47 protein-coding genes, 2 tRNA genes and 3 pseudogenes are annotated in these 52646 nt (G+C 59.9%); 22 read left to right on the forward strand and 30 right to left on the reverse strand.

All coding sequences use genetic code 11. The features are described from left to right. Window positions 1-114 precede the first annotated feature (114 nt). Genes PMI28_RS26780 through PMI28_RS26770 form a run of 3 tightly spaced genes read left to right on the forward strand, consistent with a single transcriptional unit; the run spans window position 115 to window position 3680 of the window. Complete coding sequence (locus PMI28_RS26780) at window positions 115-774, forward strand: paraquat-inducible protein A (RefSeq protein WP_007981781.1); 660 nt, start codon at window positions 115-117, stop codon at window positions 772-774. Further along, complete coding sequence (locus tag PMI28_RS26775) at window positions 761-1384, forward strand: paraquat-inducible protein A (RefSeq protein ID WP_007981783.1); 624 nt, start codon at window positions 761-763, stop codon at window positions 1382-1384. The genes PMI28_RS26780 and PMI28_RS26775 overlap by 14 nt, the downstream gene beginning before the upstream one ends. Next, complete coding sequence (locus tag PMI28_RS26770) at window positions 1377-3680, forward strand: PqiB family protein (RefSeq protein WP_007981785.1); 2304 nt, start codon at window positions 1377-1379, stop codon at window positions 3678-3680. Before PMI28_RS26775 ends, PMI28_RS26770 begins: the two co-directional genes overlap by 8 nt. Window positions 3681-3881: 201 nt before the next feature. Here PMI28_RS26770 and mksF read toward each other — a convergent pair whose 3' ends face one another. The 3 genes from mksF to mksB are packed head-to-tail and all read right to left on the reverse strand — an operon-like array spanning window position 3882 to window position 8684. Then, complete coding sequence (gene mksF / locus PMI28_RS26765; protein ID WP_007981787.1) at window positions 3882-6722, reverse strand: Mks condensin complex protein MksF; 2841 nt, start codon at window positions 6720-6722, stop codon at window positions 3882-3884. Next, the gene (gene mksE, locus PMI28_RS26760; protein ID WP_007981789.1) at window positions 6719-7420 is read right to left on the reverse strand and encodes an Mks condensin complex protein MksE; all 702 of its coding nucleotides are present in this window, start codon (window positions 7418-7420) and stop codon (window positions 6719-6721) included. Before mksE ends, mksF begins: the two co-directional genes overlap by 4 nt. Further along, complete coding sequence (mksB, locus tag PMI28_RS26755) at window positions 7410-8684, reverse strand: Mks condensin complex protein MksB (protein ID WP_007981790.1); 1275 nt, start codon at window positions 8682-8684, stop codon at window positions 7410-7412. Before mksB ends, mksE begins: the two co-directional genes overlap by 11 nt. A 236-nt stretch (window positions 8685-8920) precedes the next feature. Here mksB and PMI28_RS26750 point away from each other — a divergent pair, with 236 nt between their 5' ends. Both PMI28_RS26750 and rimI read left to right on the forward strand, forming a co-directional pair. Then, window positions 8921-9667: a hypothetical protein gene (locus tag PMI28_RS26750; RefSeq protein ID WP_007981792.1), complete on the forward strand. Its 747-nt coding sequence runs from the start codon at window positions 8921-8923 to the stop codon at window positions 9665-9667. Continuing rightward, a complete protein-coding gene (rimI, locus tag PMI28_RS26745; RefSeq protein ID WP_007981794.1) occupies window positions 9660-10112 on the forward strand; it encodes a ribosomal protein S18-alanine N-acetyltransferase in 453 nt (150 codons plus the stop codon). Before PMI28_RS26750 ends, rimI begins: the two co-directional genes overlap by 8 nt. A gap of 100 nt (window positions 10113-10212) precedes the next feature. On the opposite strand, the gene PMI28_RS26740 is transcribed toward rimI, so the two are convergent. After that, a complete protein-coding gene (locus tag PMI28_RS26740) occupies window positions 10213-10617 on the reverse strand; it encodes a hypothetical protein (protein WP_007981796.1) in 405 nt (134 codons plus the stop codon). Between the two features lie 169 nt (window positions 10618-10786). Between PMI28_RS26740 and can the strand changes: the two genes are divergently transcribed. Continuing rightward, window positions 10787-11431, forward strand: coding sequence for a carbonate dehydratase (gene can, locus PMI28_RS26735; RefSeq protein ID WP_007981797.1), 645 nt, complete (start codon window positions 10787-10789; stop codon window positions 11429-11431). 6 nt (window positions 11432-11437) lie between these two features. On the opposite strand, the gene PMI28_RS26730 is transcribed toward can, so the two are convergent. From PMI28_RS26730 to PMI28_RS26720, 3 genes are all read right to left on the reverse strand, one after another. After that, window positions 11438-11962, reverse strand: coding sequence for a hypothetical protein (locus tag PMI28_RS26730; RefSeq protein ID WP_007981799.1), 525 nt, complete (start codon window positions 11960-11962; stop codon window positions 11438-11440). A gap of 144 nt (window positions 11963-12106) precedes the next feature. After that, window positions 12107-13279, reverse strand: coding sequence for a hypothetical protein (locus PMI28_RS26725; protein WP_007981801.1), 1173 nt, complete (start codon window positions 13277-13279; stop codon window positions 12107-12109). 191 nt (window positions 13280-13470) lie between these two features. After that, window positions 13471-14889, reverse strand: coding sequence for a short-chain fatty acid transporter (locus tag PMI28_RS26720; RefSeq protein WP_007981803.1), 1419 nt, complete (start codon window positions 14887-14889; stop codon window positions 13471-13473). A gap of 200 nt (window positions 14890-15089) precedes the next feature. Here PMI28_RS26720 and PMI28_RS26715 point away from each other — a divergent pair, with 200 nt between their 5' ends. The 4 genes and pseudogenes from PMI28_RS26715 to PMI28_RS26705 all read left to right on the forward strand — a co-directional run bounded on the left by PMI28_RS26715 (window position 15090) and on the right by PMI28_RS26705 (window position 18596). Then, the gene (locus tag PMI28_RS26715; protein WP_007981806.1) at window positions 15090-16403 is read left to right on the forward strand and encodes an MFS transporter; all 1314 of its coding nucleotides are present in this window, start codon (window positions 15090-15092) and stop codon (window positions 16401-16403) included. A 208-nt stretch (window positions 16404-16611) separates the two neighbouring features. After that, window positions 16612-17250, forward strand: a pseudogene (locus PMI28_RS31520) (PAS domain-containing protein); the annotation flags it as partial. 153 nt (window positions 17251-17403) lie between these two features. Continuing rightward, window positions 17404-17838, forward strand: a pseudogene (locus PMI28_RS31525) (methyl-accepting chemotaxis protein); the annotation flags it as partial. 158 nt (window positions 17839-17996) lie between these two features. Continuing rightward, window positions 17997-18596, forward strand: a complete 600-nt coding sequence (locus tag PMI28_RS26705) for a flavin reductase family protein (protein ID WP_007981809.1) — start codon at window positions 17997-17999, stop codon at window positions 18594-18596. 12 nt (window positions 18597-18608) lie between these two features. Here PMI28_RS26705 and PMI28_RS26700 read toward each other — a convergent pair whose 3' ends face one another. Together PMI28_RS26700 and PMI28_RS26695 are read right to left on the reverse strand one after the other, a co-directional pair. Further along, on the reverse strand, window positions 18609-18977 hold the full coding sequence (locus tag PMI28_RS26700) for a cupin domain-containing protein (protein WP_007981811.1): 369 nt from the start codon (window positions 18975-18977) through the stop codon (window positions 18609-18611). Window positions 18978-19053: 76 nt separating this feature from the next. Then, on the reverse strand, window positions 19054-19863 hold the full coding sequence (locus tag PMI28_RS26695; protein WP_007981812.1) for an AraC family transcriptional regulator: 810 nt from the start codon (window positions 19861-19863) through the stop codon (window positions 19054-19056). Between the two features lie 165 nt (window positions 19864-20028). Here PMI28_RS26695 and ddlA point away from each other — a divergent pair, with 165 nt between their 5' ends. After that, a complete protein-coding gene (ddlA, locus tag PMI28_RS26690; protein ID WP_007981813.1) occupies window positions 20029-21123 on the forward strand; it encodes a D-alanine--D-alanine ligase in 1095 nt (364 codons plus the stop codon). A 77-nt stretch (window positions 21124-21200) separates the two neighbouring features. Here ddlA and ggt read toward each other — a convergent pair whose 3' ends face one another. Next, on the reverse strand, window positions 21201-23033 hold the full coding sequence (ggt, locus tag PMI28_RS26685; RefSeq protein WP_007981814.1) for a gamma-glutamyltransferase: 1833 nt from the start codon (window positions 23031-23033) through the stop codon (window positions 21201-21203). A gap of 166 nt (window positions 23034-23199) precedes the next feature. Between ggt and PMI28_RS26680 the strand changes: the two genes are divergently transcribed. Next, on the forward strand, window positions 23200-24303 hold the full coding sequence (locus PMI28_RS26680; RefSeq protein WP_007981815.1) for a DUF2817 domain-containing protein: 1104 nt from the start codon (window positions 23200-23202) through the stop codon (window positions 24301-24303). A 140-nt stretch (window positions 24304-24443) separates the two neighbouring features. Here PMI28_RS26680 and PMI28_RS26675 read toward each other — a convergent pair. The 6 genes from PMI28_RS26675 to PMI28_RS26650 form a co-directional block, all read right to left on the reverse strand. Next, window positions 24444-24520 (reverse strand) — tRNA-Met (locus tag PMI28_RS26675). A gap of 69 nt (window positions 24521-24589) precedes the next feature. Further along, entirely contained in the window at window positions 24590-26062 is a 1473-nt protein-coding gene (locus PMI28_RS26670) for an amidase (protein WP_007981816.1), read from the reverse strand. A gap of 60 nt (window positions 26063-26122) precedes the next feature. Next, entirely contained in the window at window positions 26123-27169 is a 1047-nt protein-coding gene (locus PMI28_RS26665) for an ABC transporter substrate-binding protein (protein WP_007981817.1), read from the reverse strand. Between the two features lie 27 nt (window positions 27170-27196). Then, window positions 27197-28003: an ABC transporter permease gene (locus tag PMI28_RS26660; protein WP_007981818.1), complete on the reverse strand. Its 807-nt coding sequence runs from the start codon at window positions 28001-28003 to the stop codon at window positions 27197-27199. Continuing rightward, on the reverse strand, window positions 28003-28923 hold the full coding sequence (locus tag PMI28_RS26655; RefSeq protein ID WP_007981819.1) for an ABC transporter permease: 921 nt from the start codon (window positions 28921-28923) through the stop codon (window positions 28003-28005). The genes PMI28_RS26660 and PMI28_RS26655 overlap by 1 nt, the downstream gene beginning before the upstream one ends. A gap of 15 nt (window positions 28924-28938) precedes the next feature. Next, window positions 28939-30057 (reverse strand): ABC transporter ATP-binding protein, encoded by a 1119-nt coding sequence (locus PMI28_RS26650; protein ID WP_007981821.1) that lies wholly within the window; start codon window positions 30055-30057, stop codon window positions 28939-28941. 225 nt (window positions 30058-30282) lie between these two features. Between PMI28_RS26650 and PMI28_RS26645 the strand changes: the two genes are divergently transcribed. Further along, window positions 30283-31188: a LysR substrate-binding domain-containing protein gene (locus PMI28_RS26645; protein ID WP_007981823.1), complete on the forward strand. Its 906-nt coding sequence runs from the start codon at window positions 30283-30285 to the stop codon at window positions 31186-31188. A gap of 15 nt (window positions 31189-31203) precedes the next feature. Here PMI28_RS26645 and PMI28_RS26640 read toward each other — a convergent pair whose 3' ends face one another. Beyond that, the gene (locus PMI28_RS26640; RefSeq protein WP_007981825.1) at window positions 31204-33261 is read right to left on the reverse strand and encodes a methyl-accepting chemotaxis protein; all 2058 of its coding nucleotides are present in this window, start codon (window positions 33259-33261) and stop codon (window positions 31204-31206) included. 333 nt (window positions 33262-33594) lie between these two features. Between PMI28_RS26640 and PMI28_RS26635 the strand changes: the two genes are divergently transcribed. After that, a complete protein-coding gene (locus tag PMI28_RS26635) occupies window positions 33595-34812 on the forward strand; it encodes an MFS transporter (protein WP_007981827.1) in 1218 nt (405 codons plus the stop codon). Window positions 34813-35000: 188 nt separating this feature from the next. On the opposite strand, the gene PMI28_RS26630 is transcribed toward PMI28_RS26635, so the two are convergent. Further along, on the reverse strand, window positions 35001-35846 hold the full coding sequence (locus PMI28_RS26630) for a helix-turn-helix domain-containing protein (protein WP_007981830.1): 846 nt from the start codon (window positions 35844-35846) through the stop codon (window positions 35001-35003). A gap of 83 nt (window positions 35847-35929) precedes the next feature. Between PMI28_RS26630 and PMI28_RS26625 the strand changes: the two genes are divergently transcribed. Continuing rightward, window positions 35930-36553, forward strand: coding sequence for a glutathione S-transferase family protein (locus PMI28_RS26625; protein ID WP_007981832.1), 624 nt, complete (start codon window positions 35930-35932; stop codon window positions 36551-36553). Window positions 36554-36720: 167 nt separating this feature from the next. After that, entirely contained in the window at window positions 36721-37626 is a 906-nt protein-coding gene (locus tag PMI28_RS26620) for a DMT family transporter (RefSeq protein WP_007981834.1), read from the forward strand. 227 nt (window positions 37627-37853) lie between these two features. Here the strand turns inward: PMI28_RS26620 and ychF are convergent, their stop codons facing one another. The 8 genes from ychF to PMI28_RS26580 form a co-directional block, all read right to left on the reverse strand. After that, complete coding sequence (ychF, locus tag PMI28_RS26615) at window positions 37854-38954, reverse strand: redox-regulated ATPase YchF (protein ID WP_007981836.1); 1101 nt, start codon at window positions 38952-38954, stop codon at window positions 37854-37856. 22 nt (window positions 38955-38976) lie between these two features. Further along, complete coding sequence (pth, locus tag PMI28_RS26610) at window positions 38977-39561, reverse strand: aminoacyl-tRNA hydrolase (RefSeq protein WP_007973893.1); 585 nt, start codon at window positions 39559-39561, stop codon at window positions 38977-38979. Window positions 39562-39730: 169 nt separating this feature from the next. Beyond that, window positions 39731-40330: a 50S ribosomal protein L25/general stress protein Ctc gene (locus PMI28_RS26605; protein WP_007981839.1), complete on the reverse strand. Its 600-nt coding sequence runs from the start codon at window positions 40328-40330 to the stop codon at window positions 39731-39733. 142 nt (window positions 40331-40472) lie between these two features. Continuing rightward, the gene (locus tag PMI28_RS26600; protein ID WP_003171603.1) at window positions 40473-41414 is read right to left on the reverse strand and encodes a ribose-phosphate pyrophosphokinase; all 942 of its coding nucleotides are present in this window, start codon (window positions 41412-41414) and stop codon (window positions 40473-40475) included. 46 nt (window positions 41415-41460) lie between these two features. After that, window positions 41461-41535: transfer RNA gene (locus PMI28_RS26595), tRNA-Gln, on the reverse strand. Between the two features lie 36 nt (window positions 41536-41571). Beyond that, window positions 41572-42423 (reverse strand): 4-(cytidine 5'-diphospho)-2-C-methyl-D-erythritol kinase, encoded by an 852-nt coding sequence (ispE, locus tag PMI28_RS26590; RefSeq protein ID WP_007981844.1) that lies wholly within the window; start codon window positions 42421-42423, stop codon window positions 41572-41574. A gap of 1 nt (window position 42424) precedes the next feature. Further along, window positions 42425-43042 carry a lipoprotein insertase outer membrane protein LolB gene (lolB, locus tag PMI28_RS26585; protein WP_007981847.1) on the reverse strand — a complete coding sequence of 206 codons (618 nt, stop codon included), beginning with the start codon at window positions 43040-43042 and terminating at the stop codon, window positions 42425-42427. A 4-nt stretch (window positions 43043-43046) separates the two neighbouring features. After that, window positions 43047-44771 (reverse strand): tetratricopeptide repeat protein, encoded by a 1725-nt coding sequence (locus PMI28_RS26580; protein ID WP_007981849.1) that lies wholly within the window; start codon window positions 44769-44771, stop codon window positions 43047-43049. 234 nt (window positions 44772-45005) lie between these two features. On the opposite strand from PMI28_RS26580, the gene hemA reads away from it, so the two are divergent. The 6 genes from hemA to PMI28_RS26550 all read left to right on the forward strand — a co-directional run bounded on the left by hemA (window position 45006) and on the right by PMI28_RS26550 (window position 50381). Further along, window positions 45006-46295 carry a glutamyl-tRNA reductase gene (hemA, locus tag PMI28_RS26575; RefSeq protein WP_007981851.1) on the forward strand — a complete coding sequence of 430 codons (1290 nt, stop codon included), beginning with the start codon at window positions 45006-45008 and terminating at the stop codon, window positions 46293-46295. Then, on the forward strand, window positions 46292-47374 hold the full coding sequence (prfA, locus tag PMI28_RS26570; RefSeq protein ID WP_007981853.1) for a peptide chain release factor 1: 1083 nt from the start codon (window positions 46292-46294) through the stop codon (window positions 47372-47374). The genes hemA and prfA overlap by 4 nt, the downstream gene beginning before the upstream one ends. Continuing rightward, window positions 47375-48205 carry a peptide chain release factor N(5)-glutamine methyltransferase gene (gene prmC / locus PMI28_RS26565; RefSeq protein WP_007981855.1) on the forward strand — a complete coding sequence of 277 codons (831 nt, stop codon included), beginning with the start codon at window positions 47375-47377 and terminating at the stop codon, window positions 48203-48205. Next, window positions 48199-48954: a molybdopterin-synthase adenylyltransferase MoeB gene (locus PMI28_RS26560; RefSeq protein ID WP_007981857.1), complete on the forward strand. Its 756-nt coding sequence runs from the start codon at window positions 48199-48201 to the stop codon at window positions 48952-48954. Before prmC ends, PMI28_RS26560 begins: the two co-directional genes overlap by 7 nt. Then, window positions 48947-49738, forward strand: a complete 792-nt coding sequence (gene murI, locus PMI28_RS26555; RefSeq protein WP_007981859.1) for a glutamate racemase — start codon at window positions 48947-48949, stop codon at window positions 49736-49738. The genes PMI28_RS26560 and murI overlap by 8 nt, the downstream gene beginning before the upstream one ends. A gap of 124 nt (window positions 49739-49862) precedes the next feature. Continuing rightward, a complete protein-coding gene (locus PMI28_RS26550; RefSeq protein ID WP_007981862.1) occupies window positions 49863-50381 on the forward strand; it encodes an acyloxyacyl hydrolase in 519 nt (172 codons plus the stop codon). Window positions 50382-50512: 131 nt separating this feature from the next. On the opposite strand, the gene PMI28_RS26545 is transcribed toward PMI28_RS26550, so the two are convergent. The 4 genes and pseudogenes from PMI28_RS26545 to PMI28_RS26535 form a co-directional block, all read right to left on the reverse strand. Further along, window positions 50513-50818, reverse strand: a complete 306-nt coding sequence (locus PMI28_RS26545) for a YkgJ family cysteine cluster protein (RefSeq protein ID WP_007981864.1) — start codon at window positions 50816-50818, stop codon at window positions 50513-50515. Between the two features lie 99 nt (window positions 50819-50917). Then, window positions 50918-51700 (reverse strand): SDR family NAD(P)-dependent oxidoreductase, encoded by a 783-nt coding sequence (locus PMI28_RS26540; RefSeq protein ID WP_007981866.1) that lies wholly within the window; start codon window positions 51698-51700, stop codon window positions 50918-50920. Further along, a pseudogene (locus tag PMI28_RS29210) lies at window positions 51697-51795 on the reverse strand (transcriptional regulator); the annotation flags it as partial. The pseudogene PMI28_RS29210 and the gene PMI28_RS26540, both read right to left, overlap by 4 nt. Before the next feature lie 2 nt (window positions 51796-51797). Beyond that, window positions 51798-52646, reverse strand: an 849-nt coding sequence (locus tag PMI28_RS26535; RefSeq protein WP_033063034.1) for a cryptochrome/photolyase family protein, incomplete at its 5' end; no start/stop codon positions are given.

Consider the following 52646-nt stretch of genomic DNA (forward strand, 5'->3'; position numbering starts at 1 on the left):
TTGGGGTTTTGTTTTTGCGCGTAAAAAAACAGCGCTGACCGTTGCACATTTTGCACAGTTATTTTCAGCCCATGGCACTAGAATAGGCCCAACTTCTTCAGAGTCAGAGCCTTTATGCCGGATCCGGTTGACGCCCAAGGGCTGTCAGAATTACCGCTAGAAGACCTGGTTGCCTGTCATGAGTGCGACCTGCTGATGCGCAAACCAGAACTCGCCCATGGCGAAAAAGCCCTGTGCCCGCGCTGTGGCTACGAGCTTTATGCCCATCGCTACAACGTCGTACAGCGTAGTCTCGCTTTGGTTATCGCCGCCCTGTTGTTGTTTATTCCGGCGAACTTTTTACCCATCATGCAACTCAATTTGCTCGGACAATCTTCGCAGGACACTGTCTGGAGCGGTGTTGTCGCCCTTTTTGACACAGGGATGCAAAGCGTTTCAGTGGTCGTGTTCCTGTGCAGCATGGGGATCCCGCTGCTCAAGCTACTGTGCCAATTGGCCGTATTGTTGAGTATCCGTTTTGATGTCGGACGCAGCTACGGCTTGTTGCTCTATCGCATTTATCACCACATACGCGAATGGGGGATGCTCGAGGTTTACTTCATGGGCGTGCTGGTGGCGATCGTCAAACTGGCAGATATGGCAGCAATCACCGTAGGCCTCGGCCTGGCGTGCTTCATTGGTTTGTTGCTGATTCAAGTCTGGCTGGAGGTCGTGATGTCGCCTCACCAGATCTGGCAAGCGTTATCAGGAGAGGATGCCCATGCGGGCGATTGATGCAGGCATTCTGATTTGCAAGGAATGTCATGAATTGAACAGGCAGGAAGCTGATACCGATGAGCAAGTCTGTACGCGCTGCGGAGCGCTGGTGCATGCCCGCAGCCCGAATAGCCTGGTGCGCACCTGGGCATTGCTGATTACCGCTGCCATTCTTTACATACCGGCCAATTTGTTGCCGATCATGACCGTGAACTCCCTGGGCAAAGGCGCGCCCAGCACGATCATGGCCGGTGTGATCGAGTTGATGCACTACGGAATGTTCCCCATTGCGGCCGTGGTGTTTATCGCCAGTATCGTGGTGCCCACGTTCAAGCTGGTGGGTATCGCACTGCTGCTGTTTTCCGTGCAGCGCCGTCAGCCCCTTTCGGCTCGCCAGCGTATCTGGATGTACCGTTTCATTGAATTCATCGGCCGCTGGTCGATGCTGGATATCTTTGTGATCGCCATTCTCGTGGCGGTTGTGAGTTTTGGGCGGCTTGCCAGCATCGAAGCCAATCTTGGCGCCATCGCTTTCGCCACTGTGGTGATTCTGACGATGCTTGCCGCAGTAACTTTCGATCCCCGACTGATTTGGGATAACACGGAGTCGGACGACGACCATGACTGATTTGCCTGTAGCTAAAACCCGACCGGCCTCGAACTGGTCTGCCATCTGGGTATTGCCCCTGATCGCCTTGATCATCGGTGGCTGGCTTGGCTGGCGTGCCTATAACGAGACCGGTATCGAGATTCAGGTGCGTTTTGAGAGTGGCGAAGGCATTCAGGCCAACAAGACCGAAGTTGTCTATAAAGGCATGCCGGTCGGCAAAGTCAAAAGCCTCAAGCTCGATGACGAGGGCAGTTCCAAAGGTGTGATCGCCAGCATCGAAATGAACAAGGATGTGGAGCAATACCTGCGAACCAGCACGCGTTTCTGGCTGGTCAAGCCGAGCGTGACTCTGGCTGGTATTACTGGCCTCGAGACGCTGGTTTCGGGCAACTACGTTGCGATCAGTCCGGGTGAGGGTGAACCGGTTCGCAAGTTCAAGGCCCTGGTTCAGGAGCCACCGCTCTCCGATGCCCAGCCGGGTCTGCACCTGACCATCAAGGCCGATCGCCTGGGTTCGTTGAACCGCGGCAGCCCGGTGTTCTACAAACAGATCAAGGTGGGCCAGATCAAGAGCTACGTGCTGTCGGAGGACCAGAGCACCGTCGAGCTCAAGGTCTTCATTGAGCCGACTTACGCCAAACTCGTGCGTAAACACACACGTTTCTGGAATGCCAGTGGCATTAGCATCGACGCCAACCTGTCCGGCGTGAAAGTGCGCAGCGAGTCCCTGGCCAGCATCGTCGCCGGTGGTATTGCGTTCGCTACGCCTGAAAACCGCAAGGACAGCCCGCCGACCGACCCAAGCCTGCCGTTCAGACTCTATGAAGACTTCGATGCGGCGGCAGCCGGTATCCGGGTGAAGGTCAAGCTCAGCGACTTTGAAGGCTTGCAGGCCGGTCGTACGCCGGTGATGTATAAAGGCATTCAGGTCGGCAATCTCAAGGCGCTGAAGGTCGATCCTGACCTGTCCGGGGCCACTGCCGAGTTGACGATGGACCCGTTGGCCGAGGATTACCTGGTCGAGGGCACACAGTTCTGGGTGGTCAAACCGTCGATTTCCCTGGCGGGGATTACCGGCCTTGAGGCGTTGGTCAAAGGCAACTACATCGCTGTGCGACCAGGCGACAAGGGGTCGGCACCACAACGGGAGTTTGTGGCGCGAGCCAAGGCGCCGCCGCTGGATCTGCGTGCGCCCGGCCTGCATTTGGTGTTGTTCACGGAAAATCTCGGCTCGCTGGAAGTCGGCAGCCCGGTTCTCTACAAGCAAGTTAAAGTCGGCTCCGTGCAGAGCTATCAGTTCTCACGCACCAAAAAACAATTGATCATTGGTGTGCACATCGAGAAGGAGTACGAAGGCCTGGTCAACGCCTCGACGCGCTTCTGGAACGCCAGCGGCATCACCCTCACGGGCGGGCTGACCGGTGGGGTCCAGGTTAAAAGTGAATCGTTGCAGAGCTTGATGGCCGGCGGCATTGCCTTCGAGACCCCGCGAGACAAAGCCCCGTTGCAAAAGCGTGTGCCACGTTTCCGTTTGTTCGCCAACCATGAAGAGGCCACGCAGAAAGGCGAGGTCATCACGATCAAGCTGGATCGCGCAGATGGCTTGCGTACCGGCACTCCGATTCGTTTCAAAGGTCTGGATGTCGGCAAGGTGGAAGGCGTTGATCTCAGCGAGGATCTGCAATCGGTGCTGCTGACCGCGCGGATTACCGAAGTGCCGGAGCGCATCGCCCGGGTCGGTAGTCAGTTCTGGGTGGTCAAGCCTGAACTGGGCCTGATCAAGACGTCCAACCTCGAAACCCTGGTAACCGGGCAATACATCGAGGTGCAACCGGCGCCGAAGAATCTGGGACCGCAGAAGAACTTTGTCGCTTTGACCACTGTGCCGGAAACGGCCAAGCAGGAAGCGGGACTGAGTCTGGTGCTGAGCGCCGCTCGTCGAGGTTCGCTGAAGGCCGGCGTGCCGGTGACGTATCGCGAAATAGCAGTGGGCAAGGTGACTGGTTATGAACTGGGAGAGACCGCTGACCGTGTGTTGATCCATATTCTGATCGAGCCGAAATACGCGCCACTGGTACGCAGCGGTACGCGGTTCTGGAACACCAGCGGTTTCGACTTCGATGTCGGCCTGTTCAAAGGCGCAACGGTGCGAACTGAATCCCTGGAAACGATGATTCAGGGCGGTGTCGCCTTCGCCACGCCGGATGGCGAGCGCATGGGTAGCCCGGCGCGACCGGAGCAGACGTTCGCACTGTTCGACAAATTTGAAGAGGAATGGCTGGGCTGGGCGCCGAAGATTTCCCTCGGTAAGTAGTTTTCTGGCGTCTCTGATGGCGCCTTCGCGGGCAAGCCCGCTCCCACAGGGGCTGGGTTGTTCCTGAAGAAATACGATCAAATGTGGGAGCGGGCTTGCTCGCGAAGAGGCCCTTGAACTCACTGAAAATCTGATTCAGCGCCCATAAAAAAGGCCGCGATCCATTGGATCGCGGCCTTTTTACTGCCTTCGATTCAAGCCTCAGACCGCGTCCAGCTCCGGTTCATCCGCTTGTTCGTTGACCGTTGCCTTGACCTGGTCGTGACGACGGATGTACTTCCAGTCCGCCTCGTCGATGTAGATGCCGGCCGGGCCGCTGCCGCCTTCCAGGTCGATGGCGACACTGGCGCAGACCTGCGGCTTCACGCTCGCCAGAATCGGTACGAAGCCCAGTTGCAGGCTGGTTTCCAGCAAGGCGGCCTGGTTCTTCTCATCGATGTCCGCCGCCTCGTCGAGGTAGTACGGTAGGCGTACGCGACCGGCCTGGTCACGGTCCATCAAGTGCAGCAACAAATACATGTTGGTCAGTGCCTTGATGGTCATGGTGGTGCCGTTGGAGGCGGCGCCGTCGATGTCGGTGTGAATCACCGGCTGACCATTGACCTTGGTGATCTCGAACGCCAGTTCGAACAAGTCCTTGAGGCCGAGCTGGTTGTGGTTGGCCGCCACCAGTCGCGCCAGGTATTCCTTGGCTTCTTCGTTCTTGTTGTCCTGCTCGGCACTTTGGCTGAGGTCGAACACCGACAGGGTTTCGCCTTCCTCGTACTGACCGGCGCTGTGGATGATCTGGTCAATGTGCTTGAGCGCTTCCTTGTTCGGCGCGAGCACGATGCGGAAGCTTTGCAGGTTGGAGACCTGGCGTTTGTTGATCTCGCGGTTGAACAGCGCAAGTTGGTGTTCGAGGCTGTCGTAATCGCTGCGGATGTTGCGCAGGGTCCGGGCGATGTCCGTCACGGCGGCACGGCGAGCCTTGCCCAGGGTCAGGGCTTCGTCGGTGCGGTGTGCATAGGCGTTGATCAACAGTTGCAGGCGACGCTCCATATCGTCTTCGCTGTCGAACTTGGCCACGCCTTTGAGGCGCACCTGAGCGTACAGCGCTTCGATCTGGCCATCGGCCCGCAACAGGCCTTGCCAACTGTCCTGATAGTCATTGAGCAGCGGCAGCAGGTTGTCCATGGAGTCGTCGACCGGGTCCATGAATGGCGTGCCGAACGGCAGGTCTGCCGGCAACAATTGGCGGCGGCGCAGGGCGTCGTCGAGGGTGCGTTGCTTGGCTTCCATGTCGCCGATCTGCCGGCCAACCAGTTGCAGCTTGGCCGACAGTTGCTGGACGCGCTCGGTGAAGGCATCGCTGGAACGCTTCAATTCGTCCTGGGCCGCCTCCAGTTGTCCAAGCTGTTCCAGCTTGTCGCCTTCCTCGGCGCTCAGGGTTTGCGCGCGGCGGAAATCTTCCAGGGCTTTCTGCGCATCCAGCACTTGCTGGTACAGGGCTTCGGTCTGGGTCTTGCTCGCGGCGCGGTCGGCAGCCACGGCTTGCTGGGTTTTCAGTTGCTTGAGTTCTTTCTCCAGGCGTTCTTTCTGGTCGCGCAGGGCCGCGCGGTCAGCCAGGGCCTGCAAGGCCGGTGGTTCGATGTGCGAAATGTCGATCGACAGGCCCGGCACTTCGAAACGTTCGCCTTTGAATCCGTCGAGGATCAGCTCTACGGATTTGACCCACTCGCCATCGTCGTCAAGGGTGATGCCGTGTTCGCCCAGCGGCAGGCTGAACAGTGCGCTGTTGAACAGGCGCATCAGGCGTTCGACGTCTTGCTGCGAGAATTCTTCGCGCAGGCGGGCGTAGCTGTTGTTGTCTGCGTGGTCGAGTTGCTGCTTGACCGACTTCAGGCGTTTTTCCAGGTCGCGCAGACGCTCTTCCAGGTCCTCGGCGCTGAACTGGCGGGATTGCGCCAACGCACCGGCGAGTTCGTCGTGGGCATCCTTGGCCGCGAGCAGTTGCTGCTCCAGCACCTTGACGTCATCGATCAGGGCAAAGCGATGCTTGAGCACCGACAGTTCGCCGAGCCAGCGCTGGATGCCAGTGATTTCCCGCTCCAGGCGCATCAGTTCCTGAGTGCCGCCGCGCTGGTCGTTTTGCAGGGCATCCTGCTCATTGCGGTAGTGCTCGGCCTGAATGGTCAGCTCTTCCTTGCGCGCACTGGCGTAGTCCGACCAGGTGCCCAGCAGCGAATCGAGCAACGGCGAGATCCGGTGCAGTTTGCCGCGCAGGACGTCGCGTTGCTTCACGCCGTTGGCCAGGGCTTCGACCAGTGGCCCGGCGGCGACCAGCGAGTTGTAGTCCTGTTCCATGCGTCGCACATCGCGGAACGCTTCTTCGCACGCGGCGATGTAGTCGACGCTGCCGGAACGCAGGCTGTGTTCGAACGCATCAAGGAATAACTGCTTGAGCTTGGCCGCAGTGATTTCGCGCATGTGCAGCAGGTTGATGAACAGTGCGCGGAAGGTCTTCAGGCTTTGTTCGCTGGTGGAGCGCAGTGGGATCAGCGTCAAGTCCAGCGGAATCGAGGTGTGGCCACCGACCAGCAAACGGCGTAGTTCGTCCGGCTTGAGTTCGTAGGCTTTCAGGCCTTCGCGTTCAAGGTTGGTGAACAGTTCTTTCTGGCGCAGGCAGGTGTCGTTTTTCTGATAGTGGGCCAGGTCCAGTTTGCCGGCATAGGCAAAGAACTGGTGACCGAAACCGCCGCCCGGGCCGCGCCCGACCACACCGATCACGTGGGGACCGTGGGGCAGGTTGACTTCGACCAGGATGTAGCTGGTGTCTGAGGCGAAGTAGAAGCGCCGGGATTGTTCCAGGCTGTACTTGCCGAAGCTCATGTCCGACATGCGTGCCAGGATCGGGAACTGCAAGGCGTTGATCGAGGCGGATTTACCGAGGTTGTTCGCGCCGTACACCGACAGCGGCTCTTCCAGCGGGAACAGGCCGAGGCTGTAGCCGGCGGTGTTCAAAAGGGCAAAGCGGCGAATGCCGTAACGTTCCTTGCTCATGCGTCGAGCTCCTGTTCTTCGGCAATGGCGCGGGCCAGGGCGTCTTCTTCGCTCTCATCCGCAAACTCAGCGAGGTCGAGCGGATCGTCGGTCTGCAGCAGTTTTTCGTCGCTGTCTTCGTCGATCAGCACCGGTACCGGCAACGGCAGGACGCTGTGCAGGCTGGCGGCCAGATCGCGGTCCTGCTGCACCGACAGGCAGACGTCGAGGAAACGGTGCATCGGCGGCAGGAAGCGGTAGATGCCGTTTTCTTCGCTGGCGAAACCGAGCTGGGTCATACGGCGCATGATCTTTTCTTCCAGCTCGTCCTGGGTCTGCACTTCGGCCTGGATGAACAGGTCGCGGTATTTTTCCAGCAGCGACGGCAACTCATCGCGCCCCAGGCTGCCGCCGTCGAGCACGGCGATCGGGTCGCGGCCCTGATCGGCCAGGTGTTCGACGAGGATGAAGGTGAACAGCGCCAGACGCTGGGCGGTCTTGTTCACCGCCGCTGCCGCGAGGTCCGGCACGAAGTAGTAGAAACCGCGGGTGTCACAGACCAGTTCAAAACCCAGGGCCTTGAATAACGTGCGGTACTGGTCCTGGAAGTTCGACAATTGTGCGTACAGTTCCGGGTCGCGGCGGCTGACGTGGTAACCCTTGAACAGCTCGCGAAAGATCGGTGCCAGTTGGGACAGTTCGGAAAGATCAAGATGCATAGGGAGTGCTCGCAGAATCCTCGGCGGTATCGCTGACCGAGAGCAGGGCGAAGGAGCGCAGGCTGACCTGGTGCTCGTGAGTATGGTATTCGCGACGTTCCAGACGCTCGCGCTTGAAGCGTTTTTCCCGCGACAGGCGCGAAAACCAGTAGAGCAATTCGTCGGTGGCGCCGTCCGGTTCCTGCTCCAGCAGCCAGGTCATCAGGTCCGGCATCGGCAGGGCGTCCTCGCAGCGTTCGAGCATTTCCCGAACCGTGCGTGGCGCCCGTGGGGCTTCGCCTTTTTGCGTTTTGTGGGCCTTGGGGAAACGCGCCGGTTTCGGTTCGAAACGCGCCAGGGCGTAAACATAGGCTTCGACCTGGCTGGCGCTGCCGAGGAAGGTGCTTTGCGGGCGGGTGAACATCGGCATCGCCGCCTGCGGCACGGCGTCGATGCCCTTGCGGCGGATCATCGACAGGGCCAGCGCCGCACCACGGGTCACGGCGTTGTGCCGGCGGGCTTCTTCACGCAGTGGTAACAGCAGCTCGCGGGCATGACGTAAGGTCAACTGGGCGCTGGTCTGCATTTCGAGGATGCGCGCATGAGTGCGCAGCAGCATGTCGTCGTCAACCAGGTGGCCGAGGCGTTGCTGCTCGGAGAGCATCTTCAGCAGGACGGTTTCGACCTTGCGCACGCCTTGTTCGAAGGCGCCGTCGGCGTTCACCAGATCAATCATCGGCTCGACGTATTCGTCCCAGGTCGCCAGTACTTCCGCGTAACGCTGGCGCAACGGAATCTGCCGGTCGCTGGTTTTCGCCCGTTCGGCGACGGCCACCAGTGCCTGTTCGTCGTTGTCGAGTTTTTTCAGTACGTCACGTACGCGCATGTCGAGCAAACGCAACTGTCGCGCCAGATCGTTGCCATCGCGGATCTCGAAGGCGTCCTGGATGTAGCCGGCCAGGCGCTCGAGGTGGCGCAGGTAGGCTTCGATCTCCAGGCACAGGCCCAGACGATGTTCACGGCGCAGATAGGCGAGGAAGTCGTGAATCTGCGCATTGAGCTCGAAACGGTTCGGGCTTTTGGCCACGGGAACCAGGATGTCGAGGCGAATCCACACATCCAGCAGGCTGGTAATGTCCTGCGGCGTGCTGTCCAGTTGCTGGGCGGCCAGTTGCGTGCGCAGTTCGTTCAGGCTCAGTGTGCCTTGGTCGAAGTGCTCGCACAGTGGCTCCAGAAGTGCCCAGTGTTCAGCGAGGGCGCGCAAGACGCGCTTGGGTTCGATCATCGGAATGGCCGGCTGGTTGGCGATTAAAAGCCGCGATTGTACTGCATCGGGGGCAATGCGATTCACTCTCGGGACGGGCTGTCGCCATTTTTCACAGGTGGAAAGACTATCGGTGAAGTCTATCGATCAACTGCGGGCGATCTTGAGCGAACGGCGGTAGAATCAGCGCACTTTAGTTATCCACAAGTGGCCGACCTTTGCTTATCGAGTCCCGTCGTCGCGCTTATCTGGCCGCCATGCAGGTGGTCAACTGGCTGCCGCGCACCGAATTGCCCTTTGCTGCGCCTTCCCGGCCCGAGCTGCTGGAGATGCCCGAGCCGGTTGTGGTCGCGCCTGTCGTGCCCGCTGTCGTGACTGAGACGCCCGTGGCACCGGCGATCAAACCGGCCGAGCGGGTGAAGATCGAGGTGCCGCGGCCGTCGCTGGCGAGCACGCGCACCGGTGCCAAACCGGTGGAAGAGGCCGAAGAGGCGCCCGTCGCGGTCAAGGCGCCGATCGTGCCGCCCCCGCGTTTCGCCCTGCAATTGCTGCGGGCCGGGCGTTGCCTGCTACTGGTGGAGTTACCCACAGGCGAACCCTTCCAGACTCGCGATCCTGCTTACCTGCTGCTTAAAGACATGCTGCGCGCCGCCGGTCTGCCGGACAGCCCGCAGATCGTCGGCGAACCGGTACGCTGGCCGTTGCTGGTGCGTGGCACGATGGATCAAGGCCCGGAAGCGGCTCGCGACTTCGTGCAAGGTTTTCTCTCGGTGCGGATGGAAGAAACGCCCTGCGCCTGCTTGTGGCTGATCGGCTTGCCCGCCGTGCGATTTGCCGGCGAAGCGGATGCCGGGGCGTTCAATCGCGAGTTGCAGATCGAAGGGCTGGGCTCGGCCTGGGCGGTGCCGGGCCTGGAATTATTAATGGAAGAGCCACAGCGTAAGGCTGATGTCTGGCAAGCCATGCGTCGGCTGATGGCGCGCTGGAAAGAATCGAATGAGTGACGCTGTATCGTTTCGCCCGATGACCGAGGCGGACCTGGAAGCCGTACTGAAAATCGAATACGCGGCCTACAGCCACCCCTGGACCCGCGGGATTTTTCTCGATGGCCTGGGCAAGTATCAGATCTGGCTGATGTTCGAAGGTCAGCAACAGGTAGGCCACGGTGTGGTGCAGATCATCCTCGACGAGGCGCACCTGCTGAATATTACGGTCAAGCCGGAAAACCAGGGCCGTGGCCTGGGGCTGACATTGCTTGAGCATTTGATGTCGATTGCCTACAAGGCCGACGCCCGGGAGTGTTTCCTGGAAGTGCGCGACAGCAATACTGCGGCGTTCAAGCTGTATGAGCGCTACGGTTTCAACGAGATCGGCCGGCGTCGGGATTACTACCCGGCGGTGGGCGGGCGCGAAGATGCGGTGGTCATGGCCTGTACTTTGGTGGATTGAGCTTAAAAGCTTCGCGAGCAAGCCCGCTCCCACATTTGGAATGCATTCCCCCTGTGGGAGCGGGCTTGCTCGCGAAGGCGGCTGAACAGGCACTAAAAAACTATCGCTTGCCGTCCATCGGATCGCGCAGCGCCAGTTCCGCCTCATCCAGGCCATTGCCACCGCCAATTTCGTCCTCGTCGACGATGCTCAGGTCCCAATCCGCACGACTATCATTGCCCGCCTCATGGGCATCCCGGGCGCCGTCTTCACGGATCAGGGTTTCCGGGCTCAGGTCATCGTCGGTAGGTTGATGGTCATCGGTCGAGGCACCGGTCAGGCCCGCTTCACGTATGCGCTGGCGTGGCATCAGCTGCTCGCGCTCTTTTTCCGGCAGTTCGTCACCGATTCTGGCGCCGGGTTCTTCGGCATCGAAATCCAGCTCATGCACCGAGCCCATGCGGTCTTCGTCGTCATCGATGGGTTCCGGTTGCACCGCATCGTACGGACGTCGTGAATCATTCATGGCAATTCCTCATACTGTAGGCCCTACTACGGTTGACCCACGTGGCGACCGAGAATTCCACCGGCATGGAGCCCCGTGTTCCGGATCAGGAGAGCATCTGCATTTTCGCGCGTGACCCCGACGGGCGGTCGTCTGTCAAAGCAGCGCATCATTCTCGAGGCTTCATTGCATGAACGAATTACAAGATCTGATTGATAACAACGAGCGTTGGGCCGCTGCGATCAAGGAGGAAGATCCTGACTTCTTCGCCAAGCTGGCCCGCCAACAGACACCGGAGTTCCTGTGGATCGGTTGTTCCGACGCCCGGGTGCCGGCCAACGAGATCGTCGGCATGTTGCCGGGCGATTTGTTCGTCCACCGTAATGTGGCCAACGTCGTGCTGCACACCGACCTGAACTGCCTGTCGGTGATTCAGTACGCAGTCGATGTGCTCAAGGTCAAACACATTCTCGTCACCGGTCATTATGGCTGCGGGGGTGTGCGCGCCGCGATGCAGGATCGCCAGTTCGGTTTGATCGACGGCTGGCTGCGTTCGATTCGAGACCTCTACTACGAGAAGCGCGAAGAGCTGGCCAAACTGGCCACCGAAGAGGAGCAGGTCGACCGCCTCTGCGAACTCAACGTGATTCAGCAAGTGGCCAACGTCGCTCATACCAGCATTGTGCAAAATGCCTGGCACCGCGGGCAGAGCCTGTCGGTCCACGGTTGCATCTACGGCATCAAGGACGGTCGCTGGAAAAGCCTGAACACCACCATCAGCGGATTCGAGCAATTGCCGCCGCAATACCGCCTGCGGCCGGTCGACTCGCAATAAAGTCCGTCAATCGTGGCTTTGCCGACGCCAGCGTTGTAGAAACCGCTGGCCGTCGGCGTTTGGCGACTCATCGTAACCGGTGATCCAGCCCCGACAGTTATACGAACCGCAGCGACAGGCAAACTGGCGCAGCAGTTTGTCTTCAGTGGCGGCGTAGTCCATCGACAGCCAATCGCCCTTTTGCAGGTCTTTCAACGCCCACAGCCACAGTTCACTCATGTCCAGAAAGACATTCGGGTCGCAGGAGTGTCGCAGCAGCCCACAGAAACGTGGGTCGTAGACATGCACACCAGGCGCCAGTTGCCGTGTATGCCGGCAGCGATAGGGCAGCAAATGCCCCGATACCCGGCAGATTCGGCTGATACGGGGGAATTCGCGTAGCGCCACGGCGGCCTTTGCCGTGCCTTTGTCGTTGGTGAGGATTTCAAAATCGTCCAGAGACGGAAATCCGAGGTGAAGGGGGAGCTCCGCGAAGGGATAAACACCCGCGGGTGGCGGCGCGAGAGACTTGCGCAATGCATTGGCTTTCATAACGATCCTTGTCTGCTCGGTGCTGCGACTTCCTTGCGCCGACGGTCCTGTCAGCGCTGCAGCACATGGGTTCAGCCCAAGCCTCTCGCAGATACTACGGGCGGTCTACTGTCATAAATGACAGATTGACCGCCGCTCATCGGGTTACAACGGCGGAGCAGGTTTTGCAGTGGCTGGCGCTGGGGCCTTGAGCTGTTTGAGCTGGGACACGATCGAAGCTGTCGCGCATTTGCCCGCGGCCTGTTGGGGCGTCAGGTTGCGGATCGAGGTGTAGAACAGCTCGCAGGTTTTTTCTTTCCGGGCCACTTGCCAGGTTTGCGTGCAGGTATTGAGCTCGACGTCTGGATTGCTGTCCGGCTGGCGGCCCATGGCGGCCTGCCAGCACGCAGCACTCAAATCCTGGCCCATGACTTTCAGGCCTGCCGCATCGGCCTTGGCTTGGGCATCACTGCCGGTATAGTTTGCCGGATCGGCGGCATACCAGATGTAACTCGGGTGGTTGGAGCCCAATACGGGTACTTTCACGCCATTTTCCGGGTTGATTTGGACCAGGCCCAACACGTTCACCGTCGGCCCGTATTGCTCTTTGATCCAGTTACGCACGGGTGCGCCGAAGGCGACCATCGGCAGTGCTGCGCCGCTGGCGTTCAGGCTGACTTCCTTGACCATGGTGGTCTGGTAATCCTTGAAGTAGCTGTAGACACCTTCGAGGTCTTTGCCAGCGTTGGACGGCGCGGCAATCGGGGCGATATCGATGATCGTCTGGTAGCCCGGTGTCTGCCCGGCCGGGATGCCGTTTGCGGTCAGCAGCGTGGCCCAGCGATCCGTGGTGGCGGACCTCAGGTAATCCTGGGCCTGGGTCAGCGAATAGTCTGGCGGGAAGTGCAGCAGTTCGACGCTTTTGCGGTTTTCCAGGGCCATGCCTAATGGCAGGAACAGGTACCAGCTATATGCCCACTTGCCATCGGCATTCAGTTTGCTGGCACCGTTGTAGGCCAGATCACCGGCGTCGAGCAGCGCGGCCAGGGGCTTTTCATAGCCGTTGGGTACGCCACTGATTTCTGCGTGGAGCTGATTGTTATCGGTCTTGACCAGTACCTTCGCCCCGCTATAGCCATCACGCTCCACGCTTTGGGTCAGGTAATGCTCGACGGTTTGTTCAAGCGTCCAGTTGCGAAAGCAGATCACGTTGCAGTTGTTGGGATAGGCGAAGAGACGGGTAACGCGTTCGGTACTACCCAGTTTCAGGGCGACATCGGCGTGGGCAGCGGCACTCAGGGTGAGGGCCGCGAGGGTGAGTCCTGCGAGTTTCAACATGCTCAGATCCTTGTCAGCGTGGGTTCCCGGTAGCGGGGTACTACGTACTGAAACCGCTGGTGGCACCTTTCAAATGTGGGAGCGGGCTTGCTCGCGAATGCATTGGATCAATCGACCTCCACGTTGATTGACACACCGCCTTCGTGAGCAAGCCCGCTCCCACATGTATTTCCGTAGGTTGTAAATTCAGGCTATGGCATCACCGGCGGCGTATAGGCCAGCGTCGTCCCCAACACCCAGAGTAGCAGCAGCACCAGCGGCGTGTGCACCAGCAACTGCACGAAGGAGAAGCCGATCAGGTCCCGCGCCTTCAGCCCCAGCACACCGAGCAACGGTAGCATGTAGAACGGGTTGATCAGGTTCGGCAAGGCTTCGGCGGCGTTGTAGATCTGTACGGCCCAACCCAGGTGATAGTTCAGGTCATTGGCCACCTGCATGACGTATGGCGCTTCAATGATCCACTTGCCGCCACCGGACGGAATGAAGAAACCGAGGATCGCCGAGTACACGCCCATCAGCAAGGCATAGGTGTCATGGGAGGCAATGCTGACGAAAAAGGTCGAGATGTGGTGCGCCAGGGTCTGCGCATCGGCGCCTTTGACCGTGGTCATCAACGCGGCGATCGAACCGTACAGCGGGAACTGGATCAACACGCCAGTGGTGGTCGGCACCGCGCGGGACACGGCGTCCAGAAAGCTGCGCGGACGCCAGTGCAACAGGGCGCCCAGCATGATGAACAGGAAGTTGTAGGTGTTCAGCCCGGAAATCGCGCTGATGGCCGGTTTGGTCGAGAACTCGTGGAACAGCCAGCCACCGGCCAGCAGCACCAGCAGGATCATCAGCAGCGGGCTGTATTCCAGCCATTCGCCGGGGCGGGTGCGTGGTTGCAGCGGCGGCAGGTTGAAACTCGGGTCGACGCCGCAGGCCTTGGCGTCACGCGCCGAATTCGGGCCGGGGGCCGTGGCGTAGGCGATGATCAGGGAAATCACGATCAATGCCAGCAACATGACACCGGACTGCCAGAGGAAAATTGTCTGAGTGAACGGGATCACCCCGGTGATCGACAGAATCGATGGCGGCAAGCTGGCCGGGTTGGCCTGAAGTTGCGCCGCGGATGACGATAGGCCCAATGCCCATACGGCACCCAGGCCCAGGTACGCGGCGGCACCGGCGGCGCGGTAGTCCATTTTCAAATCGGTGCGACGGGCCAGGGCGCGCACCAGCAATCCGCCGAACACCAGGGACAAGCCCCAGTTCAGCAATGACGCGACCATGGAAATCAGGGCGACCCAGGCGACGGCAGAACGGCCGTTTTTCGGGATTTTCGCCAGACGGTCGATCAGTTTCACTGCCGGTGGCGAACTGGCGACCACATAACCGCCGATCACCACGAAGGCCATCTGCATGGTGAATGGAATCAGGCTCCAGAATCCGTCACCGAACGCCATGGCAGCGTCGGTGGGTTTGGCTCCCATTGCCATGGTGGCCAGGGCCACGATTATCACTGCCAGGGCAGCAAACACCCAGGAGTCAGGAAACCAGCGTTCGGCAAAACTTGAGCAGCGCAGGGCAAAGCGGGCGGAGCGGCTATCTTCGATATCAGCGGCCACGGGAGTACCTCGGATTTTTATGTTTTTTGTGGTCTTCGGGGCAGTAACCGCCCGTCTGGACAGACGCCAACATTAATTCAACCCGAGGATTTTTGCGGGGCTGTTTTGTGGCTATGGGACTTTGGTCTAACGGGTTGTCCGCCAGCGCGTTTGCGTAGACCATGGGCGCCTTGGTTTTTGCCTGTGCCAGAGTTCTTTTCATGACTGCCAACACCGATTCGCGCCCGGCGCCGTTCAGCCGCTCGGACTACAAGACCCTGGGGCTAGCCGCCCTCGGCGGGGCGCTGGAAATCTACGACTTCATCATTTTCGTGTTTTTCGCCCTGACCCTCAGCCAGTTGTTCTTCCCGCCGGAAATGCCCGAGTGGCTGCGCCTGCTGCAAAGCTTCGGGATCTTCGTCACCGGTTACCTGGCGCGACCGTTGGGCGGCATCCTGATGGCGCACTTCGCCGACCGTTTGGGGCGCAAGAAAGTCTTCAGCCTGAGCATCCTGATGATGGCGTTGCCGTGCCTGCTGATCGGGATCATGCCGACTTACGCACAAATCGGATATTTCGCACCGTTGCTGCTGTTGGCCCTGCGCATCCTCCAGGGCGCGGCGGTGGGTGGTGAAGTGCCAAGTGCCTGGGTATTCGTCGCCGAGCACGCGCCCGTCGCCCATCGCGGCTATGCCCTGGGTTTCCTGCAGGCGGGGCTGACCTTCGGCTATTTGATCGGTGCATTGACCGCAACCTTCCTGGCGCAGGCATTCACTGCGGCGGAAATTCTCGATTACGCCTGGCGTTACCCGTTTCTGCTGGGCGGCGTGTTTGGCGTGATTGGCGTCTGGCTGCGTCGCTGGCTCAGTGAAACCCCGGTGTTCACGGCCATGCAGGCGCAACGCGAGGCAGCCGCCGAACTGCCGCTACGCACGGTCTTGCGCGAGCATCGCCTGGCCATTTTGCCGGCGATGATTCTCACCTGTGTGCTGACCTCGGCGGTGGTGGTGTTCGTGGTCATCACCCCGACCATGATGCAGAAGACCTTTGGCATGACCGCCAGCCATACCTTCGCCTTGAGCGCACTGGGCATCGTGTTCTTGAACATCGGCTGCGTGCTCGCGGGGCTGCTGGTCGACCGCATCGGTGCCTGGCGCACGGTGATGCTCTATAGCCTGCTGCTGCCGCTGGGCATCGGTACGCTGTATGCCTGCCTGATCATGGGCGGCGACTGGATCGGTCTGGCCTACGCCGTGGCGGGGCTGGCCTGCGGGGTGGTCGGCGCGGTGCCATCGGTGATGGTCAGCCTGTTCCCGGCGCGGATTCGCGTCTCGGGCATCTCGTTCACCTACAATATTGCCTACGCGGCGTGGGCAAGTGTCACGCCACTGTTGTTGATTGGCCTGATGCCGTGGAGTCCATGGATCTGTGTGATGTTCAGTGCAGTGATGGGGGCCGTGGGCGTGGGCAGTGCGGCGTATTTCGGTGCGCGGATGCCGAGAATCGCAGGCTGTTCTGCCGCGGGCGCGCATTGATTGTGCGGCTTGGAAATATTTTTTGTAGGACAAGCCTGAAGCACGCTTAAGAAAATGTTTCCAAGGCCGATGGTTAGGCTGCATATCGCTTTCTACCCCAGTCCATCGGTGCTTTCCCATGTTCAATAAACGCTTGAAGCAGGAGCTGTCGGCTCTTCGTGAAGAACTCTCCAGCCTCCAGCAAGTGAAGGACAGTCTGGAAAGCGAGATGCTGGTGCTGACCCTCGACAGCGATGGACGGGTTCAGTCGGTCAATCAGAACTTCCTTGGCGAAATGCATTACAAGAGCGCTGACCTGATTGGCCGACACATCGACGACTTCGTCCCGGATCACGTCAAATCCGACGAATTCCAGCAGCGTTTCAAGAACGCGCTGACCCGTGGCGAGCACTTCGCCGGTGCGGTGCGCCTGTTACGCGGCACGGGTCAGGAAGCTTGGTTGCGCTCAATCCTGCAACCGGTGCGCTCGGCGGATGGGCGGATCAAGCAATTTTCGATCTTCTCCAGCGACCTGACCCGCACCATCGAGGCCTCTCGCGAACACGAGAACCTGATCGGAGCGCTGGTTCGCTCCACGGCGGTGATCGAATTCGACCTCAACGGCAACGTGCTGACCGCCAACGACCGCTTCCTCAACGGAATGGGCTACAGCCTGGCGCAGATCAAGGGCAAGCATCACCGTACCTTCTGTCTGCCGGAGGAATACAACAGTGCCGAGTACCAGAACTTCTGGCGCCGCCTGAACACCGGCGAGTACGTGGCCGACCGTTTCAAACGTGTCGACAACCATGGTCGGACGGTCTGGCTGGAGGCGTCCTACAACCCGGTGACCGATGCCAACAATAATCTCTACAAGGTGGTGAAGTTCGCCACGGTGATTACCGATCAGGTCAATCAGGAACAAGCCGTTGCCGAGGCCGCCAACATTGCCTACGGCACCTCGCAGCAAACCGACCAAAGCGCCCAGCGCGGTAACGCCGTGGTGACCCAGGCCGTGGACGTGATGCGTGACCTGGCCAAACATATGCAAACCGCCGGCGATGGTATCGAAGCCCTGAACGAGCAGTCGCTGGTGATCGGTACCATCGTCAAAACCATCAGCGGCATTGCCGAGCAGACCAACCTGCTGGCGCTCAACGCGGCCATCGAAGCGGCGCGTGCGGGCGAGCAGGGTCGGGGGTTCGCCGTGGTGGCGGATGAAGTCCGGCAACTGGCTTCGCGCACCAGCCAGGCCACCGACGAAATCGTCCTCGTAGTGCGGCAGAACCAGGACATGGCGCGCAACGCCGTGGCGCTGATGGCCGACGGCAAGCTTCAGGCCGAGCAGGGCCTGGCACTGGCGGCGGAAGCGGGTACGGTGATTGTCGAGATCCAGGACGGCGCGCAGAAAGTGGTCAATGCGGTGGGGCAGTTTGCCAATCAACTCACGAACTGACCTGCGATCAGCTCTTGGTGGGAGCGGGCTTGCTCCGGGCGGCGTTCCGACGAAAGCGGTGTGTCATTCAACGCAACTGTGACTGAACTGACGCCTTCGCGAGCAAGCCCGCTCCCACAGGCGCTACAATCGGCTCTTTTCCCCTGGAGCAGACTTCCATGAGCGTTTCCCACCGCCGCCCGGTTCCCTTGTCCAAGGCTTATCGTCTGCTCAATCATGGCCCGACCGTTCTGGTCAGCGCCGCTCATGATGGCCAGCGCAATATCATGGCGGCAGCCTGGGCCATGCCGCTGGATTTTGAACCACCAAAAATTGCCGTGGTGCTGGACAAGTCCACCTGGACTCGCCAGTTGCTGGAAGCCTCGGGCACGTTTGTGTTGAACGTTCCCTGCGCTGCCCAGGCCGACATTGTGCAGACCGTCGGTTCGACCTCCGGCCTGGAATTGACCCAGGATCAGGGGCGCGACAAGTTTGCGACCTACGACTTGCAGACCTTCACCGGTGAATCGGTCGATGCGCCGATGCTCGAAGGCTGCGTGGCCTGGCTGGAATGTCGCCTGTTGCCAGAGCCGAACAACCACCAGCAATACGATCTGTTCCTGGCCGAAGTGATTGCCGCCCAGGCTGACGAGCGCGTGTTCAGCGAAGGCCGCTGGCACTTCGAAGGGCAAGATGCCTTGCGCACCTTGCACCATGTGGCGGGCGGGCACTTCCTGACCATTGGTGAGCCGGTGGACGGCAAGACCTTGCAGGCCTAAGTCGGCCGGTGCTCAGATCCACACATCATTTTCGGCCGTGCGCTCGCCACCTTCGCTGCCGGTGTTGAGCACGCCCTTGGGTTCGATCAACAGGAGTTTTACCTCCTGCCCGGCATAGGGTTTGTGCTCGACGCCTTTGGGCACCACGTACATTTCCCCGGCGTTCACCAGCACGTGGCCATCGCGAAAATCGATGCGCAACCGGCCTTCGAGAACGATGAAGGTTTCGTCGGTATCAAGGTGGTCGTGCCAGATAAAGTCCCCCAGCAGCTTTACCACCTTGAACTGGTAGTCGTTCATTTCGGCGATGACCCGGGGTGACCAGTGTGAGTCGATCCGATTGATTTTTTCAGCGAAGTTCAGGCTTTCGTAAGCGTTCATGAAACAGCTCTCGCGGTTGTTTGTGAACCCACGATAGCCAGCGACTCAGCGCGCTTCTTGTACGATTGTGCGTGGCTCAACGGCGCTGCATGTGCATCCAGCGGGCCGGTGACAGGCCGTAGGTTTTGCTGAATTGCCGAGTCATGTGGCTCTGGTCGGTGAAGCCTGCGATCAGCGCGGCACTGACCAGCGTCTGACCCTGAATCAGTAGCGCACGGACCATGTCCAGACGCCGCATGGTCAGGTAACGGTAGGGGCTGGTGCCGAACAACAGGCGAAAATCCCGGGACAGGCTCCAGCGATCCCGACCGCTATGCTGCGCCAGTTCATCGAGTGTCACGGTACGATCGAGGGCGCCGTGGATGTATTCCCGCGCACGTTGCGCGGCCACGTAATCGAAGCCCGAGCGTTTGCCCGGCACACCGGAAACCGCGTTCAAGGCCTGCGCCAGGTCGAATAAGGCATCCTGTTCTTCCAGCGGGTCGAGCGGACAATCCAGGCTGCGCAACAACGCTCCCGTGGCGGCGAACAAGCGGGGATCGCTCGACAGCCCGGTCTTGATGAATGGCAGCGGTTGCCCGCCGAGCATCTGCTGGATCAGTGCCGGCTCGATGTACATCATCCGGTACTGGAAACCGGACTCGGTACCGGCCTCGCCATCGTGGGCTTCGTCCGGGTGCAGCACAATCGTTGCGCCCGGCAGGCTGTGACGCCAGCCACCGCGATACTGAAAACTCTGCACCCCGGCCAGGGTGTGGCCGATGGCATAGGTGTCATGGCGGTGAAGATCGTAGCCATGGCCGGCAAAAAACGCTTCGAAACGCTGAAGCCCGCCGACATCGGGCGCACGAAGGAACCAGTCATTGCGAGGCGGACGCTTGGCCATGGTGATTGTTGTCTTGAGCTTGATGCGCAACACGGTAACCCAGACAGCGGTTCTCTGTCTTCTGACCGGAAGGCGCCTTGTCAGCTAGAAAACCCAGACCAAATGCTGCACTGTGTGGCGCATTCTCTAAAGGTCGTTTTTTTTTTGTCAGGATGAGGCCAGGTCATGAGCAAGCTGCGCGTGGGGATCATTTTCGGGGGGCGCTCGGCAGAGCACGAAGTGTCGCTGCAGTCGGCGAAAAACATCGTCGATGCGCTGGATCGTTCACGCTTCGAGCCGGTGCTGATCGGCATCGACAAACAAGGCCACTGGCACCTCAACGACCCTTCCAACTTTTTGCTGAATCAGGAAAATCCGGCGCTGATCGCCCTCAATCAGTCCAATCGCGAACTGGCAGTGGTGCCGGGCAAGGCCAGCCAGCAACTGGTGGAAACTTCCAGCCAGGAGCTGCTCGGCCCCGTCGATGTGATCTTCCCGATTGTCCACGGCACCCTCGGTGAAGACGGTTGCCTGCAGGGTTTGCTGCGCATGGCCGATCTGCCGTTTGTCGGCTCCGATGTGCTCGGTTCGGCTGTCTGCATGGACAAGGACATCAGCAAGCGCCTGCTGCGTGATGCTGGCCTGGCCGTGACGCCGTTCGTGACATTGACCCGCGCCACGGCGGCGCGCACCGGGTTTGCCGAGGTTCAGTCCCGACTCGGTTTGCCGCTGTTCGTCAAACCGGCGAATCAGGGCTCTTCCGTGGGCGTGAGCAAAGTCACCGACGAGGCCGAATACACCTCGGCGGTGGAACTGGCCTTGAGTTTCGATACCAAGGTGTTGATCGAATCTGCCGTCAGCGGCCGCGAGATCGAATGCGCGGTGCTCGGCAATGAAGAGGCCGTCGCCAGTGGCTGCGGCGAGATCGTGGTACGCAGCGGGTTCTATTCCTACGACAGCAAATACATCGACGACACAGCCGCTGAAGTGGTGGTGCCGGCCAATATCAGCGTCGAGGCCAGCGAGCGCATTCGCGCCCTGGCCGTCGAGGCATTTCAGGTGCTGGGTTGCGCCGGACTGGCCCGCGTCGATGTGTTCCTGACCGACAGCGGCGAAGTGCTGATCAACGAAATCAATTCGCTGCCCGGCTTCACCCGCATCAGCATGTACCCGAAACTGTGGCAGGCCACCGGCATGACCTACAGCGAACTGGTGACGCGATTGATCGAGCTGGCGCTGGAAAAGCACCACGTTCGGCAGGGGTTGAAGATCAGTCGATAAGTGAGCTGCTGATTTCCGCTTGCTCATAAACAAAGGGCCTACCAACCGGTAAGCCCTTTCTCATTCCTGCGTGCGACTCAATCCCCCAGCGCTTGCCCCTCACGCCGCGGGTCGGCACCTCCCGTGAGTGACGCTTTCCCCTGGGCGTCCTTCACGCGAACGATCGCCTGGGTTCCGCTGGTCATGTCGATCTCGCTCACGTTGTGCCCTTTGTCTTTCAGCGCCTGAATCAGCGTCGGGCTGAATTGTCCCTGTTCCAGTTCGGTCGGGCCATTGCGGCTGCCGAAGTTGGGCAGGTTGATGGCGGCTTGCGCATCGAGGTTCCAGTCGAGCAGGCCGATGGTGGATTTGGCCACGTATTCGATGATTTGCGAGCCGCCGGGGGAGCCGACGGTGGCGAGGAATTCGCCGCTCTGGCGGTCGAAGATCAGGGTCGGGGCCATGGATGAGCGCGGGCGTTTGCCGGGTTCGACGCGGTTGGCGACTTTCTGCCCGTTTTCCTCGGGGATGAACGAGAAGTCGGTCATCTCATTGTTGAGCAGGAAACCCTGAACCATGATGTGGGAGCCGAACGCCGACTCGATGGTGGTGGTCATCGACACGGCGCCGCCTGCGTCATCGACGGCCACCACTTGCGAGGTGGAAATCCGCAGCGGCGAACGGTCCGGCGCGTAGGCCACCTGAATGCCCGGCGGGGTTCCGGGTTTGGCCGTGCCCATGCTGCGTTCGCCGATCAGGGCGGCGCGGCTGGCCAGGTAAGCCGGCTCGACCAGACCCTTGACCGGCACGGGGACGAAGTCGGTATCGGCGACGTACTGAGCGCGGTCGGCGTAGGCCAGGCGTTCGGCTTCGGAGATCAGGTGCACGGCTTGCGGGTCGGGTTCTATGCCGGCCGGGGCTGTGGTCTTGAGCGGTTTCAGCGGTGCCAGCGCCAGGCGATTATCGCGAGTCTCCAGGGCCTGCAGCGTGCCGAGGATTTGCGCCACGGCGATTCCGCCCGACGACGGCGGTGGCATGCCGCAGACCTGCCAGCGCTTGTAGTCGGTACACAGTGGTGCGCGCTCCTTGGCCTGATAGTTGGCGAGGTCGTTCACGGACAAGCTGCCGGGGTTGGCGTGGCCCTGAACCCTGGCCGCGATTTCCTGGGCAATAGGGCCTTTGTACAAGGCATCCGGGCCTTCATGGGCGATGCGTTTGAACACTGCGGCCAGTGCCGGGTTCTTCAGGTTGGTGCCGACGGCTTTAGGGCTGCCATCGGCATTTCGGAAGTAAGCCATCATTTCCGGCGAGCGTGACATGGACGAATCCGCAGCGATCAACTGGTGCAGGCGTGGCGAAATGGCGAAGCCTTGCTCGGCGAGCCGGATGGCCGGTTCAAATAGCTGCGCCCAGGGCAGGCGTCCGTGTTTTTGATGGGCCAGTTCGAGGGCGCGCAGCACGCCGGGGGTACCCACCGAGCGACCACCGATTTGCGCCTGGGTGAACCCCATCGGTTGTCCGTTGGCTTGCAGGAAAAGTTTCTCGGTGGCGCCGGCCGGGGCGGTTTCACGGCCGTCGTAAGTGCGCACGGCTTTGCCATCCCAAAGTACGATCAATGCGCCGCCACCGATGCCCGAAGACTGTGGCTCGACCAGCGTCAACACCGCTTGCATCGCAATCGCGGCATCGATGGCCGAGCCGCCCCGGCGCAGCATTTCCCGCCCGGCTTCGGCCGCCAGCGGGTTGGCCGCCGCAGCCATGTATTTCTCGGCATGTTGAGTTTTCAGGTCGGTGCGAAAGCCCGAAGCGCTTTCCGGAGCGAGCGGTAGCGTCGGCACCGAAGCGTTGTTGCACGCGGTCAGGGTCAAGGCGCTGGCGAGCAGAACCAGGGCTGGCAAGTGAAAGCGGCGTAAAGGGAAGTTTGAGAACACGTGGGGTACTCCGTCCATTGGATCTACGATCAATGGACTTTATCGGCCGACCGGGAGGGACGCAAACCAGGTCCCACTGCACCGACGTTTTTGTCCTTCATCAATGGCTGGATTTTCTGTAGGGTCGTTGCCAACAGACAGGCCAGAAAATCAACAAGAGGCAGACATGCAAACCGAGTTTCCAGCGCAACCCGGCTATCGCACCCAGCGTGAACAGTTCCTGGCCGCCGCGACCACGGCAGGCGCAACGCTGACGGAATATCCACACCCGCTCAAAGGTCCGTTCGGCGAATCGCTGAGTACCGATGTGGCGGTGCTCGGTGATCCGGGCGCCAAGCGCCTGTTGATTGCGCTGAGCGGCACTCACGGGGTTGAAGGCTTCTATGGCTCGGGCTGCCAGATCAAATGGCTGCAGGAGTTGGGCAAGCGTTCCCTGCCAACGGATGTCGCCGTGGTCATGATCCATGCCATCAACCCCTGGGGCATGGCGTGGTTGCGCCGGGTCAATGAAGACAACATCGACCTGAACCGCAATCACCTGGACTTCCAGCGACCGCTGCCAGACAACCAGGCCTACAACGCCCTGCACGAAATCTATACCTGCGCGCAGTTGCACGGCCCCACGCGAGATCGCGCCGATGCCATGCTCGACGAGCAGATTCGCCAGCACGGCTGGACGGCGGTGATGTCGATCGTCGAGGGCGGTCAGCATGCTCATCCCGACGGTCTGTTTTTCGGCGGGCTGGCACCGAGCTGGTCGAACCGCACGCTGCACCGGATCCTGCAACAGCACGTGGCCCATGCCGAAGTTGCCATGTGTTTCGACTTGCACACCGGCGCGGGTGAATACGGTCATCCGATGTTGTTGACCATCACTGAGTCCGTTTATCCGGCACTGCCAGATGCGCAGGCAATCTACGGGCCGTGGCTCTACAGCCTGCAAACCGGCGCCAATACCGTGAGCGAAACCGGCGTGGCGGCGACGGCCACCGGCTACACCTCGCAGGCGTTGATCGATGCGCTGCCGCAGGTGCGCTTGATGCCTTTCGTCATCGAGTGCGGGACGTATCCGGGGCCGGACGTTCACCGTCATTTGCGTGATGACCACTGGCTGCATCTGCACGGCAATCCGAGTGATGCAGTAGGGCACGGGATCAAGCTGAACCTGCTGGAGCAGTTCTATCCGGCCGACAGTGATTGGCAGGCGATGGTCTGGTTACGGACGTGGCAGATCTGGGAGCGGGCGTTGTCGGCATTGCCGACATTGTAGGAGCGAGCTTGCTCGCGATGGACTCAAGAGCGCCGCGTTTAACCAGTAAACACGCGTTATCGTTAACGACCATCGCGAGCAAGCTCGCTCCTACAGGCATAAAAAAACGGCCTACCTTTCGGTAAGCCGTTTTTAGTACTTGGTGGCTACACAGGGACTTGAACCCCGGACCCCAGCATTATGAATGCTATGCTCTAACCAACTGAGCTATGTAGCCAAGTGGCGCGCATTATTCACCGGTAACGGGGATGCGTCAAGCACAAATCTAAAATATTTCTCTGCGCTTTCAACCGTTTATCAAAATCCCTCCTCTGAGCAGCGGTGAAGGGCAGCGCTGGAACCAGCGACTGGCCTGTTCATAGGCGTGCGCCAATTGCAGGACAGCGAAGTCGGCCTGGTGTCTGCCGATGATTTGCAGGCCCATGGGCAGACCGTTCTGGTTGAAGCCCACTTGCACGTTAGCCACCGGGCAACCGGACAAGGTGCCGGGAATCACTACCTCCATCCAGCGGTGATAGGTGTCCATCGTCACGCCTTCGATGGCGGCGGGCCACGGTTGAGTCTTATCGAACGCAAACACCTGAGCGCTGGGCAACAACATGTAGTCGTATTGTTCGAATAGCCTGGAGATCGCCCGATACCAGTCGCTGCGCGTCACCGAGGCGGCAAACACATCGGTGGCCGAGAGTTTCAGGCCGTTCTCCACTTCCCAGCAGGCTTCCGGTTTCAACAGTGCACGTTTTTGCGGGTCGGCATAAGTCGCGCCCAACGAGCCGGCAACCATCCAGTGACGCAATGTCCGCCAACTGCTCCACAGCTTCTCTGGCGCGAATTCGGACTGTACGGGCTCGATATGGCAACCCAGGCTTTCGAAATCGCCAAAGGCCTTTTCGCACAACGAGAGGATGCCTTTTTCCATCGGCAGGTAACCGTTGAAGTCGCCGAGCCAGCCCAAACGGCTGCCTTTGAAGTCCCGATCCAGCGGCGCCGCAAATGCGCTGCCGGACTCGGCGATCGACAGCGGCGCCCGTGCATCGGCTCCGGCCTGCACCGACAACAGCAATGCCGCATCGCGCACGCTGCGCGCCATGGGGCCTTCGTAGCCGAGTTGGTCAATAAACAGATCGGCACTGTCATCGAACGGCACGCGGCCCTGGGACGGACGAAAACCGAAGATGTTGTTGAAGGCGGCCGGGTTGCGCAGCGAGCCCATCATGTCGCTGCCATCGGCCACGGGCACCAGGTGCATGGCCAGCGCCGCCGCCGCGCCGCCGCTGCTGCCGCCAGCGGTTTTGCTCGGGTCATAGGCGCAGCCGGTCGCGCCAAACAACGGGTTATAGCTTTGCGAGCCGAGGCCGAATTCCGGCGTGTTGCTCTTGCCGATGATGATCGCGCCGGCGGCTTTGATCCGTTCGACCATGATGCCGTCGCGCTCGGGAATGAAGTCCTTGAACAGCGGCGAGCCGAAGGTGGTGCGGATGCCGCGGGTCAGGGACAGGTCCTTGATCGCGTGGGGCAAACCGTGCATCCAGCCGCGATACTCGCCACGGGCCAGTTCGGTGTCGCGCTGATCGGCCCGGGCCAGCAGGTCTTCCGGCGCTTGCAGGCTCACCAGCGCGTTGACCTGCGGGTTGAAGCGTTCGATATGGGCAAGATAAGTCTGCATCACTTCCCGGCAGGAAACCTGGCGCAGGCGGATGCGTTCGGCGAGTTCATGGGCCTGCAACAGGACCAGTTCGCTGATGTTGTTAGAAGTCATTGCAAGCGGCCTTTCAGACGGCTGGAAAAACGCCCCGTCATTGCGCCGGGGCGGCAGGGATCAACGCATCAGGTTGGTCCAGAGACGGTCGGCCAGGCGGATCGCGCCTTCGCCGCAGGTCTTGCTGAACACCACCTGGGTGCCTTCGGGAATGTGCAGTTCCGGAGCATCTTTCAGTCCGGCGTCGAGGAACGGTTCCACACCTTTGATCGGGCTCTGGTGTTTGAGGAAGTTCTGGGTCATTGCGGCGTTTTCAGGCTGGCTGAGGAACGCGATGAAGGCCTTGGCGTTCGCCGGGTTCTTGCTGCCGGTCGGGATGACCATGTTGTCGACCCAGGCCAGCACGCCTTCTTTCGGGTACAGGTACTTCAGGCCCGGCTTCATCTCCCGGGCGCGCATCGACGAACCGCCCCAGAAGGTCGACATGTCGATTTCACCCGAGGCGAGGTTTTCGCGGATCGAGCCAGCCTTGGAACTGTAGGTTTTGACGAACGGTTTCTGCGCCTTGAGCAGGGTCAAAATCTGCTGCATCTGTTTCGGGTCTTCGCTGCACAAAGGAATGTTCAGGTACAGGCTGGCCATGTCCACCACGTCGCTGACCGAGTCGAACATGTTGATCCGCCCTTGCAGCTCGGCAGGCGGCTCGTAAAGCACTTTGTAGCTGTCGGCAGGGCCTTTGTAGCGCCCGGTGTCGAGCACCACGCTGGTGGTGCCCCAGATGAACGGCACGGAGTACGCGCCTTCCGGATCCCAGGTGGGTTTTTTCAGGTTGTCGACGACGCCGGCGTAGTAGGGCTCGTTGACCGGGTCGAAACGCTCCAGCAGTTTTTCCTTGATCAGGATCGGAATGAACTGGTGCGACGGGATCGCCACGTCGTAACCGGCACCGCCCTGTTTCAATTTGGCCAACAGGGTTTCATTGGAGTCGTAGGAGTCGACGGTGACTTCGATGCCGGTCTGCTTCTGGAATTTGGCGAGAATTTCCGGCGAAAAGTAACCGCTCCAGCTCACCACGTTGAGTTTTTCCGCGGCCTGAACGCTGCCGGCCATGGTCAGCGGCAAAGTCAGGAACAACGAAGTGCCGATGCTTTTAATCCACTTGCTCATGCTATTTCCCCACAGTACGTAGAAGGTTCAGGATTTCTTTTTGCCCAGCAGATAGGAAAGGGTCACGAACAGCACCGAGACGCCCAGGATCAGCGTTGAGACGGCGTTGACGTCGGGTGTCACGCCCATGCGCAACAGGCCGAAGATGAAGATCGGCAAGGTCGTGGTGCCGGCCTGGGAGACCATCATCGAGATCACGAAGTTATCCAGCGAGACGATGAAGGCCAGCATCAGCCCGGAGAAAATCCCCGGCATCAGCAGCGGCAACGTGACCTTGCGAAAGGTCCGCCACGGGCCGGCATACAGGTCGGCCGAGGCTTGTTCCAGGGACAGGTCCATGTCGTTCAGGCGTGCCCGTATCGGCAGAAAGGCAAACGGAATACAGAACACCGTGTGCGCAATGATCAGGTTGCCGTAGCCCAGGGACAGACCGATGGTGGAGAACAGCGCGAGGGTGGCGACGCCGACCACGATTTCCGGCAGCACCAGGGGCAACATGATTGCGCCCATGGACAGTTGCAGGCCCTTGAACTTCGCACCCCGTGAAGTGCCGAGGGCGGCGAGGGTGGCGATGGCCGTGGCGACCATGCTGGCGCAGACGGCGATCAACAGGCTGTTGCCGGCCGCCTGGCGCAGGGCCTGGTTGGCGAACGCCGCGCGATACCAGTCGAGGCTGAACCCGGTCCACACCGTGGCCGACTGGTTGGCGTTGAACGAGAACACCACCAGCACCACGATCGGCGCGTAGAGGTACAGGTAGAACAGGAAGCTGAAGCCGCCGAAGCCCGGGAAGTCCTGCACACCCAGCGTATTGCGTTTGAACAGGCCGATCATCACGCACCTCCTTTGGCGATGCGCTGGCGTTCGGCACGCAGGGCATAGACCGTCAGTACCAACATCACCGCCGCCATCAACACCAGCGACAGCGCTGCGCCGAATGGCCAGTTACGCGCATCGCTGAACTGCCGGAAGATCAGGTTGCCGAGCATCATTCGCGTCCCGCCGCCGAGCAGTTCCGGGGCGATCATCGCGCCCAGGCAAGGCACGAACGTGAGGATGGCGCCGGCAAGAATTCCCGGTTTGGCAATCGGCAACACCACTTTGCGCAGGGTGCGCACACGGCCGGCGTAGAGGTCCTGAGCGGCTTCGAGCAGGCGGATGTCCATTTTTTCCAGGGTGGCGTAGATCGGCAGCACGACGAAGGGCGCGTAGGTGTAGACCAGCCCCAGCAGCACCGCGCCGTCGGTGTAGAGCAGTTGCAATGGCTGGTCGATGACCCCGAGGCCCATCAGGCTGTTATTGATCACCCCGGTGTTACGCAGCAGCAGAATCCAGGCGTAGGTGCGAATCAGCAGGTTGGCCCAGAACGGCACGGTGATCAGGAAAATCAGCAAGCCACGGCGATGGGCCGGTTGCATGGCCAGCCACACAGCCACCGGAAAACCGATCAACAGGGTGATGAGCGTGGTCAGCCCGGCGATGCCGATGGAGCGCAAGGCGATGATCAGATAGGAGTCGGCGAAGGCCAGGCTGTCGTCCAGTTGCCGTTCGAACAGCAGCGAGGTGTAGGCATCGCTGCTGAACACTTTGTTCACCCCGCCGTAGGGGTTGGCCTCCATCAGCGAGTAACCAATGACGATCAGGATCGGCACGATCAGAAACAGGCCGATGGCGATCAGCGCCGGGCTGACACCGAGAAAACTCTGGAAGGCCCGCCGACGTTCCAGCGTGTTGGCAATCGGTAAAGCGTGCATGGCAATTCCTCGTGCTCAATCGTGCAGGACGCTGGCGCTACCCCGGTCGAACAACAGACCGGCCTGGCTGCCGACGGCGAAGCGCTTGCTTTGGTCGACGCAGTTAGGCGTGCGCACGGTGAGGCGCGAGCCGTCGCTCAGGCTGACCTGGTATTGCAGGTCGGTGCCGAGGTAGATCTGCGCTTCGATCCGGCACGGCAAAGCGTTTTCAGCGGTGGCTGGCACCAGATGCAAACGTTCGGGGCGCACGGACAATGCGACGCTGGCACCGACTCGCACATCGCTGCATGGCTGCGCAGGCAGCGGATGACCGGCGGGGCCGGCGAACCAGGCCAGGCCGTCTTCGATGCGGGTGACCGTACCTTCGATGAAGTTGGTTTCGCCGATGAAGTCCGCGACAAAGCGATTGCGCGGGCGTTCGTAGATGTCTTCCGGACGACCGACCTGTTGCACTTCGCCTTCGGACAATACGGCGATGCGGTCGGACATGGTCAGCGCTTCTTCTTGGTCGTGGGTGACAAAAATGAAGGTGATCCCGGTTCGCGCCTGGATGGTTTTCAGTTCTTCACGCATGGCCTGGCGCAACTTGAGGTCCAGCGCCGAGAGCGGTTCGTCGAGCAGCAAGACTTTGGGATGCGGCGCCAGTGCGCGAGCGAGGGCGACGCGCTGTTGCTGGCCGCCGGAGAGTTGCGCCGGCTTGCGGTTGGCGAAGCGTTCCATCTGTACCAGGGCGAGCATCTCGCGCACCCGTTCGGCCATTTGCGTTTTGTTCAGGACTTTGCCCATCGGGTGGGATTCAAGACCGAAGGCCAGGTTCTCGGCGATGGTCATGTGCGGGAACAACGCGTAATGCTGGAACACGGTGTTGACCGGGCGCTGGAAGGGCGGGCGGTCGGCGATGTTTTCGCCGTAGAGCAGAATCTCGCCTTCGGTGGGAAACTCGAACCCGGCGATCATCCGCAAGAGCGTGGTCTTGCCGCAGCCCGAAGGACCGAGAAGGGTGAAGAATTCGTTGTCGCGAATATCCAGGTCGATGCTTTTCAGTGCCACCGGACCGGTGCGTGGATCACCGTAGACTTTACGCACTGAGCGGATGGACACCGCCAGTGTTTGCAGCGAATGCAGGGCATTCATGCGTTACCTCCGATTCCCCCATCGTCCGCGAGTGCTGTAAACAGCCGGGCCGTCGGACCATGGATATTATTTTTCTGGGCAGGATCGAGATGCGTTCGGGTGTTGTAACCAGCTGTTTTTTTGTTCTGCTGTGGATCGATTATCAGCGAGGGGTTGCGGGGGCGAAACTTCAATTTTAACATAGGGGCTGTTAAAAAATTTAACAGCAAAAGGCGCCCGGAAACCATGCCTGACCACCGTTTGCCGCCGCTCAACGCGGTGCGTGCCTTTGATGCCGCGGCCCGGTTGGGCAGCTATGTCGAAGCCTCCAAAGCCCTGCACGTGACCCAACCAGCCATCGGCCGCCATGTGAAGTTGCTGGAAGACTGGCTGGGAATCCAGCTGTTCGAACGTACGTCTCGCGGGGTCAACCTGACAGTGGCGGGGGAGAAGTACCACCGCAAGATCGCCGCGGCCTTGCAACTGATCATCGAGGCCGGAAAAGAGGCGCAGCCCAAACACGCCGAGCGCTGGCTGCGCATCATGGTGGTGCCGGGGTTCGCCAAGCGCTGGCTGATGCCGCGCATCGAGGCCATGCGTCATTTGCGACCGGGTTTGAAGTTCGCCATCGAACCCAATTCAACCTTCACCGAAGTGGATGGCAAAAGCGCTGATCTGGGCATTGTCTACGGGGTGGATGGCCAATATGCCCACTCCCGCACCAGCCTGATTTGTCCTCGGGTGTTTCCGATCTGTTCCCCCGAATATCTGGCCGGCGTCGCGCCCATCGGCAGCCCCGCGGACCTGGTGCAACACAACCTGATTCACGTCGATGACGGCGAGTGGTGGAACCTGTGGTTCGCCGCCAATGACCTCGACATCCACCTCAATTCGGACATGCTCTACGTCAACAATGACCACGCATTATCGGTGGCCGAGAGTGGGCAGGGCATTGCGCTGGCCAACGAAGTGCTGGTGCGCGAAGAACTCAATAGCGGCAAGCTGGTGCGGGTGGTGGACGCGCAAGTGAAGCTGGAAAGCTATCGGGTGCTGACGCCGTCCGCCGAGCTCTCGGCGGACGTGGCGTGGTTTATCGACTGGCTCAAGACCGAGCTAGAGCAGGACTTCCCGGAAGCGGTCATCCACACCTGAGAAGCACTGCCGGACTCAACTCAAACGGAAGCGCCCGGTGTTGTCGCTGAGGGCCTTGCTGCCGTGGCTCAAGGTGTCCGCTGCCTGGTTCACCGCACGGGCACCTTCGAGCAGACGCAGCGCCGCTTGATCGACCTGCTGGATATTGCCGCTGACCTCGTCGGCGGTACTGGCCTGTTCCTCCACCGCCGTGGCGATTTGCGCCAGGGTATCGGTGACACTCTGCACCGCATTGGCGATTTCCCCGAGTCGTTCACCGAGGCCGGTGACCGCTTGTGCATCGGATTCTGCCTGACTGCACGCGGCTTCCATCAGGCCGACGGCCTCATTCACGGTGTTTCGGAGGCTGTCGACCGTGCCGGCAATCTGCGCGGTCGACGATTGCGTGCGCTGCGACAGGCTGCGCACTTCATCGGCCACCACCGCGAAGCCGCGCCCTTGCTCACCGGCCCGGGCGGCCTCGATGGCGGCATTGAGTGCCAGCAGGTTGGTCTGCTCGGCGACGCCGCGAATGGTGTCGACCACCAGTTGAATCTGCTGTCCCTGCTCGCTGACCCGGCCCAGTGCCGCCGCTGTCTCGTTCAGGCGTTGATTGAGTTGCTGGATGCTCGCGGTGGTGCGCTGGCTGTCACGGCTGCTGTCGGCGGCAATGCGCCGGGTGTGCTGGGCGCTGCCGGACGCCTGTTCGCAACTGTGGGCCACCCCTTGTGAGGTGGCGGCCAATTGCGTCGCTGCCGCGGCAATCTGGCTGATCTGCAACTGCTGGGCTTCGACTTCGCCCAAGGCGTCACTGGAGTGATGGTTGAGGGTTTGCACCGCGTTGCTCAATTGCAGGGTTTCGTGATCCACCCCTTGCAGGCTGGTGCGCAGTTGCACCACGGCGACGTTCAGCGCGATGCTGATCAGCGCCAGTTCGTCCCGCCCCTGAACCGGCACTTGCACACTCAGATTGCCGTCGCGCAAGGCTTCGGCCAGTACCGTGATGCCGCTGGCACTACGGCGAATCGAAGCCTGCAAACAGATGAACAGATACAGCGCGGCCAGCAACAGGCAACCCAACACGGCGGCGACCACGATGAACTGGCGGATCGCCGAGCCGTGGTAGTAGTCCAGGCGTTGATCCAGCGATACCAGCGACTGTTGGCGCAGTGAGGCGAGGTCGGAGAGCAGGGCATCGAGACTGCGCTCGAAGTCATCCGGCTTGAGGTTGATGCTGCCACCGAACACGCCGTCATCCAGCACCTTCAGGCCGGCGTCCAGGTGCTTGAGGCTGTCATGGTATTGCCCGGCCCAGGTTTGCAGGGCGCTGGGCAAGCGCGCTTCGAGCAAGCCCGCGGTTTTCACAAGCTGTTCTCGCGCATCGCCGATGCGGCTGCGCAAGTCGCGCAGTTGCAGGCGGCTTTGCAGGGTGAACTGCCCGGACACCACCGAAGCCTGGCCCACTGCGGCCAGGCGACCGACCCGTTCGATCAGGTCTGGCGCGTGTTGGGTGGAAATCTGCGTCAGCAAATAAGTCTCCAGCCACGGCGCCAGCGTCAGGCGATTGTCCATGGCGATTTGCTCGCGCAAGGCTTGCAGGGCACTCAAGGCGTTGGTGAAGCGATCGTAGCCATCCGGCCACCAGCCGACACTGCTCAGGCTTTTTGAGTCGAGGCCATCGAGAGCGGCTTGCAGGGCCTGGTAACGCGTCAGGCTTTCGCCCTCGGCGCCTTCTTTTTGCAGGGCATTGCCCAGCTCGGACGTGGCCTGGCTGATGGCGGGTTGAACCGCATCGAAGGCGGCCATCGCAGCGAGAGTGGCTGGTGTCGGCTGGCGATTGGTTTCTGTCGCGCGCCACCGGGCGGCGCGATCACGCTGGGCGGCGAGCAGGTCATCCAGCGCATCAAGAGCCAGCAGTTGCCGCACCCCGGCACGTTCGCCGGAGATCAGGCTGAGTTTGTCGCGATAGTCCTGGCCGATCATCCACAGGCTGCCAGCCAGCGGCAGGATAAACAGCAAAAACAACAGCTGGAATTTGCGTGCAAAACCGAAACGCCCCAGCAGTCCGATCCCCGGTGATAAAAAAGCCTGCATGCCCCATGACTCCTCTGGACACCACGCACCATTGGCGTGCGTCGAAGGTTGTTGCACCCCCGACTCGTGCCCTCTAAAAAGGCCTCGAAAGTTCACCCTTGTCTGCTCTGTAGGCCGACTCTGTGGTGAAACTTCCCATTCTCGGTCCCCTTTGTAAGGGGGCCGCGTTGAAGCGGATAAGCAAGGCAAGATTCAGACCATGGCTTTGCGCTATCACTTTTCCCCGATGGAAATCGAGTTCGTTAGCTGGCTAAGGGGATGGCGCTGTCGCACCGAAAAATGGCACATTGACGCACCAGCCCGTTTGCACCCACCTGTTTTACGGAAAACCCCATGGCTATCAGCAACGCCCAGACCGGCTCAGTGCCGGCGTCCGCTACGCCCCAAAGCAGTCCCCTGGTGATGCGCATCATCGGCGCGGTGGCGCTGGCGCACTTGATCAACGACCTGATCCAGTCGGTGCTGCCGTCGATCTACCCGATGCTCAAGGCCAACTATGGCCTGAGCTTCACCCAGGTCGGCCTGATCACCCTGACGTTCCAGTTGACGGCCTCGCTGCTGCAGCCGTGGGTCGGTTACTACACCGACCGCCATCCCAAGCCGTGGCTGCTGCCGGCCGGTACGGTCTGCACCTTGGTCGGGATTCTGATGATGTCGATGGTTGGCAGCTTTCCGTTGATTTTGCTGGCGGCGGGCTTGATCGGCATCGGTTCTTCGACTTTTCACCCGGAAGCATCCCGCGTGGCGCGCCTGGCTTCGGGCGGGCGCTTCGGGCTGGCGCAATCGACCTTCCAGGTCGGCGGCAACGCGGGATCGGCGTTCGGCCCGTTGCTGGCGGCAGCGATCATCATTCCCTACGGCCAGGGGCACGTGGCGTGGTTCGGCCTGTTCGCGGTGTTTGCGCTGTTCGTGCTCTACCGGATCAGCCGCTGGTACGCCAACCACTTGAACCTGTTCAAGCTCAAGCAAGGTCAGGCCGCGACCCACGGCTTGTCCAAGGGCCGGGTGATCAGTGCCCTGGTGGTGCTCGGGCTGCTGGTGTTCTCCAAGTACTTCTACATGTCCAGCCTCACCAGTTACTTCACGTTCTACCTGATCGAGAAGTTCGACCTGTCGGTGGCCAGTTCGCAGTTGCATCTGTTCCTGTTTCTCGGCGCAGTCGCGGCAGGGACATTCTTTGGCGGGCCGATCGGCGACAGGATCGGGCGTAAGGCGGTGATCTGGTTCTCGATTCTCGGCGTTGCGCCGTTCACCTTGTTGCTGCCGCATGTCGACCTGTTCTGGACCAGCATCCTCAGCGTGGTCATCGGCTTCATTCTCGCCTCGGCGTTCTCGGCCATCGTGGTGTACGCCCAGGAACTGGTGCCGGGCAATGTCGGGATGATCGCCGGGGTGTTCTTCGGTCTGATGTTCGGCTTCGGCGGGATCGGCGCGGCATTGCTTGGGCACCTGGCGGACATTCACGGCATCGAATACGTGTACTACCTGTGTTCGTTCCTGCCGTTGTTCGGGGTGCTGGCGATCTTCCTGCCGCGAACCAAAAAGGCCTGAATCGACACAAATCCCTGTGGGAGCGGGCTTGCTCGCGAATGCAGCATGTCAGCTAAATGTATGTTGACTGGCACTCCCTCTTCGCGAGCAAGCCCGCTCCCACATTGGGTTACAGTCGTGGCGGAAGATTATTTCAGGACTAGACACGGTGTGTTTACACGTTGAACCAGAAGTCACTGGGTAAAGGTTCAGGCACTGCTGTTGCGGAAACTGCCGGGTGTGATGCCGACTACTTTTTTGAAGGCCCGGGTCATGTGGCTTTGATCGAAGAAGCCGCAAGTGAATGACGCTTCTGCGAGACTGGACCCAGTGCGCAGCAGTTTTTGGACCTGGGCGATTCTTTTCTGGATTTGATAGCTGTGGGGGGAGACGCCAACGCTTTTCTTGAATACCCGGATCAGGTAAAGAGGGTCAAGGTTCACCAGTTGCGCCAGTTCTTCCAGAGACAGATGTTTGTCGAACTCGTCTTCGAGCTTTCTTTTGATCTTTTGCACAGCATGTTGCTCAGCCGCACTGACTGGTTCGATGGGCGCTCCGCTACGCTCGAAGAGCTGCGTCACCAGATCCAGCAGGATAGTTTCCCGTTCAAGGCTGGCGGGGGATTTTTCAATGATTTGATGTTGATGCAAAAAGGTCCGGGCGAAGTCGGGGGCCTGGCTCAGAGCTGTTTGAAAAAGATGAATATGATCGTCTGAAAAACGCCCTTGAAACACCATCCGATTGACCCATTCGGGGTCGATATAGAGCATTCGATACATCCAGCCCTCATCATGGCCTGGCAAGCCGTCGTGGATCTCCCCGGGAGTAATGGTGACCACACTGCCAGCGACCCCCATGTAGTAACTGCCGCGATAAAAAAGTTTTTCAACTCCGCCACTTATAACGCCGATAGCGTACCGGTCATGTGAATGTCGGCCAAAAGATTGAGTACTGTAACGCGCAGATAGAAACTCACAGTCGCCTTCGGGTATACGCCAGAATTGAACAAAGTCCTTGGCTTTTTGAGGGGCTTTGTTACGGCGATTCTCATCCATGAATTGTCCAGTTTTGTGCAATACGTATGGAAAAAAGGTCGCTAAATTTAGCACCTATTTCATAACACAAGCTAGGGGATGCGATGTCTACAAAATTGGTAGTTGGGGATTTTAATAAGTCTTCATGGTCATTTCGTGCGTGGCTGGTTCTTGTGGCAGCGGATGTTGCATTTGAAACCCTTCAGATCAAACTGGAACAAAGCGACACCCGCCAACGCATTCTGGAGCACTCGCCCTCCGGCAAAGTACCGGCGCTGCTGCTTGATGATGTCGTCATCAACGACAGCCTGGCCATCAGCGAATACATTGCCGACACCAATCCTGCCGCCAACCTTTGGCCCCAGGATTCACGGGTCAAGGCCCTGGCACGAGCTGCTGCGGCAGAGATGCACTCCGGTTTCACCCACCTGCGCACGCAGATGTCGTTTGGCCTGAACACCGGTGACATCCCGGAAAGTCTAACCGCCGAGACCCGAGAGGAAATAGTGCGGGTATTCGCTATCTGGAACCAGCTCCGTGAGGTGAGTGGTTCAACACAATTCCTCTGCGGTGACTTCGGCATTGTTGATGCGATGTTTGTTCCGGTAGTGTTCCGCTTCCGTCGTTATGGTATTGCCATCCCTGCGCAACTGCAGGGCTATGTCGAAAACATCCTGGGTTATGCACCGGTACAACAATGGTTGAAGTTGGCCGCGCAAGAAGTTTAAAGAGTTGTGTTACTGCTAACTATTAAAGCCAATTAAAGATTGGTTGTTTTTTGGCTCGTGGCAGAAAAGACCTCTTGGGCTTTTCTGCTTTGTCGAGTCTGATGCTGCCCGGGGGGAGTTGTGAGTGTTCATAAAGTTAATACCGGTCTTTATCAATGAGGTTTCTCATGTCGATTAATAACAATCGGGCAATCATTGAATTGACCATCGGTGGGCTGATGCTCAGTCTGTCTGCTCTAGCCGTCGCTTTCGCCCATATCGGCGCGGGTGGCGCAGGGTTCTATCGGATGGTGTTCGCCTCGATCCTGTTCTTCCTGCTGCTCAAGGTGCGCAAAACACCGGTGCTGCTCAAAAGCGCCAAGGCGCAGCTGTACACCGCGTTGGCTGGGGTGTTTTTGGCTATTGATCTGGTGCTCTGGCACCAGAGCATCTATATCGTCGGCCCGGGCATCGGGTCGATCCTGACCAACTGTCAGGTGTTCTTCATGACCCTGCTGGGGTTGTACCTGTTGAAGGAAAAACCTTCGATCTACTTCCTGGTGTCCATTACCTTGGCATTTGCTGGGCTCTATCTGCTGTTGCTACCCGAGATGACCAGTGCGGTAGGGATCAAGGGCGTGGTGTATGGGGTGCTCTCGGGGCTGGCGTATGCCATCTGTGTGTACTTCCTGAAGATCAACACCCAGTTGCCTGACGGCGGGGGTGACAAGATCGCACAGATGCTCAGTTTGAGTCTTTGGGCGGCACTGGTTCTGCTGACATACGCGCTGGCATCTGGGGAAAGCTTGGCCATCGTGGATGGGCAAACCTTGCTGATGCTGATCATATACGGGGTACTGGTGCAGTTTGTCGGCTGGTTGCTGGTCAACCGTTCGATCGGAGCCATCAGCCTGGGGTTGGCCGGACTGATCCTGTTACTGGAGCCGGTGATCACCTATTTCATTGATGTCACCTTTCTCGGCAAGGCCAGCTCCACGCTGCAGATTTGTGGTGCGCTGCTGACTATCTTTGCGGTTTACATCGGCTCAATCAAACCGCCTGAGAAAGCGCACCCTTTACCCAAAGCGACCTGACAGCAGGTGTATCACGGCGGTATCGGTCAGCATGCCTTGATCTGCGAATTTCCGTCGTACCCGGTTTTTAAAACCGGCTTCAGGCGTCTTGCCCGGTAGCGTACCCATCAACAACCCAGATCAAAATGGAGGAGGAGGGTGATCCCAAGACGCAAAAAATCCCCGTATCAGCGAGTGATTACGGGGATTTTCAGTCTACCGGGTTCCGTGTAAATCCACGGTCACCGTTACACGTTGAAGCGGAAGTGCATCACGTCGCCGTCTTTAACGATGTAATCCTTGCCTTCCAGGCGCCATTTACCGGCTTCCTTGGTACCGGCTTCGCCCTTGTACTGGATGAAGTCGTTGTAGGCGATCACTTCGGCGCGGATGAAGCCTTTCTCGAAGTCGGTGTGGATCACGCCAGCGGCTTGAGGTGCGGTGGCACCGACGCGGACGGTCCAGGCGCGGACTTCTTCGACACCGGCGGTGAAGTAGGTCTGCAGGTGCAGCATTTCGTAGCCGGCGCGGATCACGCGGTTCAGGCCAGGCTCTTCGAGGCCCAGGGCTTCGAGGAACATGTCTTTCTCTTCGCCGTCATCGAGCTCGGCGATTTCCGCTTCGATCTTGTTGCACACCGGTACAACCACGGCGCCTTCTTCTTCGGCGATGGCCCTGACCACGTCCAGGTGCGGGTTGTTCTCGAAACCGTCTTCAGCGACGTTGGCGATGTACATGACCGGCTTGGTGGTCAGCAGGTGGAAGCCCTTGATCACCGCTTTCTCGTCGGTACCCATGTTCTTCATCAGGCTGCGCGCCGGCTTGCCTTCGGTGAAGTGAGCGATCAGTTGCTCTAGCAGGCCTTTCTGGACCACTGCGTCCTTGTCACCGCCCTTGGCGTTGCGCGCGACTTTCTGCAGTTGCTTCTCGCAGCTGTCGAGGTCGGCGAAGATCAGTTCCAGGTCGATGATTTCGATGTCGCGTTTCGGGTCGACGCTGTTGGAGACGTGAATCACGTTCTCGTCTTCGAAGCAGCGGACTACGTGGGCGATGGCATCGGTTTCACGGATGTTGGCCAAAAACTTGTTGCCCAGGCCTTCGCCTTTCGATGCGCCGGCAACCAGGCCCGCGATGTCGACGAATTCCATGGTGGTCGGCAGGATGCGCTTTGGATTGACGATGGCCGCCAGGGCTTCCAGACGCGGATCCGGCATCGGCACGATACCGCTGTTCGGCTCGATGGTGCAGAAGGGGAAGTTCTCGGCCGCGATCCCGGATTTGGTCAGGGCGTTGAACAGGGTGGACTTGCCGACGTTAGGCAGACCGACGATGCCGCAATTGAATCCCATGGTGTTTTCCCCGAGGAGTGAGTCAGGCCTTCTGGCTGTGCAGGTTTTTCATCGCGCGGTTCCATTCCCCGGCGAGGATATCCGGCAGCACGCCGAGGGCAAAGTCGATGCTGGCATCGAGTTTTTCCTGTTCGGCGCGTGGCGCACGACCCAGGACGAAATTTGAAACCATACTGGCAACGCCCGGGTGGCCAATGCCAAGCCGCAAGCGATGAAAGGTATTCTGATTACCCAGTTGCGCAATGATGTCGCGCAACCCGTTGTGACCGCCGTGGCCGCCGCCCACTTTGAGCTTGGCAACGCCCGGAGGCAGGTCGAGTTCGTCGTGCGCCACGAGGATTTCTTCGGGCTTGATGCGGAAGAAACCGGCGAGTGCCGCCACGGCCTGGCCGCTGCGGTTCATGTACGTGGTGGGGATCAGCAGACGAACATCCTGACCCTGATGCGAGTAACGCCCGGTCAGGCCGAAATATTTGCGGTCCGCCACAAGGTTTACGCCTTGTGCGTTCGCGATGCGCTCAACAAAAAGGGCCCCTGCGTTATGCCGGGTCTGTTCGTATTCAGCGCCTGGATTACCCAGGCCAACGATCAGTTTGATGGCAGTCACGATAGGGGCCCTTCATTGGAGTGGTGGATAACATCGCCGCAATCAGGGAGAGCGGCGAAAGTGGACGAAAATTGCTCATTTACCATGATGTAAACTCCGCGTTCTCGCCCGCTTTCTCGCTATGCTCTAGTCCGCGATGTTTCCGGTCACTCCGGCGTACAGAGTAAAATTACTCTGCAGCGCCTTCTGCAGCTTCTGGAGCAACACGTGGAGCGTGGACGTTGGCAACAGCCTTGTCATCGCCGTGTGCCAGGGCCACGAACTCAACGCCTTTAGGAGCCTTGAGGTCCGACAGGTGAATGATCGAACCGATTTCAGCGTCAGCCAGGTCGACTTCGATGAACTCAGGCAGATCTTTCGGCAGGCAGGAAACTTCGATCTCGGCAACAACGTGCGAGATTTCGCCGCCTTTCTTGGTCGGTGCTTCTTCGTTGATGAAGTGCACTGGAACGATAGCGGTCAGTTTCTGGCCAGCGACTACGCGTACGAAGTCAGCGTGCATCACGTGGCCTTTGGCCGGGTGACGCTGCAGGGCTTTGATCACGACGTTCTGCTTGGTGCCACCAACGTTCAGCTCGATGATGTGGCTGTAAGCCGCTTCGTTTTCGAGCAGTTTGGCAACTTCTTTGGCCAGCATGCTGATGGATTCAGGGGCTTTGTCGCCACCGTAAACTACAGCTGGAACCAGGCTTGCGAGACGACGCAGGCGGCGGCTCGCACCTTTCCCCAGGTCGGAACGCACTTCAGCATTCAGAGTAAAATCGTTCATGTTGTATCTCCAAAATAACCACACTCGCCCCAGCGTTTGCGACCAGCGCTAAAGGCGATATGGGCAAAAAAGCCCCGCCCCGACAGGAATGCCGGGGCGGGGCGCTTTTCGTCAACGAGACATTTCGAGAAGGGCAGGGCCCTTAACGGAACATCGCGCTGATCGATTCTTCATTGCTGATGCGGCGGACCGCCTCGGCAACTACCGGTGCGATATCCAGTTGGCGGATACGCGCACAGGCTTGTGCTGCAGCGGACAGCGGAATGGTGTTGGTCACCACCAGCTCGTCCAGCACGGAATTTTCAATGTTTTCGATCGCCCGACCCGACAGCACAGGGTGCGTGCAGTAGGCGAAAACCTTGGCAGCGCCATGCTCTTTCAAGGCCTTGGCCGCGTGGCACAGGGTGCCGGCGGTATCGACCATGTCATCGACCAGAATACAGGTGCGCCCTTCGACATCACCGATGATATGCATCACTTCAGAGTGATTGGCTTTCTCACGGCGTTTGTCGATGATCCCGAGATCCACGCCCAGGGATTTGGCAACGGCACGTGCACGCACGACGCCACCAATGTCCGGGGACACGATCATCAGGTTTTCGAAGCGCTGATCTTCGATGTCATCCACCAGAACCGGGGAGCCGTAGATGTTATCTACCGGAATATCGAAGAAACCCTGGATTTGGTCAGCATGCAGATCAACCGTGAGAACACGGTCGATGCCGACTACGGTAAGCATGTCAGCCACGACTTTCGCGCTGATAGCCACACGTGCGGAACGCGGACGGCGATCCTGACGGGCATAACCAAAGTAAGGAATAACAGCAGTGATACGAGTAGCCGAGGAGCGGCGGAAGGCATCAGCCATCACTACCAGTTCCATCAGGTTATCGTTGGTCGGAGCGCAAGTCGGCTGAATAATGAAGACGTCTTTACCGCGGACGTTTTCATTGATCTCGGCTGTAATTTCGCCGTCGGAGAACTTACCGACAGAAATGTCACCGAGAGGGATATGCAGCTGACGTACGACACGCCGAGCCAGATCGGGGTTAGCGTTCCCCGTAAAGACCATCATCTTGGACACGCGCAGTACCTGAAGGCTGAGGGTAACCTGGATGAGTATAGGAAAATGGCAGGGGCGGCTGGATTCGAACCAACGCATGGCAGGATCAAAACCTGCTGCCTTACCGCTTGGCGACGCCCCTGTATTTGTTGCAACGATTACCCGGTAATCGGTTCCTTTAGAGCAGACTTTGAAGCTTGCGATGCAACATCGAAACGTTGCTTCCTTTTGCTACAAAACCTGTAAGGGTCTCTGTCAGAAGGGCCGAGACTTTATCAGCTTCAGCTTTGCTTGGGAAGCCCCCAAACACACAACTTCCAGTTCCGGTGAGTTTTGCTTCGGTAAATTTACCTAACAAATTCAAAGCGTTACGTACCTCTGGATAACGCCTTGTTACCACCGGCAAGCAGTCATTTCGACTGTTTCCCTTGGGAACGGGGCGCACTTTAATGGGAGGAGTGTTACGTGTCAACAACGGATCTGAAAAAATTTCTGCCGTACTTACAGAGACTTGCGGCACCAGCACGAGATACCACGGTTCTTCAGGGTCGACAGGGGTCAGTTTCTCCCCCACGCCCTCGGCGAAAGCCGCGTGACCACGAACGAAAACCGGGACGTCGGCGCCCAGCGTCAACCCCAGGCCAGCCAGGCGATCTTCATCCCAGCCCAATTGCCACAGATGATTGAGTCCAAGCAATGTCGTTGCTGCGTTTGAGCTACCGCCACCGATGCCGCCGCCCATGGGCAGGATCTTGTCGATCCAGATATCGACGCCCAGCGAGCAGGCGGATTGCTCCTGAAGTTTTTTTGCCGCCTTGACGATCAGGTTGCTGTCGTGGGGCACGCCTGCGAATTCGGTGTGCAGTTGAATGACACCGTCATCGCGCAGGGCATAGGTGATTTCGTCGCCGTAATCGAGGAACTGAAACATCGTCTGCAACTCGTGGTAGCCGTCTTCGCGGCGACCGAGAATGTGCAGCATCAGATTGAGTTTGGCCGGAGATGGCAAAGTCAGGCGATTGGCTGGCATGTCACGACCCCAGTTTGCGTGGTTGCCAGGCCTTGATCACCAGTGTGACGTCAAGGTCGGTGCCATGCAGCTTGATTCGCTCGGGGAGCCAGTAACCGTTTTGCTGGGTGTAGTCGGTGTATTCGACCTGCCAGCCATCCTGTTCGAGGTTGGCCAGGCGACTGTCGGCATCCAGTGTCAGGTGACTTTTGCTATCCGGAGCCGGAAGCCCGCGGACCCACCAGGCCAGGTTGGACACCGGCAACTTCCAGCCCAGTTGCTCTTCGAGCAACACTTCAGGGTTCGGTGCGTCGTAACGCCCCTGGTTGGCGACTTCCAGCGAAACCTTGCCCGGTCGTCCGGTCAGGCGTGCCGCGCCACGACCCAGCGGGCCGGAGAGGCGAATGTCGTAGTAATCCTGGCGTTGCAACCAGAACAGCGTGCCGCTGCCCGAGTCTTTCGGGGCGCGGATGCCGATCTTGCCGTCGATCTGCCAGCCATCGAGGCTTGTCAGTTGCTGTTTGTGCTCACGCCATTGGGCAGGATTGCCGTGCCCCTCGACCGATTCGCGGGGACCCAGACCCGCGCAACCGGCGAGCAGGGCGATAAAGCTGAAAACGATGAAATGGCGCAAAAACATAATCTTAAAGAGTCTCTGATCCGGTCAGGCGTTTGATGGTGCCGCGCAGGGTCGGGCTGTCGGGTTGTTCCTTGAGGAACTTGCCCCAGACTTGTTTGGCTTCACGCTGTTTGCCGTTGGCCCACAGGACTTCGCCCAGGTGAGCGGCGACTTCCTGATCGGGGAAGCGATCCAGGGCCTGGCGCAGCAGGCGCTCGGCTTCGTCGAGATTGCCCATGCGGTAATTCACCCAGCCAAGGCTGTCGAGTACCGCCGGGTCTTCCGGGCTGATCTGGTGCGCCTGTTCGATCAGGGCCTTGGCTTCTGCGTAGCGCGTGGTGCGGTCAGACAGGGTGTAGCCGAGGGCGTTCAACGCCATGGCATTGTCCGGGTCGCGCTTGATGATCGTGCGCAGGTCTTTTTCCATCTGCGCCAGGTCATTGCGTTTTTCCGCCTGCATGGCGCGGGTGTAGAGCAGGTTCAAGTCGTCCGGGTATTTCTGCAAGGCCTGTTGCAGAACATTCCAGGCCTTGTCGGCCTGATTGTTGGCGGACAGGGTTTCGACTTCGATCAGGTACAACTGGATGGCGTAATCCGGCTGCTCGTCGCGCTCTGCCGCCAACTTGCGTTGCGCTTCGGCGGTCTTGCCGTTATTGATCAGGATGTCGGCCTGACGCAATTGCGCCGGCAGGAAGTCGCTGCCCGGGCCAACCCTGGCGTATTCGATCAACGCACCTTGCGGGTCGTTTTGTTCTTCGGCGATGCGGCCGAGGTTCAGGTGCGCCGAGTCGACGTGGCTTTCCCGAGCGATCAGGTCTTCAAGATGACCCTTGGCCTCATTCCAGTCCTTGGCTTCCAGGCAGACCAGCGCCAGGGAGTAACGCAGCTCGTCGTCTTCCGGGTATTGCTGGACCAGGCTCGAGAACTCGGCCTTGGCGTCGTTCATGCGGTCCTGTTCAACCAGCATGCGTGCGTAGGTCAGGCGCAGGCGCTTGTCGTCCGGGTACTTCTTGATACTTTTCTGCAGCAGCGGCAGGGCTTCTTCGCCGCGAGCCAGGTTTTGCAGCAGGCGTGCGCGCAGCAGGATCGGCGCGATTTCGCCGTCGTCGGGTGGATTGTCTTCCAGCAGCTTCAGCGCGCCTTTGGCATCGCCATCCTGTTGCATCAGCAAGGCCTTGCCGAAAATCAGCTGGCCGTTGTTCGGATGGCGTTGCAGCAAGCGGTCGAAGCTTTTCATCAAGCCGTTGCGGGTGTCCTGGTCGGTGTCGGCCGCAGACAGCGCAAGAAAGTCGAAATGGGTGTCGCCCTTGCCTTGCAGGACTTTCTCCATATAGACCATGGATTCGTCATAACGCCCGGCGCGTGCCAGTTGCACAGCGGCGGCGCGTTGCGCTTCAAGGTCGTTGGGGGCGTTTTTGGCCCAGATCAGCGCGGTGTCCAGGGCTGCCTGATCGGCGCCCAGATATTCGGCGATACGGAATGCCCGCTCGGAGATACCCGGATCCTGAGTGTTGATGGCCTGGGTCACATAGTTGTCCAGGGCAATGTCGAAACGATTGCGCTGGCCAGCCAGTTCGGCGCTCAACAGGCTGAAGATGGTTTCCTCGCTGAATGAGCTGTAGACCTTGGGCTTTTCAGGGGCCGGGGTGCTGTCTTCAACCGGCGACGTACCGTCCGGCGAAACGGGTGCCAAGGCCTGGCAGCCGCTGAGGAAGACAAAAGCGAGGAGCAACGCGGAAGATCTATTCATATAGGAAGAGGACGACTAACCTGCGGTCAGATCATCATGACACAAGCTTTCGGCCAAACATAACCGGCCCGCCAATTTACCCGCGCAGCGGATCCGGCAAAACCTGGAAGCCCTGTAAACGAGAACCGCTCGCAACGTTGGCGTCACCTGGCGGGGCGATAGATATCGAGTAGTTGTTCTGATTCCGTCGAAGTAGGACAATTACCGGCTTCACGTCACCATCAGCGACTTTGAATGGCCTTCCTTGCACTCGGTATTAACCACAAGACTGCTTCAGTAGACGTCCGCGAGCGCGTGGCTTTTACCCCTGAGCAGCTGGTTGAGGCCTTGCAGCAGCTCTGCCGACTCACCGACAGCCGCGAAGCTGCGATCCTCTCCACCTGCAATCGCAGTGAACTTTATATAGAACAGGATCACCTGTCGGCGGACACCGTGCTGCGCTGGCTGGCCGAATATCATCATTTGAGCTACGACGAGCTGCGCGAAAGCGCCTATGTGCATGAAGATGATGCGGCAGTTCGTCACATGATGCGGGTGGCTTCCGGGCTCGACTCGCTGGTGTTGGGCGAACCGCAGATTCTCGGCCAGATGAAGTCGGCCTATGCCGTGGCCCGCGAGGCCGGCACCATCGGGCCATTGCTCGGGCGGTTGTTCCAGGCCACGTTCAATGCGGCCAAGCAGGTACGCACCGACACTGCCATCGGCGAGAACCCGGTGTCGGTGGCGTTTGCCGCGGTGAGCCTGGCCAAGCAGATTTTCAGCGACCTGCAACGCAGCCAGGCCTTGTTGATTGGTGCTGGCGAAACCATCACCCTGGTCGCCCGCCATCTGCATGACCTGGGTGTAAAACGCATCGTGGTTGCCAACCGCACCCTGGAACGTGCCAGCATTCTGGCCGAACAGTTCGGCGCCCATGCGGTGTTGCTGTCGGATATTCCGGCAGAGCTGGTACGCAGCGATATCGTCATCAGTTCCACTGCCAGCCAGTTGCCGATTCTGGGCAAGGGTGCAGTGGAAAGCGCCTTGAAACTGCGCAAGCACAAACCGATCTTCATGGTGGATATCGCCGTTCCGCGCGATATCGAGCCAGAGGTCGGCGAACTGGACGACGTTTACCTCTATAGCGTCGACGATCTCCACGAGGTGGTGGCCGAGAACCTCAAGAGCCGCCAGGGTGCAGCCCAGGCCGCCGAAGAGATGGTCTCGGTCGGCGCAGAAGACTTTATGGTCCGCCTGCGTGAATTGGCGGCGGTGGACGTGCTCAAGGCCTATCGTCAACAGAGCGAACGCCTGCGCGACGAAGAATTGCAAAAGGCCCAGCGCATGCTGGCCAACGGTAGTAGTGCCGAAGAGGTGCTGGTGCAACTGGCTCGCGGGCTTACCAACAAACTGTTGCACGCGCCAAGCGTGCAGTTGAAAAAGCTCTCTGCCGAAGGTCGCCTGGATGCGCTGGCGATGGCCCAGGAACTTTTTGCCCTCGGTGAGGGCTCATCGGATAGCTTTTCGGATAAAAAACCGCAATGAAAGCGTCACTGCTCAATAAGCTGGATATCCTCCAGGACCGTTTCGAGGAATTGACCGCCCTGCTGGGCGATGGCGAGGTCATTTCCGATCAGAACAAATTCCGTACCTATTCCAAGGAGTACGCGGAAGTTGAACCGATCGTGGGCGCCTATAAAGAACTGTTGAAAGTGCAGGATGACCTCGAAGGTGCCCAGGCATTGCTCAAGGACAGCGACCCGGACATGCGTGAAATGGCCGTGGAAGAAGTTCGCGAGGCCAAGGAACGCCTGGTCACGCTCGAAGCCGACCTGCAACGTATGTTGCTGCCCAAGGATCCGAACGACGGGCGCAACGTGTTCCTCGAAATCCGTGCCGGCACCGGCGGCGACGAGGCGGCGATTTTCTCCGGCGACCTGTTCCGCATGTATTCGCGTTACGCCGAGCGTCGTGGCTGGCGGGTGGAGATCCTCTCGGAAAACGAGGGTGAACACGGCGGTTATAAAGAAGTGATTGCCCGGGTCGAGGGCGACAACGTCTACGGCAAGCTCAAATTCGAATCCGGCGCGCACCGTGTACAGCGGGTTCCGGCGACCGAATCCCAGGGCCGCATCCACACCTCGGCCTGCACCGTGGCGGTCTTGCCCGAGCCGGACGAACAGGAAGCGATCGAGATCAACCCGGCCGACCTGCGCATCGACACCTATCGCTCCTCCGGCGCCGGTGGCCAGCACGTCAACAAGACCGATTCGGCGATTCGCATTACGCACTTGCCGTCCGGCATCGTGGTCGAATGCCAGGAAGAACGTTCGCAGCACAAGAACCGGGCCCGGGCGATGTCCTGGTTGTCGGCCAAGCTGAACGATCAGCAGACCTCCGCCGCGGCCAACGCCATCGCCAGCGAGCGCAAGTTGCTGGTCGGTTCCGGTGATCGCTCCGAGCGCATCCGTACCTACAATTTTGCCCAGGGCCGGGTCACCGACCACCGGGTCAACCTGACCTTGTATTCCCTCGACGAGATTCTCGCCGGCGGCGTCGAGGCGGTGATCGAGCCGTTGCTGGCCGAGTACCAGGCCGATCAACTGGCAGCGATAGGTGAGTAAATGACGATCATTGCCAGTTTGTTGCGTGCCGCCGATCTGCCCGACTCGCCGACGGCGCGTCTGGATGCCGAATTGCTGCTGGCGGCGGCATTGGGCAAGTCCCGCAGCTTCCTGCACACCTGGCCGGAACGTATCGTGCCGAGCGAAGCGGCGCTGACGTTCGCCGAGTATTTGCAGCGCCGCCGCAGCGGTGAGCCGGTGGCCTATATCCTCGGCCAGCAGGGTTTCTGGAAGCTGGATCTGGAAGTCGCGCCACACACACTGATCCCGCGCCCGGACACCGAGCTGCTGGTGGAAGCTGCGCTGGAATTGTTGCCGGCCACACCTGCCAAGGTGCTCGACCTCGGCACTGGCAGTGGCGCGATTGCCCTGGCCCTGGCCAGCGAGCGTCCGGCCTGGAGCGTCACTGCCGTGGATCGCGTGCTGGAAGCCGTGGCCCTGGCCGAGCGCAATCGCCAGCGTCTGCACCTGAACAACGCCAAGGTACTGAGCAGCCATTGGTTCAGCGCCCTGGAAGGTCAGCGCTTTCAACTGATCATCAGCAATCCGCCCTACATTGCAGCGGCCGATCCGCATCTGGTCGAGGGCGATGTGCGCTTCGAACCGGCCAGCGCCCTGGTGGCGGGAGTCGACGGGCTCGACGATCTGCGTCTGATCGTCGCCCAGGCGCCGGATTATCTGGACGCCGCTGGTTGGCTGATGCTCGAACATGGCTACGATCAGGCTGAGGCAGTCCGCGATTTGCTGCTGACCCGAGGGTTTGAAGAAGTCCACAGCCGCACCGATCTGGGCGGTCATCAACGCATCAGTCTGGGGCGCCTGCCGTGCTGAATGATCAGGAGTTGCTGCGCTACAGCCGGCAGATTCTGCTGCAACACATCGATATCGATGGGCAGTTGCGGCTCAAGCAAAGCCGCGTATTGATCGTCGGTCTCGGCGGCCTTGGCGCGCCGGTGGCGCTGTATCTGGCGGCCGCCGGCATTGGCGAGTTGCACCTGGCTGACTTCGACACAGTCGACCTGACCAACCTGCAACGCCAGATCATTCACGACACCGACAGCGTCGGCATGACCAAGGTCGATTCGGCGCTCAAGCGCCTGACGGCGATCAATCCCGAGATTCAACTGGTCGCCCATCGTTCGGCGCTGGATGAGGATTCCCTGGCCGCCGTGGTGGCCGGGGTGGATCTGGTCCTCGATTGCTCGGACAATTTTTCTACCCGTGAAGCGGTCAATGCCGCGTGTGTGGCGGCCGGCAAACCGCTGGTCAGCGGCGCGGCGATTCGCCTCGAAGGGCAACTGTCGGTGTTCGATCCGCGTCGGCCGGAGAGCCCGTGCTACCACTGTTTGTATGGGCACGGTAGCGAAGCCGAACTGACTTGCAGCGAGGCCGGTGTGGTCGGACCGCTGGTGGGGCTGGTTGGCAGTCTGCAAGCCCTCGAAGCGCTGAAGTTGCTGGCCGGATTCGGTGAGCCGCTGGTGGGGCGCCTGCTGTTGATCGATGCCTTGGGTACACGCTTCCGTGAGTTGCGGGTCAAGCGTGATCCAGGCTGCAGCGTCTGCGGGGCGAAACATGCGTGAAGCGCCGATTGGCGTATTCGACTCCGGTGTCGGCGGGCTCTCGGTACTGGCCGAGATCCAGCGTTTGCTGCCCAACGAGTCTCTGTTGTACGTCGCCGACTGCGGGAATGTTCCCTACGGCGAGAAAACCCCGCAGTTTATCCAACAGCGTTGCAGCGTGATGGCTGAATTCTTTCGGCAGCAGGGCGCCAAGGCCCTGGTGCTGGCGTGCAACACAGCGACGGTGGCCGGTGTCGCCGACCTGCGTCGCGACTATCCAGAATGGCCCATCGTTGGCATGGAGCCGGCCGTCAAGCCGGCCGCCGCCGCAACCCGCTCCGGCGTAGTGGGGGTGCTGGCCACCACTGGCACCTTGCAGAGCGCCAAGTTCGCCGCGTTGCTCGACCGCTTCGCCACGGACGTGAAAGTGATCACCCAGCCGTGCCCGGGGCTGGTGGAGCTGATTGAAAACGGTGATCTGCGCAGCCCCGAGTTGCGCCAGCTGTTGGCCGGGTATGTCAAGCCATTGCTGGCCGCCGGTGCGGACACCCTGATTCTCGGCTGCACCCACTACCCTTTTCTCAAGCCGATGCTCCGGCAGATGATCCCCGATGACATCAGCCTGATCGATACCGGTGCCGCCGTCGCGCGGCAACTCCAGCGGCTTTTGGCCGAAGGCGAACTGCTCGCCGATGGGCCTGCCCGTGAAGCGCAGTTCTGGACCAGCGCCGATCCGGTTCATTTCAGAAATATCTTGCCGATACTGTGGAATACGGCTGGCATTGTGCGAAGCTTCAACAGTTAAGAAAGTCCCGGGGGAATTAAGCGAAAAATTGGGGTGAGCTTCTGATAAATTGCCGATTTCTATAGCTTTTCAGGGCTGAGCAACAAAAAAACCATACGAAATTGTTCGGAAAAGGAAGTTTCTAATGAAGCGACTATTCTGCTTGGCCGCGATTGCGGCCGCACTAATGGGGCACACCTTTACCGCGCAGGCGGCAGGTGTGGAGTTCGCGGTTGGTCAGACCAGCGATTCGACTATGACGTATCGGCTGGGCATGCAATTCGATTGGGACCAGAGCTGGTGGCAGAGTGACGTCGGTCGCATGACCGGTTACTGGAGCGGCGCCTACACCTACTGGGAAGGCGACAAGACCTCCAGCACTAACAGCCTGTCGTTCTCCCCGGTATTCGTTTACGAATTTGCCGGCCAGAACGTCAAGCCGTACGTTGAAGCGGGCATTGGCGTGGCGGCGTTCTCCAATACCCGACTCGAAGACAACAACATCGGCAGCGCTTTCCAGTTTGAAGACCGTATCGGTTTTGGCCTGCGCTTCAACGGCGGTCATGAAGTCGGGGTTCGTGCGACGCATTATTCCAACGCCGGGCTCGCCAGTTCCAACGACGGTGTAGAAAGCTACTCGCTGCATTACACGTTGCCGTTGTAAGCACCGACGCTGTTTTAAATGTGGGAGCGGGCTTGCTCGCGAAAGCGGTGGAGCATTCAACACCTTGTTGTCTGACACGCCGCCTTCGCGAGCAAGCCCGCTCCCACATTTGTATTGGTGTGGCTTCAAGACTAGCGATACGCCGTCGAAATCCCCTGGCGTTCGTCGATGCACTCCGGTGCGCCCATCTCAAACTCCCGGCAGATCAGCGGGCGTTTTTCGTAGATGGTGCACATCATCGTGTTGCGATCCAGCGCGGCACACCAGCCGTCGTCCAGGCGCAACATCACTTCCCCGCCCCAGTCATCGGTATCGATGAACCGTTCAGGTACACCCGTATCGGTGATCAGCATGACTTCGAGCTGACAGCAACAGGCTGCGCAGGTCGAGCAGGTGACCGCGGGTTCCGCGATTTGCGTATGGGGGATGGTTTTCATGGCGCGCAGTGTAAGGCAGTCGCCGGATGCTGTGTGAAAGGTCTGACGGACGCTCAAGTATCGAAACGTCCGGGATGCCGCTGCCGATGATGGCAGTTTTTACAGTTGATCCTTGATCGGCGGCTGGCTGCGCACCATGCGCTTGCCGATCTCCAGTTTCACTCGGTCCGGCAGTTTGGAGAGTGGCCAGAGGGTGGCCATGAACGCTGCCGGGAAAGCGATTTCCGGCGGGCGGTCTCTGAGTTTTTCGAAGATGTGCCGCGCGGCTTTTTCCACCGGCCAGCTCAAGGGCATGGGGACGTCATTTTTCTCCGTTAACGGCGTCTCGACAAGCCCGGGACTGATCACCGTGAGTTCTATTCCTTCGGGGGGCAGGTCGATGCGCAGGGATTCGAACAGATAACGCAGCCCGGCTTTCGAGGTGCCGTAGGCTTCTGCCCTGGGTAACGGCAGGTAAGTCACCGTACTGGCCATGGCGACCATATGCGGTGCGGTGCCGGCCCGCAGCAAAGGCAGGGCGGCGTCGATGCAATAGCTGCTGGCCAACAGGTTGGTGCGCACCACGTGCTCGACAATCGACGCATCGAACTGCTTGGCGTCCACGTACTCGCAGGTGCCGGCGTTGAGTATCACGGTGTCCAGCGAGCCCCAGTCCTCGGCAATCTGCTCGCCGATTTCGCGCACGGTCTGGCTGTTGGTCAAGTCACCGGCCACTACCAGCACCTGCCCCGGATAGCGTTGCGACAAAACTTTCAACTGCGCTACCGAGCGCGAACTGACGGCCAGGTGCGCACCGGTTTTCAGGATTTCTTCAGCCAGGGCGGCACCAATGCCGCTGCTGGCGCCGGTCAGCCAGTATCGTCGTGCGAGTGTGCGACTCATCCCAATCTCCTTTTCAGCCAGGCAATCGCCCGGCCCAATACGGGTAAATGTTCGTAAAGCAGAGCCCCGGCATCGAGGTAATCCCGGTGGCGGTAACTCATGACCCAACGGCGGCGTATTGCCGTAAGGACAGTTTTTTGAACGCCGTCAACGCGCGCGTACGGGATGTACTCAAGTCGACGATCGGTGACGGATAATCCACAACACCGAACAGGCCGCCGAGATTGGCGGGGTTGTGCACGTCTTTTTTGTTCAGCCCGGCCAGTTCCGGCAGCCAGTGCTTGATGAACAGGCCCTCGGGGTCGAATTTTTCCGACTGGCTCAACGGGTTGAAAATCCGGAAGTAAGGCGCCGAGTCGGTGCCCGTGGAGGAACTCCACTGCCAGCCACCATTGTTCGCCGCCAGGTCGCCATCGATCAGGTGGCGCATGAAAAAGCGTTCGCCTTCGCGCCAGTCAAGCAGCAGGTTTTTGCTCAGGAACATCGCCACCACCATGCGCAGGCGGTTGTGCATCCAGCCGGTTGCCAGCAGTTGGCGCATGGCGGCATCGATGATCGGCAAGCCGGTGCGTGCCTGTTGCCAGGCGGCAAGCTCGTCGGGGGCGTTGCGCCAGGCCAGCGTTTCGGTTTCCGGACGAAACGCGCGGTGCCGGGAAACTCGTGGGTAGCCCACCAGGATGTGTTTGTAGAACTCGCGCCACAGCAGTTCGTTGATCCAGGTGACGGCGCCGGTCTTGCCGCTTTCGAATTCGCCCTGATTGCTGTGCAATGCCGCGTGCAGGCATTGGCGAGCAGAGATCACCCCGGCGGCGAGATAGGCTGAAAGCTGACTGGTACCGGGCATCGCCGGGAAATCGCGTTCGCTTTGGTAGTGGTCGATCTGCGCATCGCTAAAGCGGTCAAGGCGACGCCGGGCACAGGCTTTGCCCAGATCGGAAGAGCACAC

This window comes from Pseudomonas sp. GM48 (assembly GCF_000282335.1).
Classification (GTDB): Bacteria; Pseudomonadota; Gammaproteobacteria; order Pseudomonadales; family Pseudomonadaceae; genus Aquipseudomonas.

Excerpts from the sequence above, each read along its gene's own strand:
- PMI28_RS26725 (WP_007981801.1), bottom strand. The coding sequence starts at position 13,279 with ATGTTGAAACTCGCAGGACTCACCCTCGCGGCCCTCACCCTGAGTGCC.
- PMI28_RS26680 (WP_007981815.1), top strand. The coding sequence starts at position 23,200 with ATGCAAACCGAGTTTCCAGCGCAACCCGGCTATCGCACCCAGCGTGAA.
- PMI28_RS26780 (WP_007981781.1), top strand. The coding sequence starts at position 115 with ATGCCGGATCCGGTTGACGCCCAAGGGCTGTCAGAATTACCGCTAGAA.
- PMI28_RS26650 (WP_007981821.1), bottom strand. The coding sequence starts at position 30,057 with ATGAATGCCCTGCATTCGCTGCAAACACTGGCGGTGTCCATCCGCTCA.
- murI (WP_007981859.1), top strand. The coding sequence starts at position 48,947 with ATGCGTGAAGCGCCGATTGGCGTATTCGACTCCGGTGTCGGCGGGCTC.
- PMI28_RS26670 (WP_007981816.1), bottom strand. The coding sequence starts at position 26,062 with ATGACTTCTAACAACATCAGCGAACTGGTCCTGTTGCAGGCCCATGAA.
- ddlA (WP_007981813.1), top strand. The coding sequence starts at position 20,029 with ATGAGCAAGCTGCGCGTGGGGATCATTTTCGGGGGGCGCTCGGCAGAG.
- PMI28_RS26715 (WP_007981806.1), top strand. The coding sequence starts at position 15,090 with ATGACTGCCAACACCGATTCGCGCCCGGCGCCGTTCAGCCGCTCGGAC.
- rimI (WP_007981794.1), top strand. The coding sequence starts at position 9,660 with ATGAGTGACGCTGTATCGTTTCGCCCGATGACCGAGGCGGACCTGGAA.
- can (WP_007981797.1), top strand. The coding sequence starts at position 10,787 with ATGAACGAATTACAAGATCTGATTGATAACAACGAGCGTTGGGCCGCT.
- mksF (WP_007981787.1), bottom strand. The coding sequence starts at position 6,722 with ATGAGCAAGGAACGTTACGGCATTCGCCGCTTTGCCCTTTTGAACACC.
- PMI28_RS26580 (WP_007981849.1), bottom strand. The coding sequence starts at position 44,771 with ATGAATAGATCTTCCGCGTTGCTCCTCGCTTTTGTCTTCCTCAGCGGC.
- PMI28_RS26740 (WP_007981796.1), bottom strand. The coding sequence starts at position 10,617 with ATGAATGATTCACGACGTCCGTACGATGCGGTGCAACCGGAACCCATC.
- PMI28_RS26660 (WP_007981818.1), bottom strand. The coding sequence starts at position 28,003 with ATGATCGGCCTGTTCAAACGCAATACGCTGGGTGTGCAGGACTTCCCG.
- PMI28_RS26620 (WP_007981834.1), top strand. The coding sequence starts at position 36,721 with ATGTCGATTAATAACAATCGGGCAATCATTGAATTGACCATCGGTGGG.
- mksB (WP_007981790.1), bottom strand. The coding sequence starts at position 8,684 with ATGATCGAACCCAAGCGCGTCTTGCGCGCCCTCGCTGAACACTGGGCA.
- ychF (WP_007981836.1), bottom strand. The coding sequence starts at position 38,954 with ATGGGATTCAATTGCGGCATCGTCGGTCTGCCTAACGTCGGCAAGTCC.
- lolB (WP_007981847.1), bottom strand. The coding sequence starts at position 43,042 with ATGTTTTTGCGCCATTTCATCGTTTTCAGCTTTATCGCCCTGCTCGCC.
- PMI28_RS26605 (WP_007981839.1), bottom strand. The coding sequence starts at position 40,330 with ATGAACGATTTTACTCTGAATGCTGAAGTGCGTTCCGACCTGGGGAAA.
- PMI28_RS26730 (WP_007981799.1), bottom strand. The coding sequence starts at position 11,962 with ATGAAAGCCAATGCATTGCGCAAGTCTCTCGCGCCGCCACCCGCGGGT.
- prmC (WP_007981855.1), top strand. The coding sequence starts at position 47,375 with ATGACGATCATTGCCAGTTTGTTGCGTGCCGCCGATCTGCCCGACTCG.
- mksE (WP_007981789.1), bottom strand. The coding sequence starts at position 7,420 with ATGCATCTTGATCTTTCCGAACTGTCCCAACTGGCACCGATCTTTCGC.
- PMI28_RS26665 (WP_007981817.1), bottom strand. The coding sequence starts at position 27,169 with ATGAGCAAGTGGATTAAAAGCATCGGCACTTCGTTGTTCCTGACTTTG.
- PMI28_RS26640 (WP_007981825.1), bottom strand. The coding sequence starts at position 33,261 with ATGCAGGCTTTTTTATCACCGGGGATCGGACTGCTGGGGCGTTTCGGT.
- hemA (WP_007981851.1), top strand. The coding sequence starts at position 45,006 with ATGGCCTTCCTTGCACTCGGTATTAACCACAAGACTGCTTCAGTAGAC.
- PMI28_RS26630 (WP_007981830.1), bottom strand. The coding sequence starts at position 35,846 with ATGGATGAGAATCGCCGTAACAAAGCCCCTCAAAAAGCCAAGGACTTT.
- PMI28_RS26645 (WP_007981823.1), top strand. The coding sequence starts at position 30,283 with ATGCCTGACCACCGTTTGCCGCCGCTCAACGCGGTGCGTGCCTTTGAT.
- PMI28_RS26545 (WP_007981864.1), bottom strand. The coding sequence starts at position 50,818 with ATGAAAACCATCCCCCATACGCAAATCGCGGAACCCGCGGTCACCTGC.
- PMI28_RS26655 (WP_007981819.1), bottom strand. The coding sequence starts at position 28,923 with ATGCACGCTTTACCGATTGCCAACACGCTGGAACGTCGGCGGGCCTTC.
- PMI28_RS26770 (WP_007981785.1), top strand. The coding sequence starts at position 1,377 with ATGACTGATTTGCCTGTAGCTAAAACCCGACCGGCCTCGAACTGGTCT.
- ispE (WP_007981844.1), bottom strand. The coding sequence starts at position 42,423 with ATGCCAGCCAATCGCCTGACTTTGCCATCTCCGGCCAAACTCAATCTG.
- PMI28_RS26550 (WP_007981862.1), top strand. The coding sequence starts at position 49,863 with ATGAAGCGACTATTCTGCTTGGCCGCGATTGCGGCCGCACTAATGGGG.
- PMI28_RS26775 (WP_007981783.1), top strand. The coding sequence starts at position 761 with ATGCGGGCGATTGATGCAGGCATTCTGATTTGCAAGGAATGTCATGAA.
- PMI28_RS26540 (WP_007981866.1), bottom strand. The coding sequence starts at position 51,700 with ATGAGTCGCACACTCGCACGACGATACTGGCTGACCGGCGCCAGCAGC.
- PMI28_RS26695 (WP_007981812.1), bottom strand. The coding sequence starts at position 19,863 with ATGGCCAAGCGTCCGCCTCGCAATGACTGGTTCCTTCGTGCGCCCGAT.
- PMI28_RS26635 (WP_007981827.1), top strand. The coding sequence starts at position 33,595 with ATGGCTATCAGCAACGCCCAGACCGGCTCAGTGCCGGCGTCCGCTACG.
- prfA (WP_007981853.1), top strand. The coding sequence starts at position 46,292 with ATGAAAGCGTCACTGCTCAATAAGCTGGATATCCTCCAGGACCGTTTC.
- PMI28_RS26625 (WP_007981832.1), top strand. The coding sequence starts at position 35,930 with ATGTCTACAAAATTGGTAGTTGGGGATTTTAATAAGTCTTCATGGTCA.
- PMI28_RS26705 (WP_007981809.1), top strand. The coding sequence starts at position 17,997 with ATGAGCGTTTCCCACCGCCGCCCGGTTCCCTTGTCCAAGGCTTATCGT.
- PMI28_RS26750 (WP_007981792.1), top strand. The coding sequence starts at position 8,921 with ATGCAGGTGGTCAACTGGCTGCCGCGCACCGAATTGCCCTTTGCTGCG.
- PMI28_RS26700 (WP_007981811.1), bottom strand. The coding sequence starts at position 18,977 with ATGAACGCTTACGAAAGCCTGAACTTCGCTGAAAAAATCAATCGGATC.